The organism is Vibrio barjaei (genome assembly GCF_001639065.2).
Lineage (GTDB): Bacteria > Pseudomonadota > Gammaproteobacteria > Enterobacterales > Vibrionaceae > Vibrio > Vibrio barjaei.
Window position 1 is genome coordinate 1 of sequence record NZ_LQXO02000030.1, and the last position, 55,913, is coordinate 55,913.

General features: G+C 45.2%; 51 protein-coding genes, 1 other RNA gene and 1 pseudogene. 18 read left to right on the forward strand and 35 right to left on the reverse strand.

What is annotated here, in order from left to right:
- Window positions 1-447 (forward strand): annotated as a pseudogene (locus tag AWH66_RS14380) (phosphoglucomutase/phosphomannomutase family protein); the annotation flags it as partial.
- 212 nt (window positions 448-659) lie between these two features.
- Here the strand turns inward: AWH66_RS14380 and AWH66_RS14385 are convergent.
- From AWH66_RS14385 to AWH66_RS14410, 6 genes are all read right to left on the reverse strand, one after another.
- The gene (locus AWH66_RS14385; RefSeq protein WP_063605887.1) at window positions 660-1,691 is read right to left on the reverse strand and encodes an ABC transporter ATP-binding protein; all 1,032 of its coding nucleotides are present in this window, start codon (window positions 1,689-1,691) and stop codon (window positions 660-662) included.
- Entirely contained in the window at window positions 1,691-3,316 is a 1,626-nt protein-coding gene (locus AWH66_RS14390) for an ABC transporter permease (protein ID WP_063605886.1), read from the reverse strand. The genes AWH66_RS14385 and AWH66_RS14390 overlap by 1 nt, the downstream gene beginning before the upstream one ends.
- A gap of 83 nt (window positions 3,317-3,399) precedes the next feature.
- Complete coding sequence (locus AWH66_RS14395; RefSeq protein ID WP_038229082.1) at window positions 3,400-4,410, reverse strand: Fe(3+) ABC transporter substrate-binding protein; 1,011 nt, start codon at window positions 4,408-4,410, stop codon at window positions 3,400-3,402.
- Window positions 4,411-4,546: 136 nt separating this feature from the next.
- Entirely contained in the window at window positions 4,547-5,776 is a 1,230-nt protein-coding gene (locus AWH66_RS14400; protein ID WP_038229081.1) for an ammonium transporter, read from the reverse strand.
- Window positions 5,777-5,794: 18 nt separating this feature from the next.
- The gene (locus AWH66_RS14405; protein WP_038229080.1) at window positions 5,795-6,133 is read right to left on the reverse strand and encodes a P-II family nitrogen regulator; all 339 of its coding nucleotides are present in this window, start codon (window positions 6,131-6,133) and stop codon (window positions 5,795-5,797) included.
- A gap of 207 nt (window positions 6,134-6,340) precedes the next feature.
- Complete coding sequence (locus AWH66_RS14410) at window positions 6,341-6,712, reverse strand: YacL family protein (protein ID WP_031494037.1); 372 nt, start codon at window positions 6,710-6,712, stop codon at window positions 6,341-6,343.
- Window positions 6,713-6,805: 93 nt separating this feature from the next.
- Here AWH66_RS14410 and AWH66_RS14415 point away from each other — a divergent pair, with 93 nt between their 5' ends.
- From AWH66_RS14415 to AWH66_RS14425, 3 genes are all read left to right on the forward strand, one after another.
- On the forward strand, window positions 6,806-7,948 hold the full coding sequence (locus AWH66_RS14415; RefSeq protein WP_063605885.1) for a sugar diacid recognition domain-containing protein: 1,143 nt from the start codon (window positions 6,806-6,808) through the stop codon (window positions 7,946-7,948).
- Between the two features lie 161 nt (window positions 7,949-8,109).
- The gene (locus AWH66_RS14420) at window positions 8,110-9,375 is read left to right on the forward strand and encodes a GntP family permease (RefSeq protein WP_063605884.1); all 1,266 of its coding nucleotides are present in this window, start codon (window positions 8,110-8,112) and stop codon (window positions 9,373-9,375) included.
- A gap of 9 nt (window positions 9,376-9,384) precedes the next feature.
- A complete protein-coding gene (locus AWH66_RS14425) occupies window positions 9,385-10,524 on the forward strand; it encodes a glycerate kinase (protein ID WP_063605883.1) in 1,140 nt (379 codons plus the stop codon).
- An 88-nt stretch (window positions 10,525-10,612) separates the two neighbouring features.
- Here AWH66_RS14425 and AWH66_RS14430 read toward each other — a convergent pair whose 3' ends face one another.
- Window positions 10,613-11,752: an arginase family protein gene (locus AWH66_RS14430; protein WP_006075617.1), complete on the reverse strand. Its 1,140-nt coding sequence runs from the start codon at window positions 11,750-11,752 to the stop codon at window positions 10,613-10,615.
- 113 nt (window positions 11,753-11,865) lie between these two features.
- On the opposite strand from AWH66_RS14430, the gene AWH66_RS14435 reads away from it, so the two are divergent.
- Window positions 11,866-12,918 (forward strand): AraC family transcriptional regulator, encoded by a 1,053-nt coding sequence (locus AWH66_RS14435; RefSeq protein WP_063605882.1) that lies wholly within the window; start codon window positions 11,866-11,868, stop codon window positions 12,916-12,918.
- Window positions 12,919-12,942: 24 nt separating this feature from the next.
- Here AWH66_RS14435 and AWH66_RS14440 read toward each other — a convergent pair whose 3' ends face one another.
- From AWH66_RS14440 to rlmD, 6 genes are all read right to left on the reverse strand, one after another.
- Window positions 12,943-14,118, reverse strand: coding sequence for an Ldh family oxidoreductase (locus AWH66_RS14440; RefSeq protein ID WP_006075619.1), 1,176 nt, complete (start codon window positions 14,116-14,118; stop codon window positions 12,943-12,945).
- Window positions 14,119-14,316: 198 nt separating this feature from the next.
- Entirely contained in the window at window positions 14,317-15,618 is a 1,302-nt protein-coding gene (gene eno / locus AWH66_RS14445) for a phosphopyruvate hydratase (protein WP_063605881.1), read from the reverse strand.
- Window positions 15,619-15,693: 75 nt separating this feature from the next.
- Window positions 15,694-17,334 (reverse strand): CTP synthase, encoded by a 1,641-nt coding sequence (locus AWH66_RS14450; protein WP_063605880.1) that lies wholly within the window; start codon window positions 17,332-17,334, stop codon window positions 15,694-15,696.
- A gap of 162 nt (window positions 17,335-17,496) precedes the next feature.
- Complete coding sequence (gene mazG / locus AWH66_RS14455) at window positions 17,497-18,303, reverse strand: nucleoside triphosphate pyrophosphohydrolase (RefSeq protein WP_038228985.1); 807 nt, start codon at window positions 18,301-18,303, stop codon at window positions 17,497-17,499.
- A 95-nt stretch (window positions 18,304-18,398) separates the two neighbouring features.
- The gene (gene relA / locus AWH66_RS14460) at window positions 18,399-20,621 is read right to left on the reverse strand and encodes a GTP diphosphokinase (RefSeq protein ID WP_038228982.1); all 2,223 of its coding nucleotides are present in this window, start codon (window positions 20,619-20,621) and stop codon (window positions 18,399-18,401) included.
- A 69-nt stretch (window positions 20,622-20,690) separates the two neighbouring features.
- A complete protein-coding gene (rlmD, locus tag AWH66_RS14465; protein WP_063605879.1) occupies window positions 20,691-22,004 on the reverse strand; it encodes a 23S rRNA (uracil(1939)-C(5))-methyltransferase RlmD in 1,314 nt (437 codons plus the stop codon).
- Between the two features lie 197 nt (window positions 22,005-22,201).
- Between rlmD and barA the strand changes: the two genes are divergently transcribed.
- Entirely contained in the window at window positions 22,202-25,021 is a 2,820-nt protein-coding gene (gene barA, locus AWH66_RS14470; RefSeq protein WP_063605878.1) for a two-component sensor histidine kinase BarA, read from the forward strand.
- A gap of 15 nt (window positions 25,022-25,036) precedes the next feature.
- Here barA and acpS read toward each other — a convergent pair whose 3' ends face one another.
- The 11 genes from acpS to rpoE form a co-directional block, all read right to left on the reverse strand.
- The gene (gene acpS, locus AWH66_RS14475; RefSeq protein ID WP_063605877.1) at window positions 25,037-25,417 is read right to left on the reverse strand and encodes a holo-ACP synthase; all 381 of its coding nucleotides are present in this window, start codon (window positions 25,415-25,417) and stop codon (window positions 25,037-25,039) included.
- Between the two features lie 6 nt (window positions 25,418-25,423).
- Window positions 25,424-26,158 carry a pyridoxine 5'-phosphate synthase gene (gene pdxJ, locus AWH66_RS14480; protein WP_063605876.1) on the reverse strand — a complete coding sequence of 245 codons (735 nt, stop codon included), beginning with the start codon at window positions 26,156-26,158 and terminating at the stop codon, window positions 25,424-25,426.
- 17 nt (window positions 26,159-26,175) lie between these two features.
- Window positions 26,176-26,880, reverse strand: a complete 705-nt coding sequence (gene recO / locus AWH66_RS14485; protein ID WP_063605875.1) for a DNA repair protein RecO — start codon at window positions 26,878-26,880, stop codon at window positions 26,176-26,178.
- A 60-nt stretch (window positions 26,881-26,940) separates the two neighbouring features.
- Entirely contained in the window at window positions 26,941-27,930 is a 990-nt protein-coding gene (gene era / locus AWH66_RS14490; RefSeq protein WP_006075279.1) for a GTPase Era, read from the reverse strand.
- On the reverse strand, window positions 27,923-28,600 hold the full coding sequence (gene rnc / locus AWH66_RS14495; protein WP_006075278.1) for a ribonuclease III: 678 nt from the start codon (window positions 28,598-28,600) through the stop codon (window positions 27,923-27,925). The genes era and rnc overlap by 8 nt, the downstream gene beginning before the upstream one ends.
- A gap of 10 nt (window positions 28,601-28,610) precedes the next feature.
- Complete coding sequence (gene lepB / locus AWH66_RS14500) at window positions 28,611-29,507, reverse strand: signal peptidase I (protein ID WP_031493910.1); 897 nt, start codon at window positions 29,505-29,507, stop codon at window positions 28,611-28,613.
- Between the two features lie 101 nt (window positions 29,508-29,608).
- Window positions 29,609-31,402, reverse strand: a complete 1,794-nt coding sequence (gene lepA, locus AWH66_RS14505; protein ID WP_038228976.1) for a translation elongation factor 4 — start codon at window positions 31,400-31,402, stop codon at window positions 29,609-29,611.
- A gap of 124 nt (window positions 31,403-31,526) precedes the next feature.
- On the reverse strand, window positions 31,527-31,997 hold the full coding sequence (locus AWH66_RS14510; RefSeq protein WP_063605874.1) for a SoxR reducing system RseC family protein: 471 nt from the start codon (window positions 31,995-31,997) through the stop codon (window positions 31,527-31,529).
- On the reverse strand, window positions 31,994-32,974 hold the full coding sequence (rseB, locus tag AWH66_RS14515) for a sigma-E factor regulatory protein RseB (protein ID WP_063605873.1): 981 nt from the start codon (window positions 32,972-32,974) through the stop codon (window positions 31,994-31,996). Before rseB ends, AWH66_RS14510 begins: the two co-directional genes overlap by 4 nt.
- Window positions 32,971-33,573, reverse strand: a complete 603-nt coding sequence (locus tag AWH66_RS14520) for an RseA family anti-sigma factor (RefSeq protein WP_038228972.1) — start codon at window positions 33,571-33,573, stop codon at window positions 32,971-32,973. Before AWH66_RS14520 ends, rseB begins: the two co-directional genes overlap by 4 nt.
- 26 nt (window positions 33,574-33,599) lie before the next feature.
- Window positions 33,600-34,178 (reverse strand): RNA polymerase sigma factor RpoE, encoded by a 579-nt coding sequence (rpoE, locus tag AWH66_RS14525; protein ID WP_038228970.1) that lies wholly within the window; start codon window positions 34,176-34,178, stop codon window positions 33,600-33,602.
- 372 nt (window positions 34,179-34,550) lie between these two features.
- Between rpoE and nadB the strand changes: the two genes are divergently transcribed.
- The gene (gene nadB, locus AWH66_RS14530; protein ID WP_063605872.1) at window positions 34,551-36,173 is read left to right on the forward strand and encodes an L-aspartate oxidase; all 1,623 of its coding nucleotides are present in this window, start codon (window positions 34,551-34,553) and stop codon (window positions 36,171-36,173) included.
- Between the two features lie 440 nt (window positions 36,174-36,613).
- Here nadB and AWH66_RS14535 read toward each other — a convergent pair whose 3' ends face one another.
- Entirely contained in the window at window positions 36,614-36,874 is a 261-nt protein-coding gene (locus AWH66_RS14535) for an FAD assembly factor SdhE (protein ID WP_006075514.1), read from the reverse strand.
- A 178-nt stretch (window positions 36,875-37,052) separates the two neighbouring features.
- Between AWH66_RS14535 and ygfZ the strand changes: the two genes are divergently transcribed.
- From ygfZ to AWH66_RS14550, 3 genes are all read left to right on the forward strand, one after another.
- A complete protein-coding gene (ygfZ, locus tag AWH66_RS14540) occupies window positions 37,053-38,018 on the forward strand; it encodes a tRNA-modifying protein YgfZ (protein ID WP_063605871.1) in 966 nt (321 codons plus the stop codon).
- Between the two features lie 9 nt (window positions 38,019-38,027).
- Window positions 38,028-38,492, forward strand: coding sequence for an aminoacyl-tRNA deacylase (locus AWH66_RS14545; RefSeq protein WP_063605870.1), 465 nt, complete (start codon window positions 38,028-38,030; stop codon window positions 38,490-38,492).
- A gap of 684 nt (window positions 38,493-39,176) precedes the next feature.
- Window positions 39,177-39,383, forward strand: a complete 207-nt coding sequence (locus AWH66_RS14550; RefSeq protein ID WP_006075511.1) for a DUF1107 domain-containing protein — start codon at window positions 39,177-39,179, stop codon at window positions 39,381-39,383.
- A 130-nt stretch (window positions 39,384-39,513) separates the two neighbouring features.
- Here the strand turns inward: AWH66_RS14550 and AWH66_RS14555 are convergent, their stop codons facing one another.
- From AWH66_RS14555 to AWH66_RS14565, 3 genes are read right to left on the reverse strand one after another with little or no spacing between them, the layout of a single operon-like run.
- Window positions 39,514-40,734, reverse strand: a complete 1,221-nt coding sequence (locus AWH66_RS14555) for an FAD-dependent 2-octaprenylphenol hydroxylase (RefSeq protein WP_031494012.1) — start codon at window positions 40,732-40,734, stop codon at window positions 39,514-39,516.
- 9 nt (window positions 40,735-40,743) lie between these two features.
- Complete coding sequence (gene ubiH / locus AWH66_RS14560) at window positions 40,744-41,937, reverse strand: 2-octaprenyl-6-methoxyphenyl hydroxylase (protein ID WP_083400043.1); 1,194 nt, start codon at window positions 41,935-41,937, stop codon at window positions 40,744-40,746.
- Between the two features lie 32 nt (window positions 41,938-41,969).
- On the reverse strand, window positions 41,970-42,551 hold the full coding sequence (locus AWH66_RS14565; protein ID WP_063605869.1) for a YecA/YgfB family protein: 582 nt from the start codon (window positions 42,549-42,551) through the stop codon (window positions 41,970-41,972).
- Between the two features lie 285 nt (window positions 42,552-42,836).
- Here AWH66_RS14565 and AWH66_RS14570 point away from each other — a divergent pair, with 285 nt between their 5' ends.
- The 5 genes from AWH66_RS14570 (at window position 42,837) to serA (ending at window position 46,259) form a co-directional block, all read left to right on the forward strand.
- A complete protein-coding gene (locus AWH66_RS14570) occupies window positions 42,837-43,148 on the forward strand; it encodes a cell division protein ZapA (protein WP_031494009.1) in 312 nt (103 codons plus the stop codon).
- A 1-nt stretch (window position 43,149) separates the two neighbouring features.
- Window positions 43,150-43,333: non-coding RNA, 6S RNA (ssrS, locus tag AWH66_RS14575), on the forward strand.
- A gap of 3 nt (window positions 43,334-43,336) precedes the next feature.
- On the forward strand, window positions 43,337-43,930 hold the full coding sequence (locus AWH66_RS14580; RefSeq protein ID WP_063605868.1) for a 5-formyltetrahydrofolate cyclo-ligase: 594 nt from the start codon (window positions 43,337-43,339) through the stop codon (window positions 43,928-43,930).
- A 151-nt stretch (window positions 43,931-44,081) separates the two neighbouring features.
- On the forward strand, window positions 44,082-44,738 hold the full coding sequence (gene rpiA, locus AWH66_RS14585; protein ID WP_063605867.1) for a ribose-5-phosphate isomerase RpiA: 657 nt from the start codon (window positions 44,082-44,084) through the stop codon (window positions 44,736-44,738).
- A 291-nt stretch (window positions 44,739-45,029) separates the two neighbouring features.
- A complete protein-coding gene (serA, locus tag AWH66_RS14590) occupies window positions 45,030-46,259 on the forward strand; it encodes a phosphoglycerate dehydrogenase (RefSeq protein ID WP_063605866.1) in 1,230 nt (409 codons plus the stop codon).
- A gap of 45 nt (window positions 46,260-46,304) precedes the next feature.
- Here the strand turns inward: serA and AWH66_RS14595 are convergent, their stop codons facing one another.
- Both AWH66_RS14595 and AWH66_RS14600 read right to left on the reverse strand, forming a co-directional pair.
- Window positions 46,305-47,000: an oxidative stress defense protein gene (locus AWH66_RS14595; protein WP_063605865.1), complete on the reverse strand. Its 696-nt coding sequence runs from the start codon at window positions 46,998-47,000 to the stop codon at window positions 46,305-46,307.
- A gap of 104 nt (window positions 47,001-47,104) precedes the next feature.
- On the reverse strand, window positions 47,105-48,001 hold the full coding sequence (locus tag AWH66_RS14600; protein WP_006075602.1) for a LysR family transcriptional regulator ArgP: 897 nt from the start codon (window positions 47,999-48,001) through the stop codon (window positions 47,105-47,107).
- A gap of 142 nt (window positions 48,002-48,143) precedes the next feature.
- On the opposite strand from AWH66_RS14600, the gene AWH66_RS14605 reads away from it, so the two are divergent.
- Window positions 48,144-48,764, forward strand: a complete 621-nt coding sequence (locus AWH66_RS14605; protein ID WP_038228950.1) for a LysE/ArgO family amino acid transporter — start codon at window positions 48,144-48,146, stop codon at window positions 48,762-48,764.
- 2 nt (window positions 48,765-48,766) lie between these two features.
- Window positions 48,767-49,270 carry a YbaK/EbsC family protein gene (locus tag AWH66_RS14610; protein WP_063605864.1) on the forward strand — a complete coding sequence of 168 codons (504 nt, stop codon included), beginning with the start codon at window positions 48,767-48,769 and terminating at the stop codon, window positions 49,268-49,270.
- A gap of 37 nt (window positions 49,271-49,307) precedes the next feature.
- Here the strand turns inward: AWH66_RS14610 and mscS are convergent, their stop codons facing one another.
- The 4 genes from mscS to epd form a co-directional block, all read right to left on the reverse strand.
- Window positions 49,308-50,174, reverse strand: coding sequence for a small-conductance mechanosensitive channel MscS (gene mscS, locus AWH66_RS14615; RefSeq protein ID WP_038228944.1), 867 nt, complete (start codon window positions 50,172-50,174; stop codon window positions 49,308-49,310).
- A gap of 261 nt (window positions 50,175-50,435) precedes the next feature.
- Window positions 50,436-51,512 carry a class II fructose-bisphosphate aldolase gene (gene fbaA, locus AWH66_RS14620; protein ID WP_063605863.1) on the reverse strand — a complete coding sequence of 359 codons (1,077 nt, stop codon included), beginning with the start codon at window positions 51,510-51,512 and terminating at the stop codon, window positions 50,436-50,438.
- Window positions 51,513-51,648: 136 nt separating this feature from the next.
- The gene (locus AWH66_RS14625; protein ID WP_063605862.1) at window positions 51,649-52,812 is read right to left on the reverse strand and encodes a phosphoglycerate kinase; all 1,164 of its coding nucleotides are present in this window, start codon (window positions 52,810-52,812) and stop codon (window positions 51,649-51,651) included.
- A gap of 152 nt (window positions 52,813-52,964) precedes the next feature.
- Window positions 52,965-53,990 carry an erythrose-4-phosphate dehydrogenase gene (gene epd / locus AWH66_RS14630; RefSeq protein WP_063605861.1) on the reverse strand — a complete coding sequence of 342 codons (1,026 nt, stop codon included), beginning with the start codon at window positions 53,988-53,990 and terminating at the stop codon, window positions 52,965-52,967.
- A gap of 190 nt (window positions 53,991-54,180) precedes the next feature.
- On the opposite strand from epd, the gene AWH66_RS14635 reads away from it, so the two are divergent.
- Window positions 54,181-54,411: a hypothetical protein gene (locus AWH66_RS14635; RefSeq protein WP_063605860.1), complete on the forward strand. Its 231-nt coding sequence runs from the start codon at window positions 54,181-54,183 to the stop codon at window positions 54,409-54,411.
- Window positions 54,412-54,477: 66 nt separating this feature from the next.
- Here AWH66_RS14635 and AWH66_RS14640 read toward each other — a convergent pair.
- Window positions 54,478-55,913 (reverse strand): transketolase family protein (locus AWH66_RS14640; RefSeq protein ID WP_071487855.1); only part of this gene is annotated, 1,436 nt, incomplete at its 5' end.

Below are 55,913 nucleotides of genomic sequence, written 5' to 3' on the forward strand. Positions count from 1 at the left end.
ATGGAGGCTGACGACTCGTTAATCGGCGGTGAAAGCTCCGGCGGTTTAACCATACGTGGTCATATCAAAGGCAAAGACGGAGTATTTGCTTCTAGCTTATTGGTGGAGATGCTTAGTGTCACCAACAAAAAACTCTCTGAATTACTTGATGAGATCTATAGCAAATACGGTTATGCCTACACGGCGGAAGGCGATTGCACCTTCAAGCCTGCTCAAAAGGACAGCCTTTACCATAAGATTTATGTCGAAAAGTCTCTGCCTGAGTTCGATTACGAGGTAGAGAAAGTCAGCTACTCCGATGGAGCAAAAGTTTACTTCAAAAACGGTGGCTGGGTCATTGCTCGCTTTTCTGGCACCGAACCACTATTGCGTATTTTTTGTGAGATGGAAGATAAAGCGCAAGCAGAATATGTTCTTCAGCAGATGAAAGACTTCTTGTCTTTATAGTCTCTGCGTCCTCGTCTTCTTACCGTATATTGGGTTGAGTCACCTTTCAGTCCAAATGAATAGTAAGAAGATCCCTATAGGTGAAGAACATTTTGCCCGGTGACTGTCGCCGGGCTTTTTTGTACCTAGTCATTGGGGACACTACTTTATTACAGGAGAGTGACCTTTAGTGCGTATATTTGAACAAAGGAAAAGAACTATCACTTGGAGAATTAGGCGAAAGCCACAATACCTTGTGACTCTACGCTCACAGCCACATTCTGGCCGACATCCAAGGCTTCCATCGAAGTACCCAATACCTTAGTACCCTCAATTTCTACCACATAGCGACAATGATCACCCATGAAGTGCTGCTCAAGAATAGCGATCGAGCTGCTATCTGAGGCCCTTAACTGGACGTGCTGTGGTCGAACAAGCAACTGGCATTCTGCTCCCTGATCAATCAAGGTGCATGACGATGCTTCTATCTGGCCAATGGCCGTGTTAAATGTAGAACCTGACAAGTACGTGGCGGCTAGATAGCTTCCGCCACCTAAAAAGTCAGCAACGAACTTGCTCGATGGACAGAAATACAGCTCTGATGCTGTACCATACTGCTCAATAACGCCTTGGTTCATCACCGCCATTTTATCGGCAAACGCAAACGCTTCTTCTCGACTGTGAGTCACAAAGATGGCTGTGACACCCTGCTTTTTGAAAATCTTGCGGATCTCTCGAATCAGCTCATGTCGTACTTGTGTATCGATATTAGAAAATGGTTCATCGAGCAGAAGTAGATCGGGTTTATAAGCTAAACTACGAGCAATGGCGACACGCTGTTGTTGTCCACCCGATAGTTGATGAGGATAACGGTCGCTAAACTGATCCAAATGAACCAAAGTCAGCATCTCCTCGACAATCTCGTCTTGCTCTTGCTTAGCCATTCCCTTCAGACCAAATGCTACATTTTGAGCCACAGTCAAGTGTGGAAATAGCGCATAATCTTGAAAGATCATACCGATATTACGCTGCTCAGGCGGTAACCATACCTCGCCATTGTCGATCACGCGCTCACCAAGTGTCATCACACCTTGAGAAAGAGGCAGTAAACCTGCCACCGCTTTGAGTAGCGTGGTTTTTCCGCAACCACTCGCGCCCAACAAGCAAACAATTTCACCTTGTTCAACCTGAAGCGATAAGGACTCTAAAATCGTCTGACCATCATATTGGCAAGATAGGTTTTTGATAGACAAAGCCGTAGTCATTAGTGGTTTTGCTCCAGTGAACGGTTAACAATAATAAGAGGCAGTAGGCCGACCAACACTAACAATACCGCTGGCATCGCGGCAAGTTCTAAGTGCTCGTCAGAAGCAAAGTTGTACACGTAAGTAGCCAGAGTCTCGAAATTGAATGGACGCAGCAACAAGGCAGCATTGAGCTCCTTCATGGATTCAATAAACACCAGCAAACCAGCGATCAACACGCCTCGTTTGATAAGCGGTAAATGCACGCGAAGCAGCATTTGGTTCTTCTTACATCCCATAGTGCGTGAGGCCATATCAAGAGACGGCGATACCTTACTTAAACTGGTCTCAATACTACCGATAGCAACGGCAGAAAAGCGCACCACCATTGCAAAAACAAGTGCAAACATGGAACCAGAGAAAATCAATCCAGGGCGTTGCCAATCCATCCATTTAGCAAAATCGTTAACGCTGTGATCCATAAATAACACGGTGACCATAACCCCAATCGCCAAGACGGTTCCCGGTACGGCATAGCCAAGCGAAGAAGCGCGCATAAAGACCACACTTTTTCTATTTGGTGCCAGCCTACGATAGAAGTTCACGACGATAGCAACAAAGACACCAATAATCGCTGCCATCAATGACACTTTAAGGCTATTCATGGCATAGGTCTGGAATTCTTCGGTCCAGCTTTGTGCAAAATACTTGTAGGCATAAATCATCAACTGACCAAGCGGCAAGATAAATGCGATCGACACTAGACCCCAACACCAGAACAGCGCTAACCATTTTTTCCAGCCCGTTAGCTCATAGCGAAAGTCTTCGTGGCTGTTGTACTGGCTTTGAAATAGCTTTTGCTTACGTCGACTATAGCGCTCAGCGCCCAGTAACAACACGATCACCACCATCATCATGGCCGAGATCTTCGCAGCAGCACTTAAATTAGAATACCCCAGCCAAGTGTCGTAAACCGCTGTGGTTAAAGTACTAACGGCAAAATAGCTCACGGTACCAAAATCACCTATGGTCTCCATCGCCACCAATGACAAACCAACGGCGATCGACGGTCTAGCGAGTGGTAATGAAATGCGCCAAAAGCTTGCCAACGGAGAACACTTTAACAAACGTGCTGATTGCAACAGTGAGACGTTCTGCTCCATAAATGCCGCACGGCACAGTAGATAAACATAAGGGTACAGTACTAGCGACAAGACAACTGTAGCCCCTCCCACGGTGCGAATATCAGGAAACCAGTAGTCCCCTGCTTGCCAGCTAAAGACATCTCGTAGCCATATTTGGATGGGACCAGCAAAGTCAAACCAATCGGTAAAAATATAGCCAATGATATACCCTGGCATGGCAAGTGGTAGCACCAAGGCCCACTGCAACACTTTTTCACTTGGCAGTTTACACATAGCCATCAGCCATGCACTAGGGACCCCCAGAAACAAAGAGAGTACCAAGACACCAGCAACCAATTTGACCGTATTTGAGATGTAAGTGGGCATCACCGTCGCAAGGAGATGTGAGAAGAGATCACTTGATTCACCAAGTGCCGTGTAGAAGATCGCTAAAATAGGCAAAACCAGTAGCAGAGTTATCACTCCACTACTGGTTTTCCAAACATCATTTTTTTCTTTCATTGCCTAAACATACAGCAGGCGACACGAAGTCGGAAGTTCTTAACCAGAATAACAAAGGGGGTATTATACCCCCTTTCTGTCGATTATAGGTCGAACTTAACTTCGTCTAACAATTTGATTGCAGCACTGTGATATTCAGCAATCTCATCGAGCGAAATTTTATCTGCTTTGAAATCACCCCATGATGCCACAAGCTCAGAACGCTTAACGCCTTCTTTTACTGGGTACTCATAGTTAACTTCTGCATACATTTGCTGAGCTTTGTCGCCTGTTAAGAACTCCATTAGCTTCAATGCGTTGTCTTTGTTTGGCGAGTATTTCGCCATTGCCATACCACTGATATTTACGTGAGTACCCGTTGTGTTTTGGTTCGGGAAGTTAATGTATACCGCATCAGCCCAAGCTTTTTGCTCTTTGTCATTAACCATCTTACCTAGGTAGTAGCTGTTACCTAGAGATACGTCACACAGGCCTTCGCTGATCGCTTTCACTTGAGCGCGGTCATTGCCTTGTGGTTTGCGGGCTAGGTTAGCTTTTACGCCTTCTAGCCACTCTTTTGTCTCCGCTTCACCGTGGTGAGCAATCATAGAAGACACAAGAGATACGTTGTAAGGGTGCTTACCGCTACGAGTACAGATTTTGCCTTTGTACTCAGCGTTTGCTAGGTCGATATAATCAAAATCATTACCTAGTTTACCTACGCGGTCACGAGAAGAGTATACGTTACGAGTACGCAGTGTTAATGCAAACCACTCATTCTCTTTATCGCGATATTGAGCAGGAACGTTAGCGTTGATTACGTCACTATCTACCGCTTGAACTACATCCTTGTCAGTCAATTCCGCTAGACGGCTAATATCTGTTGTTAACACTACGTCAGCCGGGCTGTATTCGCCCTCTTGCTGAAGTTTTTCTGCCAGACCTTTCTTAGCAAACTTTACGTTTACTTTAATGCCCGTTTCTTTAGTGAACTCGTTAAACATAGGCTCAACAAGGAAAGGTTGGCGGTAAGAGTAAACGTTGACTTCTTCAGCGGCCATCGCTGGTGCTGCAAAGCTAGCTGCAATTGCTGAAAGAGTTAGCAGTTTTTTCATCGTTTTAGTTCCTTTAATTCATAATGAGAACGTTTATCAGTTGCGTTATTATATTCATATTAATTCTGAAAACAATGATCTGATATAAAAAAACCTGCCATAAAAGGCAGGTTTTGATTAAGTTTGTAACAAAACATTACTTAACACTAACAAACTCCGGATAAGCACCTACACCACAATCGTGCATGTCCATACCCTCTAATTCTTCTTCTTCTGTTACACGAATACCGATTGTCGCTTTCAGCACTGCCCAGACAGCAAGACTTGCCGCGAACACCCAACCGAAGATAACTGCGGCACCTAAAAGCTGAGCACCAAACGTTGCATCGCCGTTGCTCAGTGGCACTACCATTAGGCCGAAGAAACCACACACACCGTGAACAGAGATAGCACCAACTGGATCATCAATCTTAAGCTTGTCTAGGCCAATGATGCTGAATACGACTAGCGCACCGCCTACTGCACCAATAGCTACTGAGTATACAGGTGAAGGAGATAGAGGATCAGCAGTGATAGCAACAAGACCCGCTAACGCACCATTGAGAATCATTGTTAAGTCAGCTTTACCCCACGTTGTTTTGCACACTAGCATTGCTGCAATAGCACCCGCTGCTGCTGCTGCGTTAGTGTTAAGGAAGATTTGACCTACTGCTGTCGCGTTCTCAAAATCTGAAACCATTAATTGAGAGCCACCGTTGAAGCCGAACCAGCCTAACCATAGGATAAACGTACCTAGAGTAGCTAAAGGCATATTTGAACCTGGAATTGGGTAGATTTCACCATTCTTACCGTACTTGCCCTTACGAGCACCGAGCAACAGAACACCAGCTAATGCAGCCGCTGCACCCGCCATATGAACAATACCTGAACCAGCAAAGTCACTAAAGCCTGCTTCTGATAGGAAACCGCCCCCCCAAGTCCAATAACCTTCCATAGGGTAAATAAATGCCGTCAGCACGACAGAGAAGATAAGGAAAGACCAAAGCTTCATACGCTCAGCAACCGCACCGGATACCACTGACATTGCTGTTGCTACGAAAACAACTTGGAAGAAGAAGTCCGACTCTAGAGAGTGGTCTGCACCTTCACCTTGAGTGCCGATTAGCGCACCAAATGATGGTAGCCAGCCGCCTTCGCCATTGTCCACATACATAATGTTGTAACCCACGATGAGATAACAAGTACATGCGATAGCGTACAAACAGAAGTTTTTGGTTAAGATTTCAGTGGTGTTTTTTGAGCGAACTAGGCCAGCCTCTAACATGGCAAAGCCTGCAGCCATCCACATTACGAGCGCGCCTGAAATAAGAAAGTAAAAAGTGTCTAGCGCATAACGCAGTTCGCTGACTGTTGTTGCTAATTCCATAATATGTTCTCCAATCCCTTAAAGTGCTTCAGCATCCATTTCGCCCGTACGAATACGTACTGCTTGGGCTAGGTCGTACACAAATATTTTTCCGTCGCCAATCTTGCCGGTTTGAGCCGCATTAGTGATAGCTTCTATAACTCGGTCTACGTTGTCTGCGTGCGTTGCAATTTCCAGCTTCACTTTCGGTAGAAAGTCCACTTGATACTCTGCACCGCGATATAATTCTGTGTGACCTTTCTGACGACCAAATCCTTTGACCTCAGAAACTGTCATCCCTTCAATGCCTACATCTGCAAGTGCTTCTCTTACATCATCCAGCTTGAATGGTTTAATGATTGCGTTAATAAGTTTCATGGCATCCCCTTCGCCTTTTTATCCCTGTTGCTTAAAACAGCAATCAAGGTGCGTGCCAACTTTTTAACCTATTGAAATATAAGAATTCTAGTTTTGTATGTTATAAAAATGAAAATACCTTGCACTTTATTGGTGCAAGGTATTCACAAAAATAATGCGTTAAATGTTATTAGCACTAAGAATGTGCAAAATAACCGTATTATCCACTTAGCGATTATGTATAAAGCGCTCCCACTGCTCGATAACAGACAAGAAATCCTCCAAACCACACTCACTGTAGCTTTCACTTTCATACAGTGAAAACTCTTCTTCGGACTCCGTTAACGTCTCAAAAGCTAACGTATTTTCATACACATGGACTTCAGACTCGAGAATACTCAAAGAAATCTCTTTGCCCTGCCATTTGTGTTCATTACCAGAAAATTGTGATGCTTTCGATAGCAGTGCTTTTATTTCCATGATGGTGCGGTCGTCGGTACTAACTTCTTCTTGAAGTAATCTAGCGATCACTTCTTGACCCATTTCGCACTTCACTAGATATTCACCAGTGAAACTGTTTTTAATAAACTCGAATTCCATCACTTTTTCTCTCTGTAAACTCGCGCCGATTATACCTCAGAATCACTAGCAATCAGGTATACTCAACAACAATTCCTTAGAAGAGCCAATACCATGCAACTTAACTCTCTCATTGCTAAGCAAATTGTTGATCGTGCAAAAAAGATCATTGCCTATTCCATTAACGTTATGGATGAAAATGGCGTGATCATTGGCTCAAGCGATCCTAGTAGACTGCATCAAACTCACGAAGGTGCACTGTTGGCCATTCGTGATAACCGCACGATTGAGATCAATGACTCTGTTGCCTCCACCCTTTCTGGCGTAAAAACTGGCATTAACCTCCCTATTATTTACAGCGAGAATGTTATTGGCGTAGTAGGCATTTCTGGCACACCGGAAGAGGTAAGAAGCTACGGTGAACTGGTTAAAATGACAGCTGAGCTGATCGTCGAACAGGCGGCGTTAATGTCTCAGGTCCAATGGAATAAACGTCATAGGGAAGAGCTGCTGCTGCAACTTATCGAAGGCTCGAGCTTGAATGATGGCCAGTTGCTCTCCATTGCCCAAAGGCTGGACCTCGATCTTTCCCAGCCAAGAGTCGCCACTGTTATTAAAGTGATTCCACGCGCAGGCGAACCAGTCACACTAGAACACTTACAAAAACTGGTTCATCTATTGGAACACCCAGAACGCGACAATATAGTCGGTATCGCTTCAGTTTCTATGAATGAGATCGTGGTTCTTAAGCCCGTGACTATTGTTAATCACACTTGGAATCGTAAAGAAGAGCAGAAGCGGGTCGCTAAACTGGTAAAACGCATCGACAATGAGTGTGACTTTTCGATTCAAATGGCGATTGGTGATTACTTTCCAGGGCTAATCGGCCTTGCCCGCTCATATGAAACGGCCAAAGCAACGATAGAAAGTAGTACCAGTAATGATGATGCTGTCATGTTCTATCAAGATCGCAAACTTTCGGTACTGGTTAGCAGTATCAAACAAGACCCATGGCGAGCTACTCAACTTAAAGCACCCATCAAGAAATTAATGGCAGCCGACAGCAAACAGGTCCTATTGAAAACCCTGAGCACCTTTTTTACTCAAAATTGCGATCTAGCTCAAACTTGTGAATCCCTCCATATTCATCGTAACACTTTGCGATACCGTCTAGACAAAATACAACAAGAAACAAACTTAGATATCAATAATTTAGATGACAAAATCCAGCTTTATCTTGCGTTAAAATGTTTGTAAATATTACGTTAATTTGTGCATTTGCACAAATTACCTATTAACCACAATGATAAATTCGTCAGTTCGCATAAAGAAAATCCTCGTCTGAATAGCTAATCTTCCGCTCATAAAGGGTGCAAACACCCAATAAAAAAATTACTAAATTAGCGGAAAACTAAACCATGATTGAAGTCTCTACCTTAGGCGCACTCGCAGCTCTCGTTGTTGCCATTGCCCTCATTCTTAAAAAAGTTCCACCAGCCTATGGCATGATCATCGGCGCCTTGATCGGTGGTGTTGTTGGTGGCGTGTCGTTAACCGATACAGTTGCTCTAATGATTGGCGGTGCGCAAGGCATTGTTACTGCTGTATTGCGTATTCTTGCAGCTGGTGTTCTTGCTGGCGTTCTTATTGAATCAGGGGCGGCAACTTCTATCGCAGAAACCATCGTTAAGAAAGTCGGCGAGACTCGCGCTCTTCTTGCTCTGGCTATCGCCACCATGATTCTGACTGCCGTTGGCGTATTCGTCGATGTTGCTGTTATTACCGTTTCTCCAATTGCTCTTGCCATTGCTCGCCGCGCAGACATCTCTAAAACAGCAATTTTGCTTGCTATGGTTGGCGGCGGTAAAGCTGGTAATGTCATGTCACCTAACCCAAACTCAATTGCAGCAGCTGACGCATTCAACGTTCCACTGACTTCGGTGATGGCTGCAGGTGTGATTCCAGGACTTTGCGGCATGATCTTCGCTTACTTCCTCGCGAAAAAGCTTGCCAACAAAGGCTCTAAAGTAGCAGAAAGCGAAGTGGTTGCTGTTGATCACTCTAGACTGCCGTCATTCGGCGCATCGATTGTTGCTCCACTTGTGGCGATCGCTCTACTTTCTCTTCGCCCTATTGCTGGTATTAACGTAGACCCGCTTATCGCGCTTCCATTAGGTGGTTTACTTGGTGCTGTCGTCATGGGTCGTTTTGCTGACACTAACCACTTTGCCGTTTCCGGTCTATCACGCATGGCACCTGTCGCAGTTATGTTATTAGGTACTGGTACCTTAGCTGGCATTATTGCGAACTCTGGTCTGAAAGATGTGCTCATCGATTCCTTAACAGCATCAGGTCTTCCTTCTTATCTATTAGCACCAATTTCAGGTGCAATGATGGCGCTTGCTACCGCTTCTACTACAGCCGGTACAGCCGTTGCGTCTAGTGTGTTTAGTTCCACAATTCTTGAGCTTGGCGTTCCAGCATTAGCCGGTGCAGCCATGATTCACTCAGGTGCTACCGTATTGGATCACATGCCACACGGTAGTTTCTTCCACGCCACTGGTGGCGCTGTGCATATGGATATTCGCGAGCGTCTCAAACTCATTCCTTACGAGTCAGCGGTTGGTCTAGTGATCGCCTTTGTCTCTGTAATGATCTTTGGTGTGTTCGGTCTATTTGTATAAGGTCCTATTATGAAAATTATTATTGCTCCAGATTCATACAAAGAAAGCTTAACGGCCATGGAAGTTGCCGAAGCGATCGAAACCGGTTTTAAGAAAATCTTTGCCGATGCTGAATACGTCAAACTTCCAATGGCGGACGGTGGTGAAGGTACGGTTCAGTCATTGGTTGATGCTACTGAAGGCTCGATTGTCACTTGTCACGTTACTGGTCCCTTAGGTCAGCAAGTTGAAGGCTTCTATGGCCTTATGGGGGATGGTTCAACAGCTATTATTGAAATGGCTGCGGCGTCAGGCCTACATCTGGTTGAACCTAAGCTACGCAACCCGCTTGTTACCACAACTTATGGAACTGGCGAATTAATCAAAGCGGCGCTAGAGCGCGGTGTGAAGCACATTATTGTTGGTATTGGCGGCAGCGCTACCAATGACGGCGGCATAGGTATGGCGCAGGCTCTTGGTGCTAAATTGCTGGACCAGCAAGGTAATGAACTTGGCTTTGGCGGTGGAGCACTCGATAAGCTAGCCAGCATTGACCTATCAGGCCTTGATTCTCGCCTGAAAGACATCCGCTTGGAAGTCGCGTGCGACGTTGATAATCCTCTGTGTGGTCCTAAAGGCGCCTCGCACGTGTTTGGTCCACAAAAAGGCGCAACACCAGAGATCGTGGCAACCCTTGATAGCAACCTTGCGCATTATGCCAGTGTCATTAAAGCTACCAACGGTCGTGATGTCATTGATACCGCCGGCGCTGGTGCTGCTGGCGGCCTCGGAGCAGCGCTACTTGGTTTGTTTGATGCATCACTGCGTCCAGGTATCCAAATTGTGATGGATGCGGTGAACCTAAGCGAAGTTGTAAAAGACGCGGATCTTGTGATTACAGGTGAAGGCCGAATTGACAGCCAAACCATTCATGGTAAAACACCCGTTGGTGTGGCACGTACTGCGAAGCAATACGACATTCCTGTAATAGCCATTGCAGGTAGCACAGCAAAAGACTGCGCAGTGGTTCACGAACACGGTATTGATGCAGCGTACAGCGTAGTACTAGGTGCGACTGACCTACCAACCGCCTTGAAAGAAGCGGCGTTCAACGTTGAAATGACCTCTCGTAATATTGCAGCAGCAATGGCGATGAACTTCAGCAAATAATCCGCTTTAGAAACACAAAATGCCCACTCAATTGAGTGGGCATTTTTTATTATCATTCCTACCGTCGCGTTAAGCGCAAAAAATGCTATTAGAACTCAATGTTACGACCGAAGCTCATTGGCCATTCTGTTGGGTTTTTCTTACCTTCGCGGATGTGGCGACATTCAGCCAACCATACTAGAAGCTCCCAACCGAATGCAGCAGTAAGCAGCGCATCTTTCTCGTCAGAGTTTTTCTGAGGCGCAAACTCGGCAATATCAGCGCCCACTAAGTTAATACGCTTAGTCGCGCGAAGTTTACGGAAGATGTCGTAATACATGCGAGCAGAAACACCAAATGGATCTGGGCTTGAGTTTGCACTGTGATCAAGAAGATCTAGGCCATCTAAGTCAAAGGTTAGGTACACCGGACGACCGTCACCTTGTTTCTCAAGGATCTGTTCTACAATGTAATCCACGCCTAAATCGTAGATTTCATCAGCCAAGTAGAAGTTACCGCCAATTGCCTTCGCTTTGCCTTGTTGAGATGCACACCAGCGACCGCGCATACCCATACTGACACTAGTCGTTGGGTCGATAGCACCTTCTGATGCTAGGCGACAATACCAGTTACCTGAATATGACTCGTAATCAAAGTCAGCGCGAGTGAGCAAGTCAAAGTGGCCATCGATATGAATAAGTGAAACCGGACCGTGTACTTTCGCAAGTGCCGCAGGCCCTGGGTAAGCAACGGTATGGTCTCCCCCAAAGAAGAATGGAGTACAGCCATGGTTGATCACCATGTCATCAACCACTTTCTGCGCATTGCGCATCTCTTCATCTAAGTTGAACTGACCAAGGCCATCCCAGTTTCCGTAATCGATGATGTTACACAGTTCAAATGGCATCGTGCCATCTTGGTGAATAAGGCCCATACCAGTTTTAGAGGCGTCGCGAATCGCACCAGGACCAAATTTATGACCACCAGCATTTGGTGAACACTTATCCATGGTCAAGCCATACATAACAATGTCCGCGTTTTCAAAGCTGTTCACATAAGGTGCGCCAAATGCACCAACATGCTCTTTACCTAGTAAGCTGAAGGCTTCTACACCTTGTTCCGCCATACGCTGCTGCATTGGAGCGATGTCTTCATTGATATAAAAGTCTGCATCCGACTTATTCCAATAGATATCTTGGTAAAGCTCGAGTTTCTCTTTTGAAATTTCTACACGTTTTGGCTTGAACATATTGTTGTCCTCATTGTTTTGTCTGCTTTTCAGCGATGTCTATATTGTATCCACTCATCACGCTTACTATAATTACATTTCCGGCCAATGAAGTTACATTTCAGGACAACAACATGAGCTCACTACATCAGCAGCAGTTTTTACAAGCCATTGTTGGCCACTGGGAGTCGTTACTCAGAGATTTAGCGAAACAGCCACTGGCTATCGATCCTTTTCTTCGCCGCGCTAAGATCAGACGTATTAGCTATGGTCATTATGAACCGATGACGACTCAACAAGTGCTGACGTTAATGAAATTGTCCATGGAACAGTTGAACATCGATGGTATCGGATTACGCATCGCAAGTAGGCTTACCATTGAAGATACCGGAGCTTTGGGCTTTGCCATGCTCGGCTGCAAGACGCTTAAGCAGCTATTAGAAACAATCATTCATATACCCTGGATGACCAGTGACTACGTGGATATTCGTATTGCCTACGACCGTGAATACGCCTATATCACTGCTGAAGATCGTTCCGCATTTTGGACGCCGCAGCCCTACACTATCGAAGACAGCATTGGTCATTACTACCTTGGAATAAAAAAGCTCTTAGGAGAACAATTTGATAAAGATAAAGTCTCAATTTCCCTTAGCTATGCTGCGCCAAGTTATAAACACCTCTATCACCAGTATTTAGGTATCATGCCTACCTTCAACGCAGCGAGTAATCAAATTAGGCTCCCCATTGAATGGATCGATATGCCCATCTCTGCGAATGAATCCTTAGTCGCCAATATCGTAGCGAAGCACAGTGCGGTGATGAACCAGCAATCACGAGCCAGCACCAGTTGCGATCAGATAAGAATGCGCCTTTACGCTCTTCTCTCTTCCGGAGTGCCGACCATGGAACAAATGGCGGAAGATTTAGGGTTTACTGCTAGGACCTTACGACGACGACTCCATGATGAAGGTAAAACTTACAAACAACTGGTGCTCGACGTTCGAATGCAAATGGCCAATGAGTATTTACTGAAGACTTCATTATCGTTATCTGATATTGCCAACCTCCTTGACTATCACTCGGCACCACCGTTTATTCGCGCGTTCAAAGCCTACCACCAGGTTTCACCCTCACAATTCAAGCTAGAAACGAAAAAAGCCCAGTCCGAGGGAGACTGGGCATAAAATCAAGTGCGTCTGATTTTAAAATTATTTGCGGATAGTTTCAGCTGCGCGTTCAGCGCCAACTTTCGCTTCCCATTTCGCGTTCAGCTCTTCGATAGAAGTACCAGAGCGTTTTAGGAAGTCTTTGAAACCAACCCAGTGAGCGTCCATGACTTGGTGCTCATCGGTTGCCGTAGAAAGTGCTTTTAAGCCCCACTCATCTGGAATGTAAACTTCGTTGAAGCCAGCACGAGGACGGTTTTCTTTAATCGCTTTCACGAACATGTCGCTCTTACGTTTCACTTCTTCGATTGGGCCAAAGTGGCTTGGGTCGATCACTAGAATGTAAGAACCGCCTACTGGACATGGTGCATCTTCCATCGTGAAGAAGTCACTTGGTACTGCTGGAAGCTCAGGAGCAATCTTACCTTTCGGGTTGATGATTGCCGTCATCACTTCGTTCCAGATGTTTAGAGAGTAAAGACGTGGTGTTAGGAATGTCCACGGTGCTTTACAGTCAGCTACACGGCCGTAACCTTCGATAAGAGAACCCCACTTACGAGCGTCAGCTGTTAGCTCACCAGTGTCTTGGTCAACGAGCGCTGCAACGTGTAGGTCGCGGTCGTTTACGATAGCGTCACAGATGTGAGAGTCGTAACCTTCACCGATCATGATAGATGTGACTAGAGGGAGTTCTTCACCACCAACTAGAGCTGCATCGAAAGGAGGGCAAGACATTGCTGGATCCATACCACCGAATGGTGCATTAAGAGGTACAGAGTTGTTTGAAGACATAGCAAACATGCCCTCTTTCATTGCCATCTGTGTGTAGTTAGAGAAGTTGCCGCCGTCACAGTGATCGTAACCGAATACGATTGAGATACCGTGCTTACGTGCTTTCTCGATAGCCGTTTGAGCCATTAGCGTACATACGTAGTGACCAGAAGATTTCTTACCGTTGTATACCGCCCAAGTATCGCCTTCAGACTCTAGCTCTGGCGTCGATGTAGGATCTAGGATACCTGCTTCGTATGGAATCGTTACTGCTTCAATAACGCCAAGACCTTGGTGAAGCTTACCTTGTAGGCCACCAACCAATAGGTTGTGAGCAAGGATATCTGCGTGAGTTTGGTCAGCACCAATGTGTTTCCATGACTCAGAAACGATGAATGAGAAATACTCGTTATTAAACGTAGTAGTAGGGCTGGTCACTTTAGCCATGATCTTTTCCTCTAGTAAGTAGGGATACGTTTTATTGAACTGTAATCACTTTAGCGCATCTGAGTTATTTCATAAGTAACATACTGGATACTGTTACTCCTTCGTTACCCCGTTGGATGTCCTATTCAATAATATTCAGGCATAAAAAAAGCCGCTCTATAAAGAGCGGCTTTACAAAAGCTATTTAAAAATCAGCGATTAAGCTTGACCTTTAACTTCTTTAAGACCGTTGTAAGGTGCTTTTTCACCTAGAGCTTCTTCGATACGAATTAGCTGGTTGTACTTAGCAACACGGTCAGAACGGCTCATAGAACCAGTTTTGATTTGACCTGCAGCAGTACCTACCGCTAGATCAGCGATAGTTGCATCTTCAGTTTCGCCAGAACGGTGAGAGATTACAGCTGTGTAACCTGCGTCTTTAGCCATCTTGATCGCAGCTAGAGTCTCAGTTAGAGAACCGATTTGGTTGAACTTGATAAGGATAGAGTTAGCTACGCCTTTCTCGATACCTTCAGCAAGGATCTTAGTGTTAGTAACGAATAGATCGTCACCTACTAGTTGAAGCTTGTCACCTAGTAGTTCAGTTTGGTGCTTGAAGCCATCCCAGTCAGACTCGTCTAGACCGTCTTCGATAGAAACGATTGGGAACTGGTTAGCTAGCTCAGCTAGGTAGTGGTTGAACTCTTCAGAAGAGAAAGTCTTACCTTCGCCTTTCATGTTGTAGATGCCAGCTTCTTTGTCGAAGAACTCAGATGCTGCACAGTCCATAGCTAGAGTAACGTCTTTGCCTAGTTCGTAACCAGCAGCTGCAACAGCTTCTGCGATAACTTCTAGAGCTTCAGCGTTAGACTTAAGGTTAGGAGCGAAACCACCTTCGTCACCAACTGCAGTGCTGTAGCCTTTAGACTTAAGAACTTTAGCTAGGTTGTGGAATACTTCCGCACCGATACGTAGACCTTCTTTAAGAGTCTTAGCACCAACTGGTTGGATCATGAACTCTTGGATGTCAACGTTGTTGTCTGCGTGCTCACCACCGTTGATGATGTTCATCATTGGAAGAGGCATAGAGAATACGCCAGCAGTGCCGTTAAGCTCAGCGATGTGCTCAAATAGAGGCATGCCTTTAGCAGCAGCTGCTGCTTTAGCGTTTGCTAGAGAAACTGCTAGGATAGCGTTCGCGCCGAACTTAGACTTGTTTTCAGTACCGTCAAGGTCGATCATCACTTGGTCGATCTCAGCTTGAGCTTTAGCGTCTTTACCAACTAGAGCTTCAGCGATTGCACCGTTAACAGCTTCAACAGCTTTAAGAACACCTTTACCTAGGAAACGTGCTTTGTCACCGTCACGTAGCTCAAGAGCTTCACGAGAACCAGTAGATGCGCCAGATGGAGCTGCCGCCATACCTACGAAACCGCCTTCTAGGTGTACTTCAGCTTCTACAGTTGGGTTACCACGTGAGTCGATGATTTCACGACCTAGAACTTTAACGATCTTAGACATTAATGTTTCCTCTCATTGAATATAAATGTCAAAATTAAGGGCAGCCGCACAACCTTCGCAGCCGCCCGTATCCTTTTACTTTTCTTCAGTACCGCGCTGGAATTCGCCCGCCGCTTTCACAAAGCCTGTAAATAACGGGTGACCATCGCGAGGCGTTGAAGTGAACTCTGGGTGGAACTGCGCAGCTACAAACCATGGGTGAGCTGGGTTCTCAATCACTTCAACCAGTTTCTTGTCTGCTGACAGACCAGAAACTTTAAGACCTGCTTTTTCAATTTGTGGACGAAGTACGTTGTTCACTTCGTAACGGTGACGGTGACGCTCATGGATCTTCGCGTTGCCATATAGTTCGTACGCTTTTGTCCCTTTTTCTAGGTGACATAGCTGAGAACCAAGGCGCATTGTACCGCCAAGATCAGACGTTTCGGTACGTTCTTCAACTTTACCTTCACCATCTACCCACTCTGTGATCAAGCCTACCACAGGGTATTTAGTCTCTTTGTTAAATTCTGTTGAATGTGCACCTTCCATACCCGCAACGTTACGTGCGTATTCGATAAGTGCCACTTGCATACCTAGGCAGATACCTAGATAAGGTACTTTGTTTTCACGAGCGTATTTTGCAGCAAGGATCTTACCTTCAACACCACGGTCACCAAAGCCACCAGGTACAAGGATTGCGTCTAGACCAGCTAGAGCTTCTTCGCCTTTTGTTTCCACGTCTTGTGAATCAACGTACTTAATCTTCACACTCAAGCGGTTTTTAAGGCCTGCATGTTTTAGCGCTTCGTTTACAGACTTATAAGCATCTGGTAGTTCGATGTATTTACCTACCATACCGATAACTACTTCAGCCGTTGGGTTAGCTTCTTCGTAAATTACCTGTTCCCACTCAGAAAGATCAGCTTCTGGAGCAGAGATACCAAAGCGTGAACATACTAGGTCGTCTAGACCTTGCGCTTTAATTAGTTGAGGGATCTTGTAGATAGAATCTACGTCCTTCATTGAGATTACCGCTTTTTCTTGAACGTTACAGAAAAGCGCAATCTTCTTACGCTCGTTTGCAGGGATCATACGATCACTACGGCAAATAAGAATGTCTGGTTGGATACCGATAGACAGTAGCTCTTTTACAGAGTGCTGAGTCGGCTTGGTTTTCACTTCACCAGCTGCTGCTAGGTAAGGAACCAAAGTTAGGTGCATAAACATTGCACGCTCACGACCAAGCTCAACGGCTAGCTGACGAATGGCTTCCATAAACGGTAGTGATTCGATATCACCTACTGTACCACCAACTTCAACGATAGCGACATCGTGGCCTTCAGAGCCAGCGATCACGCGATCTTTAATAGCATTAGTAATGTGAGGGATTACCTGAATAGTTGCACCTAGGTAGTCACCACGACGCTCTTTGCGAAGAACATCAGCGTAAACACGACCAGCAGTGAAGTTGTTGCGTTTTGTCATCTTGGTACGGATGAAACGCTCGTAGTGACCAAGGTCAAGGTCAGTTTCAGCGCCATCTTCCGTGACGAACACTTCACCGTGCTGAGTTGGGCTCATTGTGCCCGGGTCAACGTTGATGTAAGGGTCAAGCTTCATCATGGTCACTTTAAGACCACGTGCTTCTAAAATTGCTGCAAGAGATGCTGCTGCAATACCTTTACCTAGAGAGGATACTACCCCGCCAGTAACAAAAATATAATTTGTCGTCATGTTTAACCTGAAGTTGGTTGAATGAGGGAAAATGGATTTCTTCTGGACGGGATGCAAATATACCAGAAGCCCTTTACCGCCACAACGTGAAACTTATCACATTCAAAATTTTTATTTTTTGCTTCAAATCAATTGTAGAAACTTACACCAATGAGAAGCGGTTCACAAATCCGAGGACTTTTCTTGTTTTTTTACGTCATTCCAAAACTGGTCAAGCTCTTGAAGGCTAAAGTCTGTAAGGGATTTACCATCTTCGCCAGCCCTTGCCTCAACACCTTTAAAGCGACGAGAAAATTTATTGTTCGCTTTTCTCAGCGCAACCTCAGGATCTTTTTTCAAATGTCGAGAAAGATTCACTACGGCAAACAATAGGTCTCCGACCTCTTCTTCCAGCTTATCTTCATCAACATCAACCTGAATCGCTTCCTGAACCACCTCTTCAACTTCTTCCTGAACCTTATCAACGACAGGTCCTAACGCATCCCAATCAAAGCCATATTTAGCGCAACGTTTCTGGATTTTATTGGCCTTTGAAAGTGCAGGTAACGATTGTGGTATTGAGTCTAGAATACTTTCTTCGTTTTTGCCTACCTCAGCCTTTTCCTTCTTTTTCTCAGCTTCCCAATTGGCATTGATAGCGGCTTCATCTGCAAATTCCACATCAGAAAAAACGTGCGGATGACGTCTAGTGAGCTTGTCATTCAATCCCTCAACAACCTCGTTGAAGTCAAATAACCCTTGCTCTTTTGCCATCTGGCTATAGAAAATCACTTGAAACAACAAATCACCCAGCTCTTCTTTTAGATTTTGCCAGTCTTGGTTATGAATAGCGTCGACCACTTCGAACGTTTCTTCGATGGTGTGCGGTACGATGGTCTCGAAGGTCTGTTTGCGATCCCATGGACAGCCATGCTGCTCATCTCGAAGCTGAGCCATAATAGTGATAAGTTGTTCGATGGGTTGAGACATAGTTAGATTCCTAAACAAAAAGGTTGGAAAACCAACCTTTTATTATTGTTCAACATGATGTGATTACGTCAGTATAACGCCCACTTGAGTCTTGCTTAACCCAAGCGCTTCACACTCATGACGTCTTTAATTTGTTCAATACGCTTAGTCACGCGTGACAGCACTTCGATATTCGTCAGCTCTAGATCAAAATCCATAATCGATAACTGACGCTTGTAATCACTGCGACTCTTCATAGTGGTCACTTTGATCTTTTCGTTAGTAAGCAGTGTGGTGATGTCTTTTAGTAATCCGCCACGTTCCATAGCTTCAACGCGAATAGTCAAAATATAAGAGCCAACAAAGCCACTGCCCCAAACGGTATCAATAATACGCTCTGGTGCGTGATGGCTGAGTTCTTCTAACTGCTCACAATCAGCTCGGTGAACCGAAATACCACGACCTTGAGTAATATAACCTTTGATTTGATCGCCCGGAATTGGCTGACAGCAGCGTGCCAAATGCGTCATCAAGTTATCGACACCTTCCACGACAACTGCGTCTTTATGCGGTCGGCTTTGAGCTGGTGCTTTGCCTTCTGACTCTTGAAGTTTCTCAAGTGCTTGTTGATCTTCTTCTTCGGCCGTAGGCTTATTCACCAATGCATTGATGTGATTAATGATTTGGTTTATTCGTAAATCACCACTACCAATACCAACATACAGCTCATCTGGAGTGTTAACGTTAAAACGCTTCAAGGCATATTGTTCAGCGTCTTTGATCGTTGCACCGATTTTGGCTAATTCATCTTCAAGAATTTCACGGCCAGCTTCTAAGTTCTTCTCACGACTTTGCTTTCTAAACCAAGCGTTAATTTTGGCGCGCGCACGACCTGAGTGAACAAAGCCAAGCGATGGGTTTAACCAGTCACGAGACGGGTTTGGCTCTTTAGCCGTAATGATCTCGACCTGATCACCCATAGATAGCTTATGAGTAAATGGAACAATGCGGCCTGCCACTTTGGCACCGATACAGCGGTGTCCCACTTCAGAGTGAATGTGGTAAGCAAAATCCAGTGGTGTTGCCCCCATAGGCAAATCAACCACATCGCCACGAGGCGTAAAGGCATACACACGGTCATCAAATACTTGGCTACGAAGTTCATCCAGCATTTCGCCAGAGTCTGACATCTCTTCCTGCCAATCCAGTAGCTTACGCAACCAGGTAATTTTCTCGTCGTATCCGCTGCGGCCGCCACTACCACCTTCTTTGTATTTCCAGTGTGCAGCAACACCTAGCTCCGAATCCTCATGCATTTGCTTGGTTCGGATTTGGATCTCTATCGTTTTACCTTCAGGACCAAGAATAACGGTATGAATAGACTGATAACCATTGGGCTTAGGGTTCGCCACATAGTCATCAAATTCACTAGGAAGGTGCTTGTATTTGGTGTGAACAACCCCGAGTGCTGCATAACAATCTTGCAATCGCTCAGCGATGATACGTACAGCGCGCACGTCAAAAAGCTCATCAAAATCGAGGCTTTTCTTCTGCATTTTTCGCCAAATACTGTAGATATGCTTAGGACGACCACTGACTTCAGCAAGGATGTTCGACACCTTCATTTCAGCCGTCAAATCATCCACAAAGTCTTTGATATATTGCTCTCGAACAATGCGGCGCTCAGACAATTGTTTAGCAATCTGTTTATAAGTTTCGGGTTGCTGATAACGGAAAGCGTAATCTTCGATTTCCCATTTTAGCTGACCAATCCCTAAACGGTTGGCAAGAGGAGCATATATGTTGGCGCATTCTTTAGCGGCAGCTCGACGAACTTCGTCAGACTCATCTTTGACTTCACGAAGGTTACAAATACGCTCAGCCAGCTTGATGACCACACAGCGGAAGTCATCCACCATCGCCAGTAACATTCTGCGAACGTTATCGACTTGACCCGACGCCTCTGAGCCTTCTAGTGTCACGTTAAGTTGGCCAATAGCCGCCATCTCTTCGACGCCATCAATCAGCTTAATGGTTTCTTTACCATAGTTTTCTTCTAGCTGCTCTCTATCGTAGATGCCACTAGAAACAACAGGGTACAACTGAGCAGCCACCAACGTGGCTTTATCCATCGAAAGGGTAATGAGGATCTCAATCATCTCTCTGCCGCGCCACAACAACAAGGACCCCTGTTCACTGCCAGCGACAATATCTTCGCACTGACGGTAAACTTCTTTAAGCCTTTTCGAGGTGTTCTTGTCTTGCTTTAGAGAAGCAATCCATTTGTCTAGCTCGAACTGTTCGTTAGGGTTCAAATGCGCGCTTCTTACCGCAACCATTTCTTTTTTCTTCCTAGTTTTATTGGTTAACTAACCTATCCCAGTTAGCTTGTTCTCATTTTAATTCAGCTACTTCTCAAACAGCGCCATGGATTCTAGATGACTGGTGTGAGGGAACATATCCATCATACCCAATCGAACCAACTTATAGCCCTGCTCAATCAAGCTTTGAGTATCTCTGGCAAGGGTAGCAGGATTGCAAGAAACATAAAGCACTCGCGTTGCTCCTAGCGCAGAAACTTGATCTATCACGCCGCTTGCGCCTGCTCTGGCAGGGTCAAGCAGGATTTTATCAAACTGTTGTTTTGCCCATGGCATCTCTGAGAGGTCTTGCTCGAGATTTGCTTGATAAAATTCAACATTCGTTAGGTGATTAAGCGCGGCATTTTGCTGCGCCCAATCCACCATATCTTGAATACCTTCAACACCTACGACACGTTGACATAGTTTCGCCAAAGGTAAAGTGAAGTTACCCAAGCCACAAAAAAGATCGAGTACATTGTCACTGGATTCAGGCGCTAGCCACTCCAGTGCTTGAGCGACCATTTTGCTATTTATCTCGCGGTTCACTTGAATAAAGTGTGTCGGCAGGAAAGGTAATTCAACCCCTACTTCCGAATAATAAGGCTGTTCACCCGTTATTAGTTGTAACTGCCCTGACTCTGGCATCAGGTAAAGCGTGAGTTCCTGACTGTCAGCAAAATTGACCAAGCGTTTTTGATCGTGATTAGTCAAAGCTTTGATGTGTCTAACAACAACCACAGGTCCATTATCACCCATGACCAATTCAAGGTGGCCAAGTGACTGCTGCTGTTTAAAGCCTGCGAATATGTCTCGGAATGGCGGTATTAGTGCGTTTAACTGAGCATTCAATACCGGACAGTGGTCAATCTCAACAATGTGATTGCTCTGCTTACGGCGGAACCCCATGACTAAGTTGCGCTGCTTATCGAGGTGAATACTTAAGCGAGCACGACGGCGATAACCAAGGCCTTCTCCAGTAATAGAGGGAGCTAACGGCACAGATTGGCCCGCTAACTTATTCATCAATTGTGATAAGGCTACTTGTTTGTTTTCAATCTGCTGCTGACGTTCTACATGCTGCTGATTGCAGCCGCCACACTCATGGTAATGAGGACAAAATGGCTTCACGCGTTGCTCAGAAGCTTCTAGCACTTTGATCAAGGTAGCCTTAGCAAACTTTGCTTTGCTTTCCGTTAACTGCACCAACACCTTCTCATCTGTGAGCGCACCTTCAACAAATACCGGTTTGTTATTTAGGTAACCAATACCTGCACCATGATGGTCCATGCGTTCAATGTTCACCTCTTGGTGCTTTTTTGAGAATGAAGTTTTCTTTGTTGGTTTAAAAAAACGTGCCATTACTGTACCCAGTGAGCAGAGCGTAACGCGCTGCTTCGATAAAAATTTGTTAGAGTTTCACTATTCTTTATTTGAATGATTGTCGAACAGCGCTGCTTTGATTAAGCTTACGTCATCTTGAGGATGCAATACTGGCTATTGTCCCATATCCACCCAGCAGATGTAACTCTGTTGGCAAATAATGACTTCGAATTAAAATGACAAGATACGGCCTGCGCGCTCGCGTAATCACATTGACTTTGGCACCGACCTTAATTATCGGTCTCCTTTTGAGTGCCTTCTTCTCTTACAATCGCTACCACGACCTAGAATCACAAGTACTTAACGCCGGCTCTAGCATTATTGAACCGCTGGCGATTGCCAGTGAACAAGGTCTTATCAACCAAAGTCGTGAATCGGTTAGACGCCTGATTAGTTACGCCCACCGTAAGAATTCTAAATTCGTTCGCAGTATTGCGGTATTCGATGCTTCTCATGAGCTGTTTGTAACCTCAAACTTTCATCCCAACTTTGATACGTTAACCTACCCGAAAGATCAGCCGATTCCTTTTTTAAGCTCCTACGAAATTCACGACAATACGTTAATTTTGAGAGCCCCTATTCTAGCTGAAAGTCAGCTGGTATCAGATACGCGAGAATTGACCTCAACCAATAAGACGCTCGGTTACATCGCTGTAGAGCTCGACCTTTCTTCACTGCGTTTACAACAATATCAGGAAGTCTTCTCTGCGATTCTGGTCCTTGTTCTTGGTCTTATCCTATCGGGAATCTTTGCCTACCGTTTGATGTACGATGTGACGCGTCCAATTTCTCACATGAAAAACATGGTAGACCGTATTCGTCGTGGTCACTTGGATGTTCGTATCGAAGGTAAAATGCACGGCGAACTGGACTCGTTGAAAAATGGTATCAATGCCATGGCAGTCTCGCTGTCCGAATATCATGTGGAAATGCAGCACAGTATCGACCAAGCAACGTCCGATCTACGTGAGACATTAGAACAGCTTGAAATTCAAAACGTTGAATTGGATATCGCCAAAAAGCGTGCGCAAGAAGCGGCACGAGTGAAGTCAGAATTCCTTGCTAACATGTCTCATGAGCTAAGAACCCCACTTAATGGTGTAATTGGTTTTACTCGTCAGATGCTGAAAACTCAGCTGACCAACAGTCAAACAGACTATCTGCAAACCATTGAGAAATCCGCAAATAACCTGCTTAACATCATCAATGACATTTTAGACTTCTCCAAACTCGAAGCCGGTAAACTGGCACTTGAGAATATTCCGTTTGAATTCCAAGACAGTCTTGAGGAAGTTGTCGCCCTTCAAGCAACCAGTGCCCATGAAAAAGGCTTGGAACTAACCTTAAAAGTTGACTCAAAAATTCCAAGCGGCCTTGTTGGTGACCCACTTCGTATTCAACAGATTTTGACCAACCTTGTGGGTAACTCCATCAAGTTTACTGAGCGTGGCAACATTGATATCAGCGTTGAACTCAAATCTCAGAAAGAAGACCGTGTTGAACTGCAGTTTATGGTTCGCGATACCGGTATTGGTATCTCAGAGCGACAACAAGCGCAGTTATTCCAAGCCTTCAGTCAAGCGGACGCCAGTATCTCTCGACGTTATGGCGGTACTGGACTTGGTTTGGTTATTACCCAAAAGCTAGTTGGACAAATGGGCGGGGAAATTAGCTTAACCAGTCGCCTGCACCAAGGTTCAACATTCTGGTTTACGGTTAAACTGAACTCTACAGATATTCCAATGATCGACCTTATCGATCCTGCGGTCATCCATAACAAGCGACTACTCCTGATTGAACCAAATATGCAAGCGGCATCGGTATTACAACAGACCCTTACTAATGAAGGGGTTATGGTGACCTATCGCTCAACGTTGCCAGATAAAGTGGAAGCGTTCGACTACATCATTTTGTGTTTGCCTACCAATGAAGAAGTGCCATTGACGGTGATTGAAAGTTGGATCACCCGTTGTCAGGAAGCTACATCAAACATCATCATCGGTACTGCCAGCACCCAGCTCGCCCTATCTGACTACCTGATGCAAACCCATCAAGTACAGTGCTTAACCAAACCATTATCACGTAAGAAGTTGCTGCAATCGTTAGTGGAAAAACAGCCAGCAATACTCGCACCTGTTATGGAAGTTGAGTCTACCGAGAAGCGCGCACTTACCGTAATGGCAGTGGATGATAACCCTGCCAACCTCAAGCTCATTACAGCATTATTGTCGGAGCGTGTTGAGAGCGTGATCTCTTGCACCAACGGCCAAGTATCGGTTGAGAAAGCCCAAGAGCAGCACTTTGATATGGTATTTATGGACATTCAAATGCCTCATATGGATGGGGTTACTGCCTGCAAATTAATTAAAGAGACCCAGCAGAACAGCCAGACGCCTGTCGTCGCCGTCACTGCCCACGCAATGACGGGTGAACGAGACCGACTTTTATCCGAAGGAATGGACGATTACCTCACCAAACCTATCGATGAAAAAATGTTGTTGCAAGTACTCAACAAATGGGTACCAGTTCGCAATCATGACACTGATGCCAGCTTAGATTTCGTTGCTCCAAATGAAGTGGACATAACATCTGATGAGCCAAGCATCCAGCCTAAAGCGGAAACGGAAACTAATTTGGTGATCGATTGGGGATCGGCACTCAAACAAGCCGCTAACAAAGAAGACTTAGCCGTCGATATGCTGCAAATGTTAGTGGACTTTATCCCTGAAGTGTATGCACTTTCAGAGCAAGTGTTGGACACTGATTTCGATGATAAGGAACAGGTTATCCATCTAATCCACAAATTGCATGGCAGTTGCTCTTATTGCGGCGTGCCTAGACTTAAGTCTATCTGCGCTACCATAGAGAAAGCCTTGCGTGCTGGCGACAGCATAGAAGATATTGAACCAGAGCTCTTTGAACTGCAAGATGAAATGGAAAAAGTGCTAAAGACGTCTGAGCTTTACTTGAAAGGAAATAGAGAACCTAACGACTAGGTTAGGTTCTATCGTTTAGCTTTCGAAGATGACGGTAGCGACAGCGTAGTGACGCTCGTCAGAGATAGACAAATGATTGGATGTTACACCCATTGAAGCCGCAATTTCTGCGGCTTTTTTTGTCAGAGTGAGTATCGGCTTACCGTTGTCGTCATTAGAGACTTCAAAATCTTGGAAAGTCACACCATGAGCAATACCAGTCCCCAACGCCTTTGATGCCGCCTCTTTTACAGCAAAGCGCTTAGCAAGAAAGCGACCTTGCTGTTTCAACTGCTGAAACTGAGCCAACTCATTATCGGTCAAAATACGCTGCGCAAACGCCTCGCCTGAACGCGCTAAGGCTTTCTCAACACGTTCGATTTCTGCAATATCGGTACCTAGACCTTGAATTGCCACGATTCATTAACCTCGACGAGCCGATTCCATGACCGCTTTCATATCTGCAACGGCTTTATGTAGGCCATCGAATACCGCGCGGCCAATGATAGAGTGGCCAATGTTTAATTCATAAATCTCAGGCAATGCCGCAATAGGTGCGACGTTGTGGTAAGTCAAACCGTGACCAGCATTCACTGTGATGCCGATATCCGCAGCGTAGCTTGCGCCTGCCGCGATTTTTTTCAGCTCGTCTTGCTGATCTTCTTCAGTTTCTGCATCCGCATAATGACCAGTATGCAATTCAACGAATGGTGCACCTGCTGCTTTAGCTGCATCAATCTGCTCACGGTCGGCATCAATAAATAGCGACACTTTAATGCCTGCTGCAGACAACTTCTCCGTTGCCGCTTTGATTTTTTCAAGCTGACCTTTTACATCTAACCCACCTTCGGTAGTCAGCTCTTCACGTTTCTCAGGTACTAAGCAGACAAACTCAGGTTTGGTTTTGAGGGCAATATCGATCATCTCGTCAGTGACGGCCATCTCTAGGTTCATGCGCGTTTGTAGTGTCTCACGCAAAATGCGTACATCACGGTCTAGGATGTGGCGACGGTCTTCACGAAGGTGAATGGTAATACCGTCAGCACCGGCACGCTCGGCAATCTCTGCCGCATGAACTGGATCTGGATACTTAGTACCGCGCGCATTACGTAGCGTAGCGATATGGTCAATATTGATACCTAAAAGGATAGAACTCATCGATGTTTACTCCATGGTCAGAGCTGTTTCAGTCTCGGAAGAAACAACTCCCTGCTTTTTAATGGTTTCCCGCCAAGATACGGCTTTAATGCTATGCGTGTAAAGCGTTTTGCCGCCTGTAACTGTGTTTTACTGTTAAAACGTCGCTCACTGATGGCAATCAATTCCTCACCGAGAAAGGTGAGATTGTCTTTACGCACACTGGCAATGAACCCCTTTTGCTCTCGATAACGATAAGTCATCGTTGGATCAATAGGTTCACCTGTTCCGGCACAGTGAAGGAAGTCTACACCGTATCCCATTGCAGAAAGGAGAGCGAGTTCAAATCGCCGTAAAGCGGGCTCAGGATTGGTATTGTGAGCCAGTTCTGTTAAAGCTTGAAGATAGTCATGAAATAAAGCGGGAAACGGGATTTCACTGGCGAGAACACGGGCAATGAGTTCGTTCACATACATAGCTGAGTAAAGGTTGATACCAGATAAAGGTAACCCAAGGCTGATGGCTTCAGCTTGACGAAGGGTCTTCATGGAACCGCCGCCGGACCATTTTAACAGGAGAGGGGTAAAAGGTTGCAGCGCCCCTTTAAGGTTGGAGCGCTTACTTCTAGCACCTTTAGACAAAAGCGTAACTCGACCATACTCTTCACTGAATACGTCAAGAATAAGACTCGACTCACTGTAGGGTCTTCGATGCAAAACAAAACAGCGTTGTAATCCATCCATAACTTTATCTTGTCTAAGGTCTCGGAGCAGGACGCTCAGCGTCCTCGCTACCTAATAGTATTATTTGTTTTCGATATCGTCGATATAGCCCAATGAACGCAGAGCACGTTCATCATCAGCCCAGCCCGATTTCACTTTTACCCAAGTCTCAAGGTAAACCTTACGATCGAACAGCTCTTCCATGTCTAGACGAGCTTCACGGCCAATCGTCTTGATCTTTTCGCCGCCTTTACCAATAACCATTTTCTTCTGGCCGTTACGCTCAACAAGAATCAAAGCATTGATATGGAAGCCATCAGTGTCTGGGTTGTAATCAAAACGCTCAATCTCAACCGTCACTGAATAAGGCAGTTCATCACCCGTAAAACGCATGAGTTTTTCGCGCAGGATTTCTGACGCCATAAAACGCTGAGAACGGTCCGTGACATACTCTTCAGGGAAATGGTGTACCGCTTCAGGTAGATGTTCACGTACATGCTTACGAAGCACATCTGTGTTCTTACCATGTTTGGCAGAAATAGGCACGACATCCACGAAGTCCATCTTCTTCGACAGCTCATGCATATGCAGCATTACGTCGTTACGATCTTTCACGTTATCGACTTTGTTCATACATAGGATGACTGGGAAGTCTGACTTACGCAGCTTATTCAGTACCATTTCGTCATCGTCAGTCCAGTGAGTGCCATCAACCAGGAATAACACCAGGTTCACATCACTCAATGAGCTATTAGCCGCACGATTCATCAAACGGTTGATCGCTCGCTTCTCTTCAATATGTAGCCCTGGCGTATCCACATAAATCGCTTGGTAATCCCCATCGGTATCGACACCCATAATACGGTGACGAGTGGTTTGCGGTTTACGTGATGTGATGGAAATCTTTTGCCCTAAAATATGATTTAGCAGCGTTGATTTACCTACATTGGGACGACCAACAATCGCAACAAAACCACAGTGTTGGTTTTCTGCGCTGGTTGTCGCTTCGCCAGATGATGCAAAGTATGCATCAATATCGAACTCTTGTTCAGACTCAGGTTTATCAGACATTGGTCACTTTCTCTAAAGCCAGTTCCGCAGCCGCTTGTTCTGCCTTGCGGCGACTGGTGCCTCGACCGATAACAGGTTCATCCACACCTGCCACTTCACAGGAAACGGTAAACTCTTGGTTATGCGCTTCCCCTTTAATATTAGTCACTGTATAGACTGGTAGTGGTTTTCTTCGACCTTGTAAGAACTCTTGTAAGCGAGTTTTTGGATCTTTTTGAGAAACCCCTGGCTTAATTGCTTCTAAGCGAGTCATATACCAGCTCAATACAATTTTACGAACCATCTCTACATCGCTGTCGAGATAAATCGCGCCAATGATCGCTTCAACGGCATCCGCTAAAATTGAGTCACGACGGAAACCACCGCTCTTCAATTCGCCTGGACCTAATTTTAAGTAATCTCCCAAGACAAACTCGCGCCCTAGCTCAGCCAGAGTATTCCCTCTCACTAAGGTGGCACGCATTCGACTCATATCCCCTTCATTCACTTTAGGAAAGCGGTGATAAAGATCGTCAGCGATGACAAAACTTAAAATTGAATCGCCCAGAAATTCTAGTCGTTCATTATGGTTACCATTGGCGCTGCGGTGAGTCAGCGCCAACATGAGCAGCTCGCTATCATTGAAATGATAGCCGAGCTTTTTTTCTAATCGTTCAATAGAAGAATTCATGCTCTCTCGTTCAGTCTATTCCACCGATGCGATTAAATCTTACACCGGTTGGGATCCATGTAGGCAGAATGCTATCTGCGCCACGTTCAAATTCAAAACTAATCCAAATACCAACAGCTTTGCCCACTAAGTTACCTTCTGGTACAAATCCCCAGTAGCGGCTGTCAGCACTGTTATCGCGGTTATCACCCATTACAAAGTAATGACCTTCTGGAACCACCCATTCATTCACTCCGTTACGTGGTTGATACTGGTCAACACGGTCACGACGCAAAGGGTTAACCAAGATTTGGTGTTCCACTTTACCCAGCTTTTCATCCATCTGAATAAGAGGGATACCATTTTGTACAAATGGGCTATCTTCCACATTGGATAGCTTCACCGGTTTACACGTCGATGTACCTTTGGTTTGGATGCAAATATCCTTACGCGCGCTATATCGAACCGTATCACCTGGTAAGCCAACAACACGCTTGATGTAGTCGATGCTTGGCTGAGGTGGGTATTTAAATACCACAATATCGCCACGCTCTGGTTTACCGGTTTCCACTAGCTGAGTGCGCCATACTGGATCTTTTAGACCATAAGCATACTTCTCAACCAAGATGAAGTCGCCAACCAAGAGCGTCGGCATCATCGAACCAGATGGAATTTGGAACGGTTCATAAATGAATGAACGCAATACCAAAACAAAGGCGATAACAGGGAAAATAGAAACACTGTTCTCAACAAACCATGATGGGGCAACAGCTTTGTTTGCGGTTGCTTCATCGATTTGGGTAGCTTGAGCTTGGATATCCGCGAGCTTTTGCTCACGTTTTTTTCTCAATACGAGCTTATCCAGCACCCAAACGACACCTGTCACTAACGTCACGATGACGAGGATCAATGAGAAGGTATTTGCCATTTCATTCCCTTAATTTTCGTATCTATAAAAATAACGAAAGTGAAAGCACCACAACGGCACTTTCACTTCAAACTTAAATTATGTCGTCGTAAAACAAAGAATTAGTCTTTGCCAACATGCAGAATCGCAAGAAACGCTTCTTGTGGCAGCTCGACGTTACCGATCTGCTTCATACGTTTCTTACCTTCTTTCTGTTTCTTCAACAGCTTCTTCTTACGACTAACGTCACCACCGTAACATTTTGCAATTACGTTTTTACGTAGCTGCTTAACGGTAGAACGCGCGATGATGTGGTTACCAATTGCCGCTTGAATCGCAATATCAAACATCTGGCGAGGGATAAACTCTTTCATCTTCTCAACAAGCTGACGACCACGAGTTTGTGATTGGTCTTTGTGAGTGATGATCGCCAATGCGTCAACCGTGTCACCGTTTAGCAACACATCAACACGAACCATGTTTGATGCTTCAAAACGTTGGAAGTTGTAGTCTAACGATGCGTATCCACGAGACGTTGATTTTAGACGATCGAAAAAGTCTAAAACTACCTCAGCCATAGGAATGTCATACGTCACCGCAACTTGATTACCGTGATAAACCATGTCCACTTGCATACCACGTTTCTCAACGCATAATGTAATGACGTTACCTAAGTAATCAGACGGCACTAGGATATTACAGCGCGCGATTGGCTCACGAATCTCTTCAATATCATTAATAGCCGGTAGCTTAGCTGGACTATCCACGTAGTGAAGTGAACCGTCGGTTTTCTCTACTTCGTAGACTACGGTAGGAGCTGTTGTAATCAGATCCAAATCGTATTCACGCTCTAGACGCTCTTGGATAATTTCCATGTGTAGCATACCCAAGAAGCCACAACGGAAACCAAAACCAAGTGCTGCTGAGCTCTCTGGCTCATAGAATAGAGATGCGTCGTTTAGACTTAGCTTACCAAGTGCATCACGGAAGTTCTCATAATCGTCAGAGGAGACTGGGAACAGGCCTGCATAAACCTGTGGTTTCACTTTTTGAAAACCAGGCAACGCTTGTTCACAACCGTTTTTCGCGGTAGTCAGCGTATCACCTACTGGTGCACCTAGAATGTCTTTAATACCACAAACAACCCAACCTACTTCACCAGTGTTGAGCTCTGTCGTATCGATCTGTTTTGGTGTGAAGATACCTAAACGGTCTACACCCCAAACTTGACCAGTACTCATCACTTTGATCTTGTCGTTTTTCTTCAGTTTACCGTTTTTAATACGAACCAAAGAAACTACGCCAAGGTAGTTATCGAACCAAGAGTCAATAATCAGTGCTTGAAGTGGCGCTTCTGGATCGCCTTCTGGCGCAGGAATCGCTTTGACGATTTCTTCTAGAACATCGTCAACACCAAGGCCTGTTTTTGCTGAACAACGCACTGCTTCCATTGCGTCGATACCAACAATTTCTTCGATCTCTTCAGCGACACGCTCTGGTTCCGCGGCTGGCAGGTCGATTTTGTTCAATACAGGAACAACTTCTAGCTCCATTTCAATGGCTGTGTAGCAGTTCGCCAGCGTTTGTGCTTCCACACCCTGACCTGCATCAACAACAAGAAGCGCACCTTCACAAGCGGCTAGAGAACGAGATACTTCATACGAGAAGTCTACGTGCCCTGGAGTATCGATAAAGTTTAGCTGATAGGTTTCCCCATCTTTCGCCGTGTAATCCAGAGTAACACTCTGAGCTTTGATGGTAATACCGCGCTCACGCTCTAGGTCCATAGAATCAAGAACCTGGGCCGCCATTTCACGGTCGCTTAAGCCGCCGCAAACCTGGATCAAACGGTCCGACAAGGTTGATTTACCATGGTCGATGTGGGCGATAATCGAAAAGTTACGAATGTGCTTCATAGATTTGATGTAGCTAAACTCTTAAACAAAAAGGAATAGAAAATGCGGAAAAAACGCGCATTTCAATTAAGTTGGCAGATTCTACCCAATTTCGATGCGGTTCGCACCTTATTTAGACAATGGGCTAGAGAATCGACTCACCAAGCACTCTAACCAACTTCACTTGCTGGAAAGATGCTTGCTCCATTGGGGTAACCCACTTTTTGGCTAACCTAAAGCCAATAAAAGCAAAACACGCTGAAGTCAGTATGACCACCAGCTCACCAGCACTCAATAATGGCGCTAACCACATTTGCCCCACAATAGCTCCAATGAACAAAAACAGCAGTGGTAATAGGTAAATCAACGCTGCGGATTGCAGTAAGCTCTTTTCTGGAAACGCGATTTCAACCACATCACCTGCCTTTACAGGTTTAGACGTAGCAAGTTGCCAATGAAGCTGTTTCTTACCCACTGCTTTACTAACAATACCAGTTCCACAACTACTCTTTGACTGACAGGAGCTACAACTGGTTTGCTGATCACAGCTTAGTTCAACTTGGAGCTGGTGACCTTGGGGTTCAACCGAGGTCACCGTCGCGAGTGCGGTCATCATGGGGTAATGCCTTCATCTGCCTTATTTACTTTGTTAAGTGTAACAGATTGTGCAATACGCTGCGCTGTGGCGGGAGGGATGTCGCCAACGACTGAAATTTGTTTGTCATTAAGAACAATGCTATGAACCGTACGTCGACCTTGGCGGATCAACTGACCTTTTAGAGAATTACTATCACGATCAGAGATATAGACCGAAAAGCTAAACAAACCGTCAGTGAACATTTGGCTCTCAACCACATCTTCAGTTGCTAGCATACGGTAGCGATTAAGATCCTTAGGTTGAAAACCATTGGGAACCCAACCCACATGCCAAAATGTTTGCTCAAGATTACCTTTCGGTAGTGATAGAACCGCCGGAAGCTGCACGTCATCAAGCGAGCTCAACATCGTGGCAATATGATCATTCACCGCATATGAAATTACACGATACTGCTCTAAAATTTCACCGTCACGATCCAATAGATCAGCACGTAATGGAAGCTTGCTCTTTTCATCCACCCACAATACATATGAGTAACGCAGTCCATCTTTTGGAACGACTCTAAATACTTGTGTTGGCGCTCCCGCTTCACGAGCACGGCCTACTCGAACGTAATCATAGTATTCGCTCAGCTGCTTTACATCGCTGTTGAGTAAAGGCATTAATGGGGCCACCATCTTGCCAGATTCAATCGTAAACGGATCGACTCCCGGTTCGATATAACTGACTTCATTACCACGTCGAATCACTTCTCTTACTGGACCACTAAGATAAACAAGATGGGCTAATTGTTGAGTGTCGCTCTTCGCGTGTCGGTAAAGTAACGGCTCTATGCTGTTCTTTTTGATAAGGATATAGGACAGTTCATAATTCAATTGCTGGCTGGCCTCGTTCATTTGATGCAACAAAGCCTCCGCAGAAGACTCTTCTTCTGCAAAGGCTTGAGTACCAAATAAACTGAACAGCAATAATGAACTGGTCAGAAATTTTTTCATTCAATTACCGATTCTGTATCAGCAGAGTGCGAAGCATTATCTTCGCTGTTTAGTCTTAGCTGTAACTCGTAATCTTGCAGTAATGCGTTGATACGACGACGCTGCTCTTGCACGTTGACACTTTCGTTCGAGCTTTTCGCAACCGAATCACGTGTCAAGCTAACTGGCTCAGCACTGCCCGCAAACGGAATAGTCTGCAAAACAGGTAATTGCTCAGCTTCAGGTTGTGCTGGATCTTGGCCTGAGTACTGCTGTACTCCTAAAATAACTGCTAAAGACACACACGCCGCTACCGCTACTTGACCAAACTGCGTTATCCAGGCTGGTAACAAGCGCTTCGCTTGTGAAGGCGTAGGTTGTGACTCGATCGGCATTACGATATCACTCGTATGCGCTGGCTCATTTTCGAGCGCAGACGCCACACTTTCAGCAATATTCCAATCTAAACTTTGTGGCTCATCGCCACGCATGACATCACCAATAAGATGATAATTATGCCAAGTTTCTTTGCTCTCCTGATCTTTCTCCAACGCTTCAATAAGCGCGTCATCGATCAGGTCTCCATCCATGAATGCTGAAAGCTTCTGTTTGTCAGCCATTATATTCACCATAGTTGTAACTAGTTTTAGCGTTGAAGAAGAGGCTTAATCTTCTTCTCTACCGCTTCACGAGCACGGAAGATACGCGAACGTACCGTTCCTACTGGGCAATCCATTACTTCTGCAATTTCTTCGTAGCTCAAACCATCAAGCTCACGAAGCGTCATTGCAGTCTTCAAATCTTCAGGTAACGCTTCAATTGCAGCGAAAACAGTTCGCTTCAATTCATTCGACAACGTTAAGTTCTCTGGGTTCGAAATTTCTTTCAAAGCGTTACCGGCTTCAAAAAATTCGGCATCTTCTGCATCAACATCGCTGGCTGGCGGCCTTCGGCTCTGTGCCACAATGTGATTTTTTGCGGTGTTCACTGCTATGCGATACAACCAAGTATAAAAGGCACTCTCACCTCTAAACGTCGGGATCGCACGATACGCCTTTATAAACGCTTCTTGGGCGATATCCGCTACATCACCCGAATTGCTCACGTATCTTGATATGAGATTGCAAACCTTGTTTTGATAGCGCAAAACCAATAGGTTAAATGCTTGTTTATCTCCACTTTGAACGCGCTCAATCAACACCTGATCGGTCGGCTGCTCGTTCATGCGAGCGTTCACTCCTATTCGTTATTACCCTTACCTTCACAGATATGAGTATTAATTATGCATATTGTAGTCTTGACACCACCGCTAACATGAGCACTATTGTGACTCTAGGCAGATAGGAAAGTTCAAAACTTTCTCAGTTTTTTTGTCATTAATCATTCACAATGTGATTTGGCGTCAACTACAATGTTGTCAATTTACAAGAATGGATTACTTAGCTCCTTAACACAATCGATTTTTCAACGTGTTATCTCGGGTAGGTAATCCTTGATGCAAGTGCCCTTCGCCAGCTGTCTATTCAGCTTCCTATCGTGCACTTTTATCTAGGTAGAGTGATTTTACTCTACGATAGGTCAGGATTTTAAAGTAATTATGAACACAAACCGAGAGCATCTTTGTGATGTTTTAGTCATAGGAAGTGGCGCCGCAGGTTTATCGTTGGCTTTACGAGTCGCCGAACGCGCTAAAGTTATCGTATTAAGTAAAGGCCCAAGAAGTGAAGGGGCGACCTACTACGCCCAGGGTGGCATTGCTGCGGTATTCGATGAGACAGACAGCATTGAGTCTCACGTTAACGATACCAATATCGCTGGAGCCGGGCTTTGTGAGCAAGACACCGTTCAGTTTATCGCAGAGAATGCGAAAGAGTGCGTGCAATGGTTGATCGATGGTGGTGTTCCTTTTGACCAAGTAGAAACCGCCAAAGATGAGGAACCTCGCTATCACCTCACTCGTGAAGGTGGTCATAGCCATCGTAGAATTCTACACGCCGCCGATGCCACAGGCATGGCAATGCAGACCACCCTGCAAGATAACGTTAATAGCCATCCTAATATCGAAATCTTCGAACGCTACAACGCACTAGACCTTATTACTGAAGACAAGGTTGGTGGTGATAAAGACAAAGTGGTTGGTGCCTATATTTGGAACCGCAATAAAGAGCACGTTGAAACGGTACGCGCTAAGTTTGTTGTCTTAGCCACAGGTGGTGCATCGAAAGTGTATCAGTACACCTCCAACCCAGATGTCTCCTCTGGTGACGGTATCGCTATGGCTTGGCGTTCAGGCTGTCGTGTTGCTAACTTAGAATTCAACCAATTCCACCCAACTTGTCTATTCCACCCTGACGCGCGAAACTTCCTGTTAACGGAAGCCTTACGTGGTGAAGGCGCTTACTTAAAACGCCCTGATGGAACGCGTTTTATGCCCGATTTCGATGAGCGTGAAGAACTTGCTCCTCGTGATGTTGTGGCTCGCGCGATCGACTTCGAAATGAAGCGTCTCGGTGCAGATTGCATGTACTTGGATATCAGCCATAAACCTGAAGAGTTTATTATTAAACACTTCCCAACCATCCATATGCGCCTGCAAGACCTTGGCATCGATATGACGAAGGAGCCAATTCCAATCGTTCCGGCCGCTCACTATACCTGCGGTGGTGTTATGGTGGATAAGTCTGGTAAAACAGACCTTGAACAGTTGTACGCCATTGGTGAGGTGAGTTATACCGGACTTCACGGTGCGAACCGTATGGCATCAAACTCTCTACTTGAATGCGTGGTCTATGCTTGGGCTGCAGCCAATGACATTCTGGAAAAATTCGACGATGCAGCTCTGGTTGATGGCCTCCCTGCTTGGGATGAAAGCCAAGTTAGCTGTTCTGATGAAGAAGTCATTATTCAACATAACTGGCACGAACTACGCCTATTTATGTGGGATTACATGGGTATCGTGCGCACAGACAAACGACTAGAGCGAGCTCTTCGTCGTATTCAAATGTTGCAACAAGAAACGCATGAGTACTACAGCAATTTCAAAGTGTCGAATAACTTACTTGAGCTTCGTAACTTACTGCAAGTTGCAGAGTTGATGGTGAGATGCGCAATGCAACGCAAAGAAAGTCGCGGACTGCACTATACGCTCGACTACCCTGATGTGTTAGAAAATAGCGGACCAACGATACTATCCCCTCAGGACCAAGCTCCAACGGTCTAATCTGGCTACCTATTTCGTGACCATGATATCGAAGCAGTCGCTAACGTGACTGCTTTTTTATTACCAAAATCAAACGACGATACGCCGACTCATCACAACTATCCCGCCAAATTAAGCGCCAGCCATTGTCTTGATCATAAATTCCTATGAGCCAGTAGCGAAAAGCAAGAAAGTAACGGGGGAAGCTAAGCTCGGTATTATTTAATGTGACCAAAGATGACTTCAGGATTAATTGGCCATTTAAGGCAGGATGCAACCAGTAAGTCCGACCGAATATAGCGATGACGTAAAGTGTGAGTAAAAGCGGAGCGGACGACGCGATGCAAGTTGCCAATAATAGAATAGTAAGTGAACTATTAATAATCGCAGCGAGACATGAGGGATGAATCTGCAGGTAGGCATTATCTAGCGCATCCTTACCTGCATAACTTGAAAAGAGCTTAGCGGACCTTGCTGAGGTTATGAGCAACGATTTTATCAACCATAGAGGCGTGTCCTAAGTTTTCACTGCGACCATGGCCCATTACCCAAGTAAATAAATCTGGATCGTCACACTCTAACAGAGAGACAAAGTCTTTCTGTTCTTGATCGTTGAGAGTGTCAAAGCACTCCTCAAAGAACGGCATAATCACTACGTCCAGTTCTAACATACCCCGACGACATGCCCACTTAATTCGAGCTTTTTCTTCACTAGAGTACATTCCATTCTCCATCTACAACTAATATCGGCCGAGTGTAACAAGCAAGTTTATCGCCCACCACTGTCTGCATCACACAAACTCTACTTTCATCACAAGATTTCGTGCAACAACATTCAGCTGACAAAATCCATCCTGACGATTAACATGGGTGATATGTTTACCGACGAGACCAAGAACTATGGATTGGCAACCAAACACTCAGGCAATTGAAATCACACCTACCACAGAACTACCCGATTTGTTGTTTACCAAACTGAATCGTTGGGGCGCTCTCGAAATGACCGGCGACGATCGCAAGTCTTACCTTCAAGGTCAGGTAACCTGTGATGTGGTTTCGCTGGAGCAGAATCAATCAACCTTTGGAGCGCATTGTGATGCTAAAGGTAAAGTGTGGAGTGCTTTTAGGCTGTGTCACATAGAGAACGGTTACGCCATGATTCAACCTCAATCGGCACTAGAGAAAGAACTGACGGAACTCAAGAAATATGCCGTTTTTTCTAAGGTAGAACTCATTATTAGCACCAAACCACTTATCGGTGTGATGGGGGCAAGCGCTCAACAATGGATTGATCAACAATTCCCAACCTCTGGTGCCGTGCGCCAAAACAAAGGTAGTACCGCGATTCAAATTAATGATGAGCGTTGGATGTTGTTCGTTAATGGCGACCTGCAATCATCGCTTTCCTCTGATTCTGAGTTACTTTGGGTCGCGGAATCACTATGGACCAAGTTCGATATTGAGCAAGGCCTACCTATCTTAGAAGCAGAGCAACAAAATCAACACATACCTCAAGCCTTGAATTTACAAGCACTAGATGGAATCAGCTTTAGTAAAGGCTGCTACACAGGTCAAGAGACCGTCGCAAGAGCGAAATATCGTGGCATCAACAAACGCATGCTGGCAAATGTGAGAGGTTTACTAGCTTCTCCACTTAGTGATGGCGACGTTATTGACATTGAGCGTTCAGTGGGAGAGAACTGGCGTAAGGCCGGAGAGGTGCTGGCACATTACCAATACAGCAATGGCGAATTCGTTGCCGCTATGGTTATTGCCAACAATCTCGATGAAGATTCTCAGTTCCGTTTAGCTTCTCAACCAGATAGTCGTTTGAGCCTGGAACTGCCACCTTACCCACTCGACTAAGAGTAAGGGATGATTGAAACACGCATAACTGCCTATCTGGATGAACGTGATATTCCCTATAGAGTCCTGATGCAATCGCGTGAGGCAGTATCCATTGAGGATGCTGCCAAATTGCGTGGTATCGAAACTCACAAGATGGTCAAAACCTTGTTACTGCGAGATATGGATAACCAACTTGCTCTTGCCTGCTGTCAGGGCAACAAGCAAGTAGATCCGAAAAAAGTGCGCGCTTTATTGAATACTCGTCGAATGACTTGTGTTTCCAGTGAACAAGTTGAAGCTCTTACAGGCTTTGCTATTGGCACTGTCACTCCCTTGTTGTTAAAAACCCACATGCCTATCATTTTTGATAATGAATTAAAGCAAAACACCTTAGTCACCATCAGTAGTGGGCAACGTATTGCGGGCCTTGAGATCGCACTCAATGATCTCGTCGCTCACTGTTCACCCCAATGGTCGAATATCACTCGCTAGCGGTTTCCGTAACCAATCGATGCAAACAAATGTCGCTTTAGACCATAAAATCGTGAAATGGATCTAATTTAACACTCAGACATAGTGAGAATTTATACATTTTTTAAGCATAAATAGTCATCTGTGTTTTTTTGGGTTATTGTACATATTGTCACCAGCTAGCACTTCAAGGCTACTGGTGGTCACACTAGAGTGAATCTCTGCTCAGGCAGTAACTCCACTTTTGTGTAATGCATCTGTGACATTTGGCCCGCTATGCGGGCTTTTTTTTTGAGTTCAATTGCTACCTTTCACACGGTTTCTCCCCTCAATGTCTGGGTTTTGTAAAAGAGTGTGTCCTCGTGACAACTTTTTCTGATTTGGTCGGTCTACATATACGTACCTATTAATAATTAGCCAATGGAACATACAGGGTGATGATTGCAGAGCGAATAAAAAGCTCGATTCATACCACTGTCATACTAAGCTATTCAAATAGAGCAAAAATCGAGAATGGAAGACCCCAATCGAGGCTTTTGTGCTAGATATCACGGAGATATCGTGACATCGCGATGGAATTGCAAAATGCTCCACAAAACGCTCACTTGGTTGTAACAGCACGCTCGTAAAGCCCGTGCTATCACACATTTAGATTAGGGTTTTAACTATAATTCGTTCGCTAGGTAACATTATAAGGAAGGCTAAATGAGACTGTTTAAGCGCTATACACCAGGTATGATTGCTAAACACGTGAGTCGACTATTCAGAGGCAGAATCTATATTTATGGTTTAGGCGGGTTTGAGTTTGATAACGGTAAGTTGATTATCCCTGAACGCGCTGAAAAGCGTCATTTCCAAGCGGTAAAAGAGATAAACCAAGAGGTTATGAAACTCCGCTGCGCATACGCATGAAGAACATTACAATAGAATAACGATAACAACCCTACGCTAAATCTAAGCCCACCAAGATGGGCAACAACTACAACCATCTAAAAGGGGCAGCCAAGCTGCCCCTTTTTAGTCTTTATCTTTAACGCCATGGTTAACTTTGACTGACTTCTGTCTTTGCTAGTTCTGGTAAGTGACCCCTCATCCCCAAAGCACGGCTCATAATTTCTTGCTTCGCGCCAGGCAGTTGGCCTACCAAGCTCATACCGATACCGCGAATAAGTTTCTTCGCAGGATTATCACCTTCAAACAGGTCTTTAAAGCCTTGCATGGCAGCAATCATTTTAGCTGCCTCCGCTTTACGCCAACGTTCATATTCACGTAGATTACGCTTGCGGCCAATATCTTTTCCTGCGCGCCATAACTTGAATATTTCTTGTGACAGGCTGGCAGCATCAAGTAAGCCAAGGTTAACGCCTTGTCCTGCGAGTGGGTGGATGGTGTGTGCAGCATCACCAACAAGCGCAACTCGTTCAGTAACAAAGTCACGTGCATAACGCATCTTCAAAGGGAAAACTCGTCGCTCAGACTTCACATGGCAAAGACCTAATCGGCTATCAAACTCAGCGGTCAGCGCTTTGTTGAATTCGGCTTCCGACATTTTAGCAAGTTTCTCAGCTCGCTGCGGCTCGGTTGACCAAACGATAGAACATAGACTGCGGTCATCTAATGGTAGAAATGCAAGCGGCCCTTGCGGGGTAAACACTTGTCTCGCGACACAATCATGAAAGTCATCAACCGAGATATTCGCAACCAGGGCACTGTGTCCATAATCCCAATGAGTAAGTGGGATATCTTGCTGCTTTCTCACCCATGAGTTGGCACCATCTGCACCTACGACCAATTTGCTAGTAAATGACTGTCCATTATCTAACGTCATCCACACTTCACTTTCACCTACAGCCATTGACTGGCAACGATGTGGCATAAAGAGCGTCACGTTATTTTGTCCTTCAACTTGCTCTAGCAAAGCTAACTGAATGACACGATTTTCAACGATATGGCCAAGGTCTGGTTGAGACATCTGACTGGCAGAGAACTCAATACGAGCAAAACTGTCCTGCTCCCATACTTCCATAGCGTAATAAGGAGCACAGCGATGTTTCTGAATCGCATCCCATGCGCCGAGGTTTTTCAAGATGGTCTCACTGGCACGGCTTAACGCCGAGACACGAATATCTGGGTCTCCTGAAATATCTTTGTCTGGAGTATTCCCTTCCACGACTGCGATTCGCAGATCGGTGTCTTTAAGTGCGCGGGCGAGAGCAAGGCCCACCATTCCGCCACCTATGATGGCTAAGTCAAAACTTTGCATATCTCTGTACTACCTATTCACAACTCCAAGTGCTCGATTAAAAATCGGCGACTTAAGCTGTGGAAAATTATCCATTAGCCCTAAACCTACATTTCGGCCTAATCGAAGAGCAAAAAAGTCATTTGAAAATATGTGTACTAGCCCAGACGTCATGGTGATCGTCAGCTCTCTATCCTGCTGGCGATTACTTTGGAATCTAATTAGATTAGCGTACTCACCTACATCTTGAAGGCTTTCAAGCAACGAATCGACCAAAGTCGCAATATCGCGAATCCCAAGGTTAAAGCCTTGCCCTGCAATAGGGTGCAGCGTCTGAGCAGCATTGCCGACAGCAGCGACTCGATGTTTAACGATTTGAGGTCGATGACGCAGCAAAAGTGGGTAGCTGGCAACCGCCCCTACCTTAGTAAAACGACCTAAACGCCAACCGAATTCTTGTTGAAGAAGGGACAAAAAGTCAGTGTCAGTGAGTTTCACTATTTGCTGCGCACGCTCCGGAGGCATACACCATACTAATGAACTTCGCTCATCAGACATGGGCAACAAGGCCAACGGGCCATGTTCAGTGAAACGCTCGAAGGCGCGACCGTTAGGATCTTCACCGGTTTTGACGTTAGCGATGACCGCAACCTGTCCAAAATCATGACTCAGTTGCTCCAAACCTACAGCTTGACAACTCTTGGAGTCCGCTCCATCAGCAGCCACAAGAAGTTTTGTTTCAAGCACACTGACGCTGCCAGATTCATCTTTGACTGAGACAGCAGCATGATGCTGGTGTTGAACCACATCCTCTACCGAGCAAGGGCAAAGGAAATCAATATTCGGGCTGCTAGTGAGTTTTTGATTAAATCGGCGTCCTACTTCCGCAAGTTCTACCACATAGCCCATTGCCTTTAACCCTTCTTTCGCCGCACGGAAGTCAGTCATGGCAGCATGTCCGCGATCTGAGACATGAATATGATTAATAGGTGTGGCATGGTCTTGAATCAACGACCACAACTGATATTGCTTGAGAATCTCTACGGTCCCATGGGAAAGAGCAATAGAACGGGCGTCGAAGCCGGGGTGCGACTGACTGTCCGAAAGAAATGGTTCGATAACAGCAATCTTCAACGCATGATTACTGCAGTAGTCGAGAGCCATAGCCAGAGTCGCCCCTGCCATTGCTCCTCCTGCAATTACAACATCATACTTATTTGACACTGTCTTTCTCCTTGATAAGACGGACGACCTAATTAGTGAATGGTCGGTGTTTCTGACGGTTTACTTGGTTTTACGCCAAACTCAGCATGAATGGTCAATGCACACGCTTTTACGTGCTCGATAACCTGCTCTAACAGCTGAGCTTGTTCTTCTAGGTCATCATCTTCATCAATGCCCAGTCTTGCGATTTCTTCCAAATCAGCAAGCGCTTCTTTGGTATCAGCAGATGCCTTTTTCAGCGGCGCATTAATTAAGCCAAGTCCGGAAATAAAGTGGTTTACCCATTCACTTAAACCATCGGCAATTTCAAAGACACTTGCTTCAACCTCTTCTCCAGGAATAAACAATGAAAGCTCAAACCCCTGTTCTGCCGTCAGTTCTTTGATTGAAAAAGCGAGTAGAGATTTCGCCGTCGCCAAATTGGATTGCGGCCAACCCATACCATCATTGGTGTAATCGAAAATAAGTGGCTGCCAGCTGTCATCGTTCAGCCCCAATCCACCACTTACCATCCCCACGAGCAAGCCATGAAGTTCCGCTGGCGATACCGCCAATCCCGCTTGTTGCAGCTCAGTGGCAATCGTAATGTAATTAGGTAGTGTTGTTTCACTCATAGCAATACTCGTTTCAATGAATTAGCACCATGTTTATGAATAAGCTCGCTATTCATAACATAGATTTTTGAATCTGACCTGCAATGCTATCACTTCCCACCTCCGGCGAAAACGCCATCCCACACGTTTCTGAGTAGCTTTTGTGCGAATTGTCGATTTCGTGTGTTGTTAGCCACGCAATTGGCACCGACACTACAGAAAAGCTTGAATCTTAATGCTCGTTTACCTATAGTTTCTTCCTCAACATTACCTAATGTGGTGATACTTAAAAGAGTTCTTGTCATTATGGAAAATCAAGCTGTCGAAGTCGAAATCTTGGGAAAACTGACACGGGTGAATTGCCCCCCAGATCAGAGAGAAACTCTGATTAAAGCAGCCCAAGACCTAGATAATCGATTGCAAGAGATGTCCCAAAGGACTAAAGTAACCAACGAGCTTAAACTGCTTACCATTGCTGCGTTGAACATGTCGTATGAACTCAATAATCGTAGCGATGAGTCACAACAAGAAGTGGCACAAATGAACGAGCGTATGGAACAGCTCGCCGCATCTCTAGAAGATGCAATTAGTAAAGTAAAGCAAGGACAGCAAACCTAATTTTACCCTGGGGTGTACGTCAGTGGATTTAAGTCCCTGAGCCGATAAGCAATACCAAAGGGTTAGTATTTGATAGCTATTGAGCAAGCTCGGCTCGTACCGAGAAGCCTACGGTTAACATTGCTGATCCGCCTTGAACCAGCTGGTTCAAGGGCCACAATCCTCAACGGCACTCTGGGGTATTCCTAATGTCTCTTTCTACCAGACAACAAATACGTAATCTCGTACGTTCTCGTCGCCAATCGATAAACCAAGAGCAACAAGTTATCCACGCCAATAACTTAATGACAAGAGTTGGCGAATTGAGCGTCCTTAGTACCACCAGAAAAGTCGCTTTGTACCTCGCCACAGATGGTGAACTGGATACGTTGCCGACCATTCAGTGGTTTTGGCAACAGGGCATTGAAACCTATTTACCAGTGATTCACCCCTTCTCAAAAGGTCAGCTACTTTTCCTGCGCTACGCTCAAGATACGCCTTTAGTCCTCAATCAATATAAGATTTTAGAGCCCAAGCTTAATCAGCAAGCCATTTGTCCAGTGTCCGAGTTGGATATTATCTTTACTCCTTTGGTCGCCTTTGACGATTCAGGCCAACGCTTAGGCATGGGTGGTGGATACTATGATCGAACGTTAGCTCCTTGGGAAAACTCTGATTTAGGCCCGACAGCTATTGGCCTTGCGCATGATTGCCAACAAGTAGACACACTGCCTAGCGAGTCATGGGACATTCCACTAACCACCATAGTCACGCCAAGTAAGATCTGGCTCTGGAACAAATAGCTTCCTACTTCACCTCCAAAGAGAAATAGAGCAATCGATTGCTGTTTTTCGCAATTTTTTGTCATATCGCTATTTTTTCAGCGCATTTGTCGTCGAAATTGATATATAATTCGCCCGCATTTTCACCTTAAATCAAAACTGGGATTCAACCATGACTCAAGACGAGATGAAGAAAGCTGCTGGTTGGGCGGCACTAAAGTATGTCGAAAAAGATAGCATTGTTGGTGTTGGTACAGGCTCAACTGTCAACCACTTCATTGATGCACTAGGCACAATCAAAGAAGATATCAAAGGTGCAGTATCTAGTTCGATTGCTTCAACAGAAAAGCTAGAAGCGCTAGGTATTGAAGTCTTCGACTGCAACGATGTGGCTTATCTTGATGTTTACGTTGATGGCGCAGATGAAATCAACCCAACTCGCGACATGATCAAAGGCGGTGGTGCAGCACTAACACGTGAGAAGATCGTAGCCGCTATCTCAGACAAGTTTGTATGTATCGTTGATGGTACTAAGGCCGTTGAGGTTCTCGGTCAGTTCCCACTACCTGTAGAAGTTATCCCAATGGCACGTTCTTACGTGGCTCGCGAACTAGTGAAACTTGGTGGTGACCCGGTTTACCGTGAAGGTGTGGTTACAGACAACGGTAACGTCATCTTAGACGTATACGGTATGCAAATCACTGATGCCAAAGATATGGAAGACAAGATCAACGCTCTAGCAGGTGTGGTAACGGTAGGTTTATTTGCACACCGTGGCGCTGATGTGATCATTACTGGCACTCCAGAAGGTGCAAAAATCGAAGAATAAAGACTAAACGGGTTCTAATAGTACCTAGCAAAGCTGGTCAATATATTAAACGCGATTACGTCATTAGACTACAAACGGCACCTTGGGTGCCGTTTTTTCGTTTTTCTATAAGAAAATTATGCCTTATTCCGTAATTTTCTTACCCAACGTACAACTTTTTTGTTACTTTATTGGTCACAAGACGCACAAGGAAAACGTTTGCCTCAAGCAGTTGGAAGCTCCCTCCTCGATATTCTCACTGTCAAATGTGCGCTAATTAAGCCCGAATTTCCCATGTTAAGGATGAGTTAAATGGCCAAAGTTTCACTGGAAAAAGATAAGATAAAGATTCTGCTACTTGAAGGTTTACATCCATCTTCAGTAGAAGTTTTGCAAGCCGCTGGATACACAAATATCACCTATCATAAAGGCTCCTTACCAGAAGAAGAGCTGATTGAAGCCGTTAAAGACGTTCACTTTATCGGAATTCGTTCACGAACTAACCTGACTGAAGAAGTGATTAATGCTGCAGACAAATTAGTCGCAATCGGCTGTTTCTGTATTGGTACCAACCAGGTTAACCTTGATGCTGCTGCTAAACGTGGCGTTCCTGTTTTCAATGCACCATTTTCTAACACTCGAAGTGTTGCAGAATTGGTTCTTGGTCAAATTCTGTTACTACTGCGCGGTATCCCAGAGAAAAATGCCCTTGCCCATCGTGGAATCTGGAAAAAGAGTGCCGATAACTCATACGAAGCGCGTGGTAAGCGACTCGGTATCATTGGCTACGGTCACATCGGTACCCAACTTGGCATTATTGCTGAGAACTTAGGTATGCGTGTGTACTTCTACGATATTGAGAACAAACTATCGCTTGGTAATGCAACTCAGGTTCATACCATGACTGAGCTACTAAATAAATGTGATGTTATCTCTCTGCATGTACCAGAGACCCAAGGAACCAAGAATATGATGGGAGCCGCTGAGTTTGAGAGAATGAAGCCGGGCGCCATCTTCATTAACGCTGCCCGTGGCACCGTAGTGGATATCCCAGCTCTTTGCGATTCCCTCGAAGCAGGTCACCTTGCTGGGGCTGCAATTGACGTATTCCCAGAAGAACCAAAGACCAATGCAGACCCATTTGAGTCTCCATTGATGAAATTCGACAATGTGATCCTAACGCCGCACGTCGGTGGCTCTACACAAGAAGCTCAAGAGAACATCGGTGTAGAAGTGGCTGGAAAACTGGCGAAATATTCTGATAATGGTTCAACGCTTTCAAGTGTAAACTTCCCAGAAGTATCACTGCCAGAGCACACCGAGTGTTCACGCCTATTACACATTCACAAAAACCGCCCTGGTATTCTAACTCAGATAAACACCATCTTTGCGGATGAAGGTATCAACATCGCAGGTCAATATTTGCAGACAGCTTCAGATATCGGTTATGTGGTTATTGATGTCGAAACAGCACGCTCTGAAGAAGCGCTGGCTAAGCTAAAGTTGATTGAAGGCACACTACGAGCTCGTATTCTGCACTAAGCGAACAACAGCTAAAAAAACGCCCTGACTAGTCAGGGCGTTTTTTTATTTTCCAATTTGATAGGTAACATCCACTCGGTCACGAATGGTAATTACCGAGTCTTGATAGCTATTGGACTCCATTTTACTATCCATCGCCATGCTGCGCATCACTACGGGTTGGTTCATCGGTTGACGATATTCAATACGCCATACTTTGCCAAGATTTTGATCAAATCCTTTCGCTAGCGAAGCAGCTTTGCTTTGTGCATCTTTAATGGCCGCCATGCGAGCCGCTTCTTGGTATTGACCTTGGTCTTTCACTTTAAGTTGAATGTTGTCAACTTGGTTAATCCCTGACTCAAGCGCAAGATCGAGATAGTTATTAAGATTCTCTAAGTCCATCACCTGAACAGTCACTGTACGCGATGCACGATAGCCAACCAACTCAGGTTTACCTTTTTCTGGATAATGGTACTGAGGCGATAAGTACAGGTTTGAGCTCTGAATATCTTTCTTTTCGATGCCTTCAGACATTAAGCCAGAAAGAAACTTGTCTACCACAGAGTCAACACCTTGTTTCGCTTGATCAGCATTCATTTGAGACTGTACAACTCGCACCGAAAATTCGGCCATATCTGGTGTTGCCTCTATCTCACCATAACCCGTAGTCGAGATATGAGGGAAATCGGGCTGGTTAGCAAAAACTGGCGCAGCAATCAGGGCAACCACTAATGTACCTAGTGCAAATGAGCGTTTCATTGAAGAATCCTCGTTCTGTTTTTAACCTTTATACTCAAGATTAGGCATAAGTTGAGAATATAGGTTCCCTAAAAAGTAAACACTGACACAAACATGACGTTCCACTACTGTGGTAAATACTGTCTCGCATGACTGATAATGGCGTCTGAAACCTCACCAAGCACCCCACTTTCAAGTTGCCAGTGGTGCCAATAGATTTGATGAGACAGCAAAATATTAGGCGTAAGCTCAATTAACGCCCCCGATGCCAGTTCATCTTGAATTTGTAATTTGGGGATAAGACAGTAAGCCACACCGGCTACCGCAAGCTTCACAAAGGCTTCAGAGCTGCGCACCGTATGTTTGAGTATACTGCCCGGCATAATATTAAAGTGTTGATTAACAAATCGCTGGTGCATCTTATCATGTTGGTCAAAAGCCACTGCTGGCGCCTTAATTAAACTCTCGCGGTTCACTCCTTGACTGAAGTAGCGCTTAATAAAGCTTGGGCTTGCCACACAAAGATAATCGACTCGCCCTAAATAGTCAGCCACACACCCAGGGATAGATTGCGATTCTAAACTTATTGCGCCGACTACTTCACCGTTTTTGAGCTTTTCGATGGTGCGACCTTCATCATCAACAATGAGATTAAGCTCAACTCGTTTCGCTTCCAAAAGCGGAAACAAACTCGGAAGCAACCAAGTCGCTAAGCTATCTGCGTTGGTTGCTAATGACACAGAAAGCGGTTTATCACCCAAGTCAGCCGCGAGTTCTGGCACCAATTCTTGCTCAAGTAACCGCACTCGACGATATAAACCTAAGAGCTTTTTCCCTACAGCGGTCGGTCTTGGTGGTTGCTCTCGAACAAGAACAGGCTGAGCTAGCCATTTTTCTAATTGCTTAACTCGCTGGGACACGGCAGACTGAGAAATATATAGGTGTTCTGCCGCCTTATCGAAGCTTCGTTGCTCAACAATTGCGTCCAACGCTTCGATCCATTTGTAATCTAATCCGCGCATAAATCGCCCTCTTTTTCATCGCTTTGATTACAAATCACACATCATAAGTATGACTTATTTCTCATTAATATTATTAACTTTCCTAATCATAAACGAATCGCTATTCTCACGCTCTCTTTTATGCTGTGGTGAGGAAATTAAAGTGAATTTTTGGGTGCTTCTTCAAGGTTTCGGATTGGGCGCAACAATGATTATCCCAATTGGCGCTCAGAACGCTTACGTTTTAAATCAAGGAATTAAGCGTAATCATCATCTTACGACGGCAACGGTTTGCAGCCTGTTAGATATGACGTTTATCTCTTTGGGGATCTTCGGTGGCGGTGCCATATTATCGCAAAATGAACTGTTGCTTACCGGGGTGACGTTAGGCGGCATCGCCTTTTTAACTGGCTATGGCCTGCTCTCTCTAAAGAGCGCTTTTAAAAAGCCATCGGCTCAAGAGTCTTCTGGTGAAGTCTTAGCTCGTGGTCGCCGCACTGTCGTTCTCGGAGCGTTGGCGGTTACGGTATTAAATCCTCACCTCTATCTGGATACCGTGGTCATTCTCGGCTCCATTGGTGGTCAGTTTGAAGGAAACGATCGTATCGCTTTTGCAATTGGTACTGTACTCGCATCATTTGTTTGGTTTTATTCCTTATCGCTTGGTGCCGCAAAGCTGGGACCAACCTTGTCTAAACCAAAGGTGAAGAAAGGTATCGACTTGGCAGTGGCCGCTATGATGTTTACTATCGCCTTGCTACTGACTAAAGGACTGATGGCCTAACGATGGATAATACCCAGCAGATATATTTGACCAATGTTGCCCTACTCAATGAGCATGTTATTTCATTTAACCAGTGGCAACATGAGCCTATTCTCGACTTTGCCACCGATGAACGAATTGCCAAAGAGTTAGGATGGACAGGCACTCATAGTAAGAGTCTATTTTTGAAGAAGAAAGGAGGCGGGTTTGCACTCTTTCTCACCGATAAAGATACCCGACTCGACAAAGCTCTGTTGAAGAAAGCAGTTGGGAAGCGTACTTCAATTTGCAGCAACGAGGATATGACTGAACAAGTAGGTTGTGTACCAGGAGCAGTCTGTCCTATTGGGTTACCAGAAGAGATAATGATTGTCGTCGATAAGGCTCTGTATTCAGCTCAGGAAGTCTTATACACACCGGGTTTACCTGAATGGACTTTCGGTTTGTCAGGAACAGATTTACAGCGAGTCCTGTATCTGCTGCCCAATGACATCATAGAAATAGACATGAAAAAAGGTGAAGCATAATGCTTCACCTTTTGCTTTTTTGACAATAAAACGCTAATTAGCTCTCAACTTTGTTCAAATGAACATCCATCTGAGGGAATGGAATTTCGATGCCTTCTGCATCTAGTGCTTCTTTGATTGCTTGAAGTGAATCAAAATACACATCCCAATACTGCTCGGTACGAACCCAAGGACGTACGACAAAGTTTACTGAAGAATCTGCAAGGGCTACGACACCAATCGTAGTACCTGGTTCTTTTAGAATGCGCTCATCTGCCTCTAGTGTTCTGCGAATCACTTCTTGAGTCTTCTTCAGATCTGCACCGTAAGAGACACCGATAACATGGTCGATACGACGTGTGGCATGACGAGAGTAGTTCGTGATTGGTGAGCCAATAACCGAGGCGTTAGGCACAACAACCATCTTATTGTCTGGCGTGGTAAGAATCGTTTGGAAGATTTGAATAGAGTCTACTGAACCAGCTACTCCACCGATCTCGACATAGTCGCCCGATTTGAAAGGACGGAACCCCACAATCAAGACACCCGCAGCAAAGTTTGATAGTGAACCTTGCAGTGCTAGACCGATGGCTAAACCAGCAGCACCAATTACCGCTACCACTGACGCAGTTTGAACACCAATTCGGCTTAACGCAGCAATTAAAACAATAACGAATAACGTGTAGCGAACAATACCGTGGATAAACTCAACTACAGCCTTATCCATTTTCTTCTTATGCAGCAGTTTAGAAACGCTATTAGCCACCGCTTTTACAACGATGTTACCAATAAACAGAATCAGAATAGCTGAAATGATATTCACGCCATATTGAACAAGTAAATCGGAGTTGTTGGTTAACCACTGCTCCGCTTTTGACAATCCATCCACAATAGGTGCTTGGATATCAACTGACTCATTGGCCATATTGTTTACCTCTTGAAAGTATAAATAGTGCGAAGCGAACCTTAGCTAATACCACTGTACTATTAGCAAAGGTGCACTTGGTGAGATGCATTGAGAGTATGAATACCAATACACATTACTTAACAAAAGGTTACGCAAACATATGCGTTTATGCCAGTTTTTTTAAGCACAATCACATAATTTTCATCAGACATAAAAAAAGCCGCTCTAAAGAGCGACTTTTTTCATCTTACTATCAGTTAAATCTTATACGATTTACTCTTATAGTACGTCGATAGCGTTTAGGTCAGCGAATGCTTTCTCTAGACGAGCAACCATTGAAGATTGACCAGCACGTAGCCATACGCGTGGGTCGTAGTACTTCTTGTTTGGCGCATCTTCACCAGTTGGGTTACCGATTTGACCTTGTAGGTAATCGTGGTTCTCAGCTTCGTAAGAACGGATACCATCCCAAGTTGCCCACTGTGTATCAGTATCGATGTTCATTTTGATAACACCGTAGCCGATAGACTCTTGGATTTCTGCTTCAGTAGAACCAGAACCACCGTGGAATACGAAGTTTAGAGCGTTAGGTGCAATACCGAACTTCTCTGCACAGTATGCTTGAGAGTCACGTAGGATAGTCGGAGTTAGAACAACGTTACCTGGCTTGTAAACACCGTGTACGTTACCGAAAGAAGCAGCGATAGTGAAACGTGGGCTAACAGCGTTTAGTTTCTCGTATGCGTATGCTACGTCTTCTGGAGAAGTGTAAAGCTCAGATGCGTCCATGTGAGAGTTATCAACGCCGTCTTCTTCACCACCAGTACAACCTAGTTCGATCTCAAGAGTCATGCCCATTTTCGCCATGCGAGCTAGGTACTTGGCAGAGATTTCGATGTTCTCTTCTAGAGACTCTTCAGAAAGGTCGATCATGTGAGAAGAGAATAGTGGCTTACCAGTTTGAGCGAAGAACTCTTCACCCGCATCTAGAAGACCGTCGATCCAAGGTAGAAGTTTCTTAGCAGCGTGGTCAGTGTGAAGGATTACTGGGATACCGTAAGATTCAGCAACTGCATGAACGTATTTTGCACCAGCAACTGCACCTAGGATTTGTGCGCCTTGACCTTCAAGCTTAACGCCTTTACCAGCGAAGAAGCCAGCACCGCCGTTAGAGAACTGAACAACAACTGGAGCTTTAACTTTAGCTGCTGCTTCAAGAACACCGTTGATAGAGTCAGTGTTAACTACGTTTACTGCAGGAAGAGCGAAGTTGTTCTCTTTAGCAACTTCAAATACTTTTTGAACGTCATCGCCAGAGATAACACCTGGTTTTACGAAGTCGAAGATCTTAGACATGGAATAAGTCCTATTTTCTGTCGTTTTAAATAAAAATTGGCAATCGTTTGCTCACAATGGGCGGCATTGTATCAAAGTTAATCACCCATTGCAGCATAGATAAAAGCGGACCAATAAGCCCGCTCTATAAAGATGATTATGCTTTAGCACGCTCTTCAAGCATTGCTACTGCTGGTAGTACTTTACCTTCAACGAATTCAAGGAATGCACCGCCACCTGTAGAGATGTAAGAAACGTCAGCTTTGATACCGAACTTGTCGATAGCCGCTAGCGTGTCACCACCACCTGCTACAGAGAAACCGTCTGATTCAGCGATCGCTTTAGAAATGCCTTCAGTACCTGCTTCGAAGTTCTTGAACTCGAATACACCTACAGGGCCGTTCCATAGGATAGTTTTAGCATCTTTTAGGATTTTCGCTAGTTCAGCTGTTGAGTCTGGACCTAAGTCAAAAATCATATCGTCGTCTTGAACTTCAGAAACGTGTTTGATTTCTGCTTCAGCGTTCTCGTCGAATGCTTTTGCACATGCAACGTCAGTTGCCACTGGAATCGCACACTCATCCATTAGCTTCTTAGCTGTGTCTACTAGGTCTGCTTCGTAAAGAGACTTACCTACGTTGTGACCCGCAGCTGCGATGAACGTGTTCGCAATACCACCACCAACAACAAGTTGGTCAGCGATTTTAGATAGAGATTCAAGAACCGTTAGCTTAGTAGAAACTTTAGAACCACCTACGATAGCAACCATTGGACGAGCAGGCTTGTCCATCGCTTTACCTAGAGCGTCTAGTTCGTTAGCTAGTAGAGGACCTGCACACGCAACTGGCGCGTTCATGCCAACGCCGTGAGTAGATGCTTGTGCACGGTGAGCGGTACCGAATGCATCCATAACGAAGATGTCACATAGTGCTGCGTACTTCTTAGATAGCTCTTCTTCGTTTTTCTTCTCGCCTTTGTTGAAGCGAACGTTTTCAAGAACAACAAGTTCACCTGTGTTTAGCTCAAGACCTTCTAGGTAGTCTTTTGCTAGCTTAACTTCGCAATCAAGCGCGTCGTTTAGGTAGTTTACAACTGGTTGTAGAGAGAACTCTTCTGCGTACTCGCCTTCAGTAGGACGACCTAGGTGAGACGTAACCATTACTTTAGCACCAGCTTCTAGGCAGTGCTTGATGGTTGGTAGAGACGCTAGGATACGCGCGTCAGAAGTTACTTTACCGTCTTTTACAGGTACGTTTAGATCCGCACGGATAAATACGCGTTTACCTGCTAGTTCCAGGTCAGTCATCTTGATTACAGACATGTTTAGTCCTCTCAACTAAAAAATAAATAAAGTTTTTGAAAACCCGGCTTCTTGCCAAGTTTTGTAATTCATCAACTGCTTACTTATATTGGGCTTATGAATATTAATTTCAAGCATCAAAATTAATATTTCCCCAAATTGCGCCCTTGATACTACTTGGACGCCTGCATTGCTAAAGCAGTGTCTAACATACGATTAGCAAAGCCCCACTCGTTGTCACACCAAACCAACATCTTGACCAAACGACCATCGCTCACTCGGGTCTGTGTCCCATCGACAATGGCACTGTGCGGGTCATGGTTAAAGTCTATCGAAACCAGCGGTGCTTCAGTATAGTCAACTATGCCGTCTAATGTACACCGAGATGCGTTAATAATGACTTGATTTACGTCATTAACTTTCACATTCGTATTTATAGTTACACTTAAATCCATAGCGGTGACGTTAATTGTTGGCACTCTGACAGAAATTGCTTCAAATTTGTTAGAAAATTTCGGAAAAATGCGTTCAATACCTTTATGCAATTTGGTATCAACAGGAATTATGGAATGGCTCGCTGCACGCGTTCTTCGTAAGTCACTATGATAGGCATCAATAACTTGTTGGTCATTCATCGCCGAGTGAATAGTGGTAATGGTACCGGAATCGATGCCGAAGGCTTCGTCTAACGCTTGAATGATAGGAACAATACAGTTAGTGGTGCAAGAACCGTTAGAAACAATAACCTGATCTTGTGTCAACGAGTCATGATTCACACCATAAATTATAGTGTTATCAAGATCGTGTGAACCTGGGTGAGAAAATAGCACTTTTTTAGCACCCGCAGCGATATGTTCTAGACCATCGGCACGACAACCAAACACCCCGGTGCAATCCAATACGATATCAACATCCAAATTACGCCATGGCAGTAAATTTATCTCAGCGGAGTGCAAAATTCGAATCGTATCGAACTTGCCATCACAGTGATTAACATACAGGTACTCTTGATCGTGAGAGATCTTCTTGGCAAATCGCCCATGACTGGTATCGTATTGAAGCAAATGTGCCATCGCTTCAGGTTGAGCAAGCTCGTTGACCGCGACGACTTGTATTTTATCGTTTTTGCCGCTTTCATAGATTGCTCGAAGTACATTTCGTCCAATGCGACCAAAGCCATTAATAGCCACTTTTAACATCGCACTACATCCTTAGTTCACGTTATGAAGGTGTGCATAGTAACCGATCAACTGTCATTTCGCATTAACAGTTGCGAGACAAGTCTCCAAAACACGCCATCCGCTAAAAGTTCACTCTGTTACCATGGTCGAGGAGTGCTTCTCACGTGCCATTTAACGGCCTCGTTTTCACTGCACAGGAGGTGTACTCATGTTTACTGGTCAGCATTACTGCCAATCATGTAATAAAGAAACTGTTCATAACGAAGTCTTGATACGTAAACCAAGTCGCTATGACAAAGACCCAAAGATCCTTGGTCGAATTAAGTTATTGCTACATGCGTTTATCAATGGCGGACACTACTATGATATGGATCGCTATGTCACCTGCCAAACCTGTGGCAGACGCGAGTTGGATAACAAAGGTAGTGAATTTGAATAGCCATAAAAAAGCCGAGCTCTAGAGCTCGGCTTTTCATTTACTAACATTGCTTATTGAGTCTTCTAATTAAGCAAGCAGTTCTTTTGCTGTGTTTACAACGTTTTCAGTTGTGAAGCCAAACATCTTGAACAGCTCACCCGCTGGCGCAGATTCACCGAATGTTGTCATGCCGATGATCTTGCCACCGAAGCCAACATACTTGTACCAGTAATCCGCAATACCTGCTTCAACAGCAAGACGCTTAGTCACTGCCGCTGGAAGAACCGCTTCGCGGTATGCTTCATCTTGCGCGTCAAATACGTCTGTAGAAGGAAGAGACACTACGCGTACTTTCTTACCTTCAGCCGTCAGTTCAGCGTAAGCATTCGTCGCTAGCTCAACTTCAGAACCAGTAGCGATAAGGATAAGCTCTGGAGTACCTTCGCAATCTTTCAGGATGTAACCACCCTTAGCAACATTGGCTAGCTGCTCTGCATCACGATCTTGTTGTGCAAGATTTTGACGAGAGAAGATGAGTGATGTTGGACCGTCTTTACGCTCAATCGCGTATTTCCAAGCAACCGCAGACTCAACCTGGTCACATGGACGCCATGTGCTCATGTTTGGTGTCACGCGTAGTGATGCGATTTGCTCAACCGGCTGGTGCGTTGGACCGTCTTCACCCAGACCGATAGAGTCGTGCGTGTAAACCTGGATGTTTTGCACTTTCATTAGTGCTGCCATGCGCATTGCGTTACGAGCGTATTCCATGAACATTAGGAATGTTGCACCGTAAGGGACGAAACCACCGTGCAAAGCAATACCATTAATGATCGCCGTCATACCGAACTCACGTACACCGTAGTGGATGTAGTTACCAGACGCATCGTCAGCCGTTAGAGACTGAGAACCAGACCACATGGTTAGGTTTGATGGCGCTAGGTCAGCAGAGCCGCCCATGAATTCTGGAAGCATCTTACCGAACGCTTCTAGCGCGTTTTGAGACGCTTTACGTGATGCAATGTTTGCTGGATTCGCTTGAAGGTCAGCAATGATCTTGCTTGCTTCTTGCTCCCACTGAGCTGGAAGCTCACCGTTCACACGACGCTTAAACTCAGCTGCAAGCTCTGGGTAAGCCGCTTCATAAGCTGCTAGCTTCTCGTTCCAAGCTGCTTCTTTTGCGCTACCCGCTTCGTTTGCATCCCACTCTGCTTTGATGTCAGCAGGGATTTCGAATGGACCGTGTTCCCAACCTAGGAATTCACGTGCTGATGCAATTTCGTCGTGACCTAGTGGTGCACCGTGACAGTCGTGAGAGCCCGCTTTGTTTGGCGAACCAAAACCGATGATGGTTTTAGTACAGATAAGTGTTGGACGTGGATCCGCTTTTGCCGCTTCAATCGCTGCATTGATCGCGTCTGCATCGTGACCGTCTACTGCAGGGATTACGTGCCAGCCGTATGCTTCGAAGCGCTTAGGTGTATCGTCAGAGAACCAACCTTCCACTTCACCGTCAATAGAGA

What these genes read in the sequence shown, in the direction of transcription:
- rpoE (WP_038228970.1), bottom strand. Translation starts at nt 34,178, where the DNA reads ATGAACGAGCAGCCGACCGATCAGGTGTTGATTGAGCGCGTTCAAAGT.
- AWH66_RS14510 (WP_063605874.1), bottom strand. Translation starts at nt 31,997, where the DNA reads ATGATGACCGCACTCGCGACGGTGACCTCGGTTGAACCCCAAGGTCAC.
- AWH66_RS14535 (WP_006075514.1), bottom strand. Translation starts at nt 36,874, where the DNA reads ATGTACTCTAGTGAAGAAAAAGCTCGAATTAAGTGGGCATGTCGTCGG.
- AWH66_RS14390 (WP_063605886.1), bottom strand. Translation starts at nt 3,316, where the DNA reads ATGAAAGAAAAAAATGATGTTTGGAAAACCAGTAGTGGAGTGATAACT.
- AWH66_RS14425 (WP_063605883.1), top strand. Translation starts at nt 9,385, where the DNA reads ATGAAAATTATTATTGCTCCAGATTCATACAAAGAAAGCTTAACGGCC.
- rnc (WP_006075278.1), bottom strand. Translation starts at nt 28,600, where the DNA reads ATGAATTCTTCTATTGAACGATTAGAAAAAAAGCTCGGCTATCATTTC.
- AWH66_RS14580 (WP_063605868.1), top strand. Translation starts at nt 43,337, where the DNA reads ATGTCTCTTTCTACCAGACAACAAATACGTAATCTCGTACGTTCTCGT.
- recO (WP_063605875.1), bottom strand. Translation starts at nt 26,880, where the DNA reads ATGGATGGATTACAACGCTGTTTTGTTTTGCATCGAAGACCCTACAGT.
- ygfZ (WP_063605871.1), top strand. Translation starts at nt 37,053, where the DNA reads ATGGATTGGCAACCAAACACTCAGGCAATTGAAATCACACCTACCACA.
- AWH66_RS14555 (WP_031494012.1), bottom strand. Translation starts at nt 40,734, where the DNA reads ATGCAAAGTTTTGACTTAGCCATCATAGGTGGCGGAATGGTGGGCCTT.
- AWH66_RS14610 (WP_063605864.1), top strand. Translation starts at nt 48,767, where the DNA reads ATGGATAATACCCAGCAGATATATTTGACCAATGTTGCCCTACTCAAT.
- AWH66_RS14435 (WP_063605882.1), top strand. Translation starts at nt 11,866, where the DNA reads ATGAGCTCACTACATCAGCAGCAGTTTTTACAAGCCATTGTTGGCCAC.
- AWH66_RS14635 (WP_063605860.1), top strand. Translation starts at nt 54,181, where the DNA reads ATGTTTACTGGTCAGCATTACTGCCAATCATGTAATAAAGAAACTGTT.
- AWH66_RS14625 (WP_063605862.1), bottom strand. Translation starts at nt 52,812, where the DNA reads ATGTCTGTAATCAAGATGACTGACCTGGAACTAGCAGGTAAACGCGTA.
- barA (WP_063605878.1), top strand. Translation starts at nt 22,202, where the DNA reads ATGACAAGATACGGCCTGCGCGCTCGCGTAATCACATTGACTTTGGCA.
- AWH66_RS14450 (WP_063605880.1), bottom strand. Translation starts at nt 17,334, where the DNA reads ATGACGACAAATTATATTTTTGTTACTGGCGGGGTAGTATCCTCTCTA.
- era (WP_006075279.1), bottom strand. Translation starts at nt 27,930, where the DNA reads ATGTCTGATAAACCTGAGTCTGAACAAGAGTTCGATATTGATGCATAC.
- AWH66_RS14440 (WP_006075619.1), bottom strand. Translation starts at nt 14,118, where the DNA reads ATGGCTAAAGTGACCAGCCCTACTACTACGTTTAATAACGAGTATTTC.
- eno (WP_063605881.1), bottom strand. Translation starts at nt 15,618, where the DNA reads ATGTCTAAGATCGTTAAAGTTCTAGGTCGTGAAATCATCGACTCACGT.
- rlmD (WP_063605879.1), bottom strand. Translation starts at nt 22,004, where the DNA reads ATGGCACGTTTTTTTAAACCAACAAAGAAAACTTCATTCTCAAAAAAG.
- fbaA (WP_063605863.1), bottom strand. Translation starts at nt 51,512, where the DNA reads ATGTCTAAGATCTTCGACTTCGTAAAACCAGGTGTTATCTCTGGCGAT.
- mazG (WP_038228985.1), bottom strand. Translation starts at nt 18,303, where the DNA reads ATGTCTCAACCCATCGAACAACTTATCACTATTATGGCTCAGCTTCGA.
- AWH66_RS14600 (WP_006075602.1), bottom strand. Translation starts at nt 48,001, where the DNA reads ATGCGCGGATTAGATTACAAATGGATCGAAGCGTTGGACGCAATTGTT.
- rpiA (WP_063605867.1), top strand. Translation starts at nt 44,082, where the DNA reads ATGACTCAAGACGAGATGAAGAAAGCTGCTGGTTGGGCGGCACTAAAG.
- AWH66_RS14565 (WP_063605869.1), bottom strand. Translation starts at nt 42,551, where the DNA reads ATGAGTGAAACAACACTACCTAATTACATTACGATTGCCACTGAGCTG.
- rseB (WP_063605873.1), bottom strand. Translation starts at nt 32,974, where the DNA reads ATGAAAAAATTTCTGACCAGTTCATTATTGCTGTTCAGTTTATTTGGT.
- lepA (WP_038228976.1), bottom strand. Translation starts at nt 31,402, where the DNA reads ATGAAGCACATTCGTAACTTTTCGATTATCGCCCACATCGACCATGGT.
- AWH66_RS14385 (WP_063605887.1), bottom strand. Translation starts at nt 1,691, where the DNA reads ATGACTACGGCTTTGTCTATCAAAAACCTATCTTGCCAATATGATGGT.
- nadB (WP_063605872.1), top strand. Translation starts at nt 34,551, where the DNA reads ATGAACACAAACCGAGAGCATCTTTGTGATGTTTTAGTCATAGGAAGT.
- AWH66_RS14550 (WP_006075511.1), top strand. Translation starts at nt 39,177, where the DNA reads ATGAGACTGTTTAAGCGCTATACACCAGGTATGATTGCTAAACACGTG.
- AWH66_RS14570 (WP_031494009.1), top strand. Translation starts at nt 42,837, where the DNA reads ATGGAAAATCAAGCTGTCGAAGTCGAAATCTTGGGAAAACTGACACGG.
- AWH66_RS14415 (WP_063605885.1), top strand. Translation starts at nt 6,806, where the DNA reads ATGCAACTTAACTCTCTCATTGCTAAGCAAATTGTTGATCGTGCAAAA.
- AWH66_RS14545 (WP_063605870.1), top strand. Translation starts at nt 38,028, where the DNA reads ATGATTGAAACACGCATAACTGCCTATCTGGATGAACGTGATATTCCC.
- AWH66_RS14405 (WP_038229080.1), bottom strand. Translation starts at nt 6,133, where the DNA reads ATGAAACTTATTAACGCAATCATTAAACCATTCAAGCTGGATGATGTA.
- serA (WP_063605866.1), top strand. Translation starts at nt 45,030, where the DNA reads ATGGCCAAAGTTTCACTGGAAAAAGATAAGATAAAGATTCTGCTACTT.
- AWH66_RS14395 (WP_038229082.1), bottom strand. Translation starts at nt 4,410, where the DNA reads ATGAAAAAACTGCTAACTCTTTCAGCAATTGCAGCTAGCTTTGCAGCA.
- AWH66_RS14410 (WP_031494037.1), bottom strand. Translation starts at nt 6,712, where the DNA reads ATGGAATTCGAGTTTATTAAAAACAGTTTCACTGGTGAATATCTAGTG.
- AWH66_RS14400 (WP_038229081.1), bottom strand. Translation starts at nt 5,776, where the DNA reads ATGGAATTAGCAACAACAGTCAGCGAACTGCGTTATGCGCTAGACACT.
- epd (WP_063605861.1), bottom strand. Translation starts at nt 53,990, where the DNA reads ATGTTAAAAGTGGCTATTAATGGCTTTGGTCGCATTGGACGAAATGTA.
- AWH66_RS14420 (WP_063605884.1), top strand. Translation starts at nt 8,110, where the DNA reads ATGATTGAAGTCTCTACCTTAGGCGCACTCGCAGCTCTCGTTGTTGCC.
- relA (WP_038228982.1), bottom strand. Translation starts at nt 20,621, where the DNA reads ATGGTTGCGGTAAGAAGCGCGCATTTGAACCCTAACGAACAGTTCGAG.
- lepB (WP_031493910.1), bottom strand. Translation starts at nt 29,507, where the DNA reads ATGGCAAATACCTTCTCATTGATCCTCGTCATCGTGACGTTAGTGACA.
- mscS (WP_038228944.1), bottom strand. Translation starts at nt 50,174, where the DNA reads ATGGCCAATGAGTCAGTTGATATCCAAGCACCTATTGTGGATGGATTG.
- AWH66_RS14520 (WP_038228972.1), bottom strand. Translation starts at nt 33,573, where the DNA reads ATGGCTGACAAACAGAAGCTTTCAGCATTCATGGATGGAGACCTGATC.
- AWH66_RS14430 (WP_006075617.1), bottom strand. Translation starts at nt 11,752, where the DNA reads ATGTTCAAGCCAAAACGTGTAGAAATTTCAAAAGAGAAACTCGAGCTT.
- AWH66_RS14595 (WP_063605865.1), bottom strand. Translation starts at nt 47,000, where the DNA reads ATGAAACGCTCATTTGCACTAGGTACATTAGTGGTTGCCCTGATTGCT.
- pdxJ (WP_063605876.1), bottom strand. Translation starts at nt 26,158, where the DNA reads ATGAGTTCTATCCTTTTAGGTATCAATATTGACCATATCGCTACGCTA.